A 57,671-nucleotide genomic window follows, 5' to 3' on the forward strand; every position below is an offset into this window, starting at 1 on the left:
AGCGCGAGAGCGCCCAGGAGGACGGTGGAGGCGGTGGTTCGGGAGTGCACGGAGTCCTTTCGAGGGTGAGCGGGGGAGGAGCGGTGCCGGCAGGGCCTCATGCGGCGACCGGCTGAGGGCCCGACCGGGACGCGAGGGCCGACGCGGCCGAGCGGACCGCCCAGGACACCGCGGCGACCGCGATGGCCGTGCCGGCGACCGAGGCGCCCGCGGCCGTGGCCGCGTGCCAGGAGACGAGCAGGCCGACGAGCACGGAGGCCGCGCCGAGGATCGACGCGAGCAGCATCCGGGTCGGGATGCGCGTGGTCCAGTGACCGGCGGCCACCGCGGGAGCCAGCAGGAGCCCGACGACGAGGAGCGAGCCGACCGCCTGGTAGGAGGCGACGACGGCGAGGGTCACCAGGCCGACCAGCGCGGCCTGAGCCGAGCGCGGACCGAGGCCGAGCACCGCGGCGATGCGCGGATCCAGCGCCAGGGCGACGAGCGGGCGGTGGAAGGCCGCTGCGACGAGGAGGCCGACTCCGGCGGCGGCGGCGAGCAGCCCGATGTCGACGGGAGTGATCGCGAGGATGTCGCCGAAGAGGATCGAGGTCGCGTCCGTGGCGAAGCTGCCCGAGTGCGAGATCACGATGACCCCCAGCGCCAGCATGGCGACGAAGAGCAGGCCGATGCTGGTGTCGTAGGACAGTCGTCCGCGCCGCTGCAGGGCCGCGATGCCGAGGCTCATCAGCACCGCGCTGGCTGCGCCGCCCACGAGGACGGGCGCGCCGAGCACCGTCGCGAGGGCGACGCCGGGGAGCATCCCGTGGGCGAGCGCCTCGCCGAGGAAGGCCATCCCGCGGAGGACCACCCAGGTGCCGACGACGCCGCAGAGGACCGCGACGAGGACGCCGCCGAGGAGGGCGCGCTGGAGGAAGTCGAGAGCGAACGGCTCGAGGATTCCGGCGAGGAGGCTGAGCATGGTGCCCGACCGTACACGATAATGAGAACAGTTATCACTGCTGTACGCTCGTCGGGATGGACGTCTCACCCCCGCCCGAGCCCCCGGTCCGCCTCCGAGGCGCTCACGTCGACTTCGGCTCCCGCCGCGCTCTCGCGGGGGTCGATCTCGACGTCGCCGCGCGCTCGCTGACCGTGATCGCCGGGCCGAACGGCGCCGGCAAGTCGACGCTCCTGGAGGTGATCGCGGGAGTGCGTCCACTGACGTCCGGCACGCGGGACGTCACCGGAGCGATCGCCTTCGTGCCGCAGCGGGCGTCGATCCCGGACCGCCTCCCGGTGACGGTGCGCGACGTGGTCGCGGTGGGCACCTGGGGTCGGCTCGGCCGCCTCCGCCGCAGCGACGCGCGCGCGGCGGACGCGATCGCCACCGCGCTCGAGCGGATGGAGATCGCCGCGCTCGCCCGGGAGCCCTTCGCGGTGCTCTCCGGCGGTCAGCGGCAGCGGGCGCTCCTCGCCCAGGGGCTCGCCCGCGGGGCCGGCCTGCTGCTCCTGGACGAGCCCACCACCGGCCTCGACTCGGCGAGTGCGGAGCGGATCCGGTCGGTCCTGCGCGCGGAGGCGGACCGCGGCGCGACGGTGGTCTGCGTCTCGCACGACCCCGCCGTGCTGGCCGACGCCGACCGCGTCGTCCGACTCGTCGACGGGGCCCTCGCTCCGGCGGACCGATCCGTCACCCGCGGCCCGTGAGGCGGGGGCGCACGGGCCGTCCGTGACGGATCGCACCCGAGCGACGGGCCGCGGGCTGGGAGGATGGGGGGATGACCTCGACGCTGCTCGACCGCATGCCGACGCCCGACGCGGACGGGCGCGTCGACGACGACGCGGTCTACCTGGCCTTCACCGAGTGGGCGGAGTCGCGCGGCCTCCCGCTCTACCCGGCGCAGGACGAGTCCATGCTCGAGATCGCCTCCGGCTCCAACCTGATCCTCTCGACGCCCACCGGCACCGGGAAGTCGCTCGTCGCGATCGGCGCGCACGCCGCGGCGCTCGCCTCCGGACGCCGCAGCTTCTACACGGCGCCGATCAAGGCGCTCGTCTCCGAGAAGTTCTTCGCGCTGGTCGACGTCTTCGGCGCCTCCAACGTCGGGATGGTCACCGGCGACTCCTCGGTGAACGCCGACGCGCCGATCATCTGCTGCACGGCCGAGATCCTCGCGAACCTCGCGCTCCGGCACGGCGAGGACACCCCGGTCGACCAGGTCGTGATGGACGAGTTCCACTTCTACGCGGACCCGGCGCGCGGCTGGGCCTGGCAGGTGCCGCTGCTCACCCTCCCGCACGTGCAGTTCGTGCTGATGTCGGCCACCCTCGGCGACGTGACGGCGCTCGCCGCCGACCTCAGCCGCCGTACGGGCCGGGAGACCGCCCGGGTCACCGGCGTGGAGCGCCCGGTGCCGCTGCACTACTTCTACGAGATCGCGCCGATCCACGACTCCATCGAGGAGCTGCTCTCGACGAACCAGTCGCCGGTCTACGTCGTGCACTTCTCGCAGGCGGCCGCTCTCGAGCGCGCGCAGGCGCTCACCAGCGCGAACATCGCCACCCGCGAGCACCGCGACCGCATCGCCGAGGTGATCGGCGGCTTCCGCTTCACCACCGCGTTCGGCAAGACCCTCTCCCGGCTGCTCCGGCTGGGGATCGGCGTGCACCACGCGGGCATGCTGCCGAAGTACCGCCGCCTGGTCGAGCAGCTCGCCCAGCAGGGCATGCTGCGCGTGATCTGCGGCACGGACACCCTCGGCGTCGGCATCAACGTCCCCATCCGTACCGTGCTGCTCACCGCGCTGACCAAGTACGACGGCACCCGGACCCGCCAGCTCTCGGCCCGCGAGTTCCACCAGATCGCCGGCCGCGCCGGTCGCGCCGGGTACGACACCGCCGGGACCGTGGTCGTGCAGGCCCCCGAGCACGAGTCCGAGAACCGGAAGGCTCTCGACAAGATGGGCGACGACCCGAAGAAGCGGAGGAAGTGGGTCGCCAAGCGCGCGCCGCAGGGCTTCGTCAGCTGGGGGGAGCCGAGCTTCCGCAAGCTCGTCGACGCCGAGCCCGAGACGCTGACCTCGCACATGACGATCACGTCGGCGATGCTGCTGAACGTGATCGCCCGCGGCGGCGACGCCTACGCGAACGTGCACGCCCTGATCTTCGACAACCACGAGCCGTGGAAGCGGCAGCTGCAGCTGGCCCGCCGGGCGCTCGGCATCTACCGGACGCTGCGGGAGGCGGGAGTGGTCGAGCAGAGCGTCGGCGCCGACGGCGTGACCCGCATCCGCCTGACCGTCGACCTGCAGCCGAACTTCGCGCTCAACCAGCCGCTCTCGCCGTTCGCGCTGGCCGTGTTCGACGTTCTCGACCCGGAGTCGCCGAGCTTCGCGCTCGACGTGATCTCGGTGCTCGAGGCGACCCTCGACGACCCGCGCCCGATCCTGGGGGCCCAGCAGTTCCAGGCCCGCGGCGAGGCCGTCGCCGCGATGAAGGCCGAGGGGATCGAGTACGAGGAGCGGATGGAGCTGCTCGAGTCCGTCACGCACCCCAAGCCGCTCGAGGAGCTCCTCGACGCGACCTTCGAGACCTACACCGCGGCGCAGCCGTGGGTGAAGGACTTCGAGCTCTCGCCGAAGTCGGTCGTGCGCGACATGTACGAGCGGGCGATGTCCTTCGGCGAGTACACCGCCTTCTACAAGCTCTCCCGCTCGGAGGGACTGGTGCTGCGCTACCTGTCCGACGCGTTCCGCGCGGCCCGGCAGACCATCCCCGACGAGCTGAAGAACGAGGAGCTGCACGACCTGATCGAGTGGCTGGGCGAGCTCGTGCGCCAGGTCGACTCCTCGCTGGTCGACGAGTGGGAGGAGCTGGTCAATCCGGCGCTCCACGCGGCGGACCAGGCGATCGTGCCGCCCGCTCCGCGCCGCCTCACCGCGAACCACCGCGCCTTCCGCGTGCTGGTGCGCAACGAGATGTTCCGCCGGGTGACCCTCGCCGCCCTCGACGACCACGAGGCGCTCGGCGAGCTCGACGCCGCCGCCGGCTTCGACGCCGACGCGTGGGGCGCCGCGCTGGACGACTACTACGACGAGCACGACAGCATCGGCATCGGGCCCGACGCCCGGGGGCCGAAGATGCTGCTCGTCACGGAGGAGCCGACGCAGTGGCTCGTGCGGCAGATCCTCGACGATCCGGCCGGCGACCACGACTGGGGGATCTCGGCGACCGTCGACCTCGCCGAGTCGGACGAGCAGGGTGCGGCCGTCGTCCGCGTCACCTCGGTCGGCCGCCTGGACTGATCAGCGGCCGCGCTTCTCCCGGCGCTGCATCTCGGCGGCGATGTCCGCCTCGGTGATCTCCTTGCGGGCGGGACCCCAGATCGACGCGGCCTGGCCGACGACGCCGATCCCGATCCCGATCATCGGCCAGATCGGCCAGAAGTAGCCGTCGGCCCCTGTGCCGACCCAGACGGCGGTCGTGATCGCCGAGACGCTCGCCCATCCGCCGACCGATCCCAGGAAGTCGCGGCGCCGCTTGACCTCGCGCACAGCGAGCGCGCGCTCGGCGTCCTCGACGCGGGCGGTCTCCACCTCCTCGCCGGAGGCGGCCGCCGGGACGACCTCCGCGGACCGGTCTCGCCGGGCGGACGGATCCGGAGTTCCCCACTCGTTCGTCATGCGGCCAGCCTACGCACGGGCCGTCGGCAGCGGTACGCGGGCTTCAGGCGGCGGTACGCGGGCTCAGGCGGCGGTCGCCTGCTCCGGCTGGCAGTGCGGGCACCACCAGGTGCGGCGCTGCTCGGGGTCGTCGCGGACCTCGTCGCGGACGAGCACCGTCGTGCCGCAGCGCAGGCACGGGCGCCCGGCGCGCCCCGCGACCCAGTGCCGCTCGCCGCGGCGAGTGTCACCGGTGGTGGTCTGGAACATCCCCGGGATCGTGACGGAGGCGCGGAGGCCTCTCGCCGCGGTCGCCACGAGGGCGCAGACGTCGAGGGAGCCGATCGGCCGCCAGGGCCAGACCCCGCGGAGGAAGCAGACCTCGTTGGCCCAGAGGTTGCCGAGACCCGCGAGGCAGCGCTGGTCGAGGAGTGCGGCGACGACGGGCCGGTCCGGGAGGCGGGAGAGGCGCCGGACGGCCTCGTCGGCGTCCCAGTCCGCGCGGAGCGGGTCGGGCCCGAGGTGCCCGACGGCGCGCGGCTCGTCGCGGGTGGCGAGGAGCTCGACGACCGGGAGGTCGATGCCCCACACGGTCGAGTCGTCGTCGAGGCGGAGGCGGACGCGGACGTCCTTCTGCACCGAGCGGGGGACCGCTCGGCCGGGAGCGGTCACGGTCCAGGAGCCCTGCATCCGCAGGTGGGTGTGCAGGGTCGTTCCGCCGGAGAAGCGGGTGAGGAGGTGCTTGCCGTGGGTGTCGTGCTCGAGGATCCTCAGCCCGGCGAGGGAAGTGCCGGCCGCGTCCCCGGAGCGCAGCTCGCCCTCGAGGACGGTGCGACCGTCCGCCGCCCGCCTGAGGCGGGCGGCGAGACGGTGCACACTGTCTCCCTCGGGCATCCCCGAACTCTAGGAGCCGGAGCTCGCCGAGATCAGGGGTCGCGCGGGATCAGGCGCCGCGGTACGCCTGCTTGTAGACGCGCTCGGTGCCGTCGGGCGCGGTGACCTCGATGGTCGCCGTGCCGGCCTTGATGGGCTTGAAGACGGTCACGGTCTTCACCGTGAACGACTGGCCGGGCTTGACCGTCTTCTTCGTCTTGCTGCCGTACGCCGTCGTGATCTCGATCGAGACCGTCTCGTCGCCGTTGTTCACCGCCGACACCGTCAGCGTCCGCACGACGGCGAGGCGCTTGGTGGAGGCGGTGGTCGCGACGTCGATGACCGTGACGGGCTCGGGCTCCGGGTCCGTCTGGGTCTCGGGCAGGTCGAGGCCGACGACGACCGGGTCGTGGTCGCTGGAGCGGTACGCCGAGGTGTCGTAGAAGATCGTCGCGTTGTAGTCGTAGCGGCTGTACTCCAGTGCCACGGACTCGCCGCTGTTGATGTTCCAGGTGTCGACCCCGGTGACCGTCCTGTCGGCCGCGGGCGAGGCGAAGACGTGGTCCAGCGAGCCGACCGCGCCGTCGAACGAGTACGAGTACTTGCCGTCCTTCGCACCCTGGTCGGTGTAGCCGGCGTCGGTGATCACCTTCACCGGGTCCTCCTTCGAGTAGGCGTTGAAGTCGCCCAGCAGGTAGACGAGCTCGGTGGCCTTCTCGGTGCGGAGGCGGTCGGCGAAGGCGACGAGGGCGGTCGCCTGCTTCACGCGCGAGGCGTTCGAGGCGCCCTGGCCGTCGCCCTGGTCGGCGTCGGCGCCGGATCCGGAGCCCTTCGACTTGAAGTGGTTCACGATCGCGACGAACTCGCTGGCGCTGTCGCCGAGGAGGCGGAACTCCTGGGCGAGGGGCTTGCGGGCGTTCGAGAAGTTCACCGTGTCGTTGAGCACGACGGACTCGCCGACCGGCTCGATGACTGCCTTCTTGTAGATGAAGGCGGTGCGGATGACGTCCTCGTCCGCGAGCGCGGGGAGCGCTGCGGGGGAGGGGACGTAGGCCCAGACCTCGGAGCCGGCCGCCGTGTTCAGCGCGGCGGTCAGGGTGGCGAGGGCCTCGTCGCGCGGCTTGCCGAACTTGGCCGAGTTCTCGATCTCCTCGAGCGAGACGACGCCCGCGCCGAGGGTGTTGATCGCGGTCACGATCTTGGCCTGCTGGCGCTCGAGGTCGTCGGCGTTCGCCGCTCCGCGGGCGTCGCAGCCGCTGTTGACCGTGACCGGGTCGCCGTCGCGGTCGGTGTAGAAGGTGCAGCCGGTGATCGAGTCGCCGGTGGTGGAGAAGTAGTTGAGCACGTTGAAGGACGCGATCGACAGGTCGCCGCCGACGGCCTCGGGCTTCGCGGTCCGGGTGTTCGCGAAGGTCGCGGGCTGCACGTCGCCGGCGTTCTCGACGGTCAGCTGCGTGGTGGGCTGGAAGGCCCAGCCGCCGTTGCGGTAGTCGAGGACGACGGGGCGGGTGAAGGTCGCCGGAGCACCCACGCGGATCGGCGCGGTCAGGGTGAGGTAGGGCAGCGGGATCGCCTTGTTCGCGGCGGCGCCGAGGAAGTTGATCGAGGCGCCGTCGTCGAGCACGATCGCGCGCGCGGCGTTGTCGGCGACGACCGCGGCCAGCTCCGGCGTTCCAGGGCGGGCGACCTCGGTCGGGGTCAGCAGCGGCGAGTCGCCGGCGGTGAGGCCGACGGAGCCGAAGCTGTTGAGGTCGAAGGTGTCGGTCACGGTGAACGCGCCCTGCGGGGCGATCAGCATGCTCTCGAGCGTCTCGCGCTCCTCGACGGTGCGGGGGAGGCCGACGGCGGCCGCGATCGGCGCGACGGCCGGGGTGCCGAGCTTCTCGACGGTCGCGGCCGAGGTCGGGGTGAGCTCGGTGAGGCCGTTGAACTCGCTGACGGCGCCGGTGATGCGCAGGTTGTCGCCGATCGCGACCGCGCCGACCGAGGCGGAGGAGTAGACGAAGACGGCGTCGGAGGCGGTGCGGCCGGTGGTCTGCGCGCCGGTGCCGGCGGTCTGGATCACGTAGCCGTTGTAGCCGCCGGTGGCGTAGCGCGCGGTGACGACGCCGGTGGTGGTGACGGTCTGCCCGACGAGCGGGGACGCGGCTCCGGTGCCCTGGATCTCGGCGATCGAGACGGTCGGCGCGGTGGTCGGCGGGGCGGTCGGGGTCGCCGTGGGGGTCGCCGTCCCGGTCGGCGCCGGCGTCGGCTCCGGGGTGCTGCCGCCGGCGGACTCGGGGGTCATCGCGCCGACGGTGAAGTCGGCGGCGTTGGAGTCGGTATCGCCGGTCGCGGAGTCGGCGCGCGCGATCGACTCGGTCAGCGTCGGCGCGGTGGCGGCCGCCGACTCGAAGGTGTTGGAGGTGCCGTAGCCGAGCAGGTCGAGGACCGCGTCGGGCTGCTCGGCGGTGCCGGTCGGCGGGGCGACGAGGGTCGCGGTGCCCTCGACCAGGAAGAGCGTGCCGCCGGCGGCCGCGATGTTGAGGCCGTTCGCGGTCTGGTCGGCGGCGGGGAGCGGCGCGCCGTTGCTGCCGTTGCTCGCACCGGCGATCAGGAAGTGGCCCTCGGCGGGGACGGTGCCGGTGAGCGCGACCGTCGTCGTCGGGTTCGCCGTGCCGGTGGCCGAGCGGTACTGCAGCGAGAGGCCCGAGAGCGCGACGTCGGCGCCGGTCGGGTTGTAGAGCTCGACGAAGCGGTTGCTGTAGGTCGCGCCGGCCGAGCCGCCGCGGGCGAAGATCTCGCTGATGACCAGCTCGTCACCGCTCGGAGCCGCGGTGGCGGGGGTCGCGACCAGCGGCGTGGCGACCAGGGCGAGACCGGCGAGGGCCGCGAGGGCGAGGCGCCTCCTCGGTGTGCGGGCGCGAGGCCTGTCCGCGAGGGGTGCGGGGGAGTCGGGCATGGTGGTCCTCTCGATCGCCGCTCCGGAGAGCGGTGGTGCGTCACCGCACGGCGACGGCGACCCTTCGCCCCTGAAAGGGGCACAGTGAGCCACGCTATGCAGTGCGGGTGCCCGGCCTGTGAACCGGACGTTTCATGAACGTAAACTCACCCACCGACATCGGGGCCGCGGTCCCGTCTTCGCGGCCTCCGTCCGGGAACGCGGGCCATGATCGGGAGATGATCTCCTTCGAATTGGCCAGGGCGCTGCGGACCGCGGGTCTGCGCTGGGCACCGGTCACCGGCGACCGCTTCCGCATCGAGCGCGAGGGGTTCGACGGCGACGTCTTCACCGTGAGCGACATGACGATCGAAGCGCACGAGTACGAGACCGGCACGGTGCTCGGCTTCAACGGCACGACCGAGTGGGCGCTCGACTCCGTGGCGCTCGACGACTCGCTCTGGCTGCCGCGCGAGGACCAGCTGCGCGAGCTGCTCCGCGGTACGTTCCGCTCGCTGCGCCGCGTCGCGGCCGGCGGGCCGGTGCGCTTCGCCGTGACCGTCGAGCTCGCCGGCGAGCAGCGCGACTTCGAGGACGAGATCGCCGAGAACGCCTACGCGGAGGCGCTGCTCGCGCTGGTCAGCTCGGTCGCGGTCGACCTCGACGACGTGGACGAGCTCGCCTGAGCCGACGGGCACCTCTGCCCGTGGGGAGACGTCCCCATTCTTCGCGGCCCGCCCGCTCTCCACGATCGGTCTCGTCGGAACAGACGCTTCCGAGTCGAGGAGAACCCCATGCGAGACCTGCAGCAGCGACCGTCGTCCGGCACCACCGGGCGGACCACCGGACTGATCGCCTCGGGCGGCGTCCCCGTCCCAGGGGCCGAGGAGGCCTACCGCCGCTTCCTCGAGCTGCGGCGCGAGATCTATGTCGACGAGGCCGGCTTCCTCTCCGCCGAGCACGGGAGCGACGGCCGGGAGACCGACGAGGACGATGCTCGCTCGCTCGCCTTCGCGGTCGTCGAGGAGTGTGCGGGCGAGCTGCGGATCCGCGCCGCTCTCCGCCTGATCGTCAAGGGTCGCGCGACCCGCGCGGTGACCGACGACCGCCTCCCCGTCGAGCGGTACTTGCCGGAGGTCTTCGGCTCGAGCCCCGCACCGGAGCCCTCCGTCGAGGTCTCGCGCCTCGTCGCGCGGCACGAGAACCGGGCCGCGCAGCACGCGTGCGTGCTGGAGCTGTACGCCGCAGTCCTCGCCTTCCTCGACGAGGCCGGGATGCGCTCCGCCTACGGGCTGATCGATCCGGTGCTCGAGCGGTTGCTGCGCCTCTCGCTCACCGCCACGAGGATCGGCGAGCGGCGGTGGATCGGCGCGTACCGGAGTCACAACGTCGCGATCGCGATCGAGGTGCCGCCGATCAGGCGGCTCAGCCGCTGGCTGCCCGGCCGCCTCCTCACGGCGCGCGACATCCTGGTCGGGATCGACGACGAGCAGGAGCTGGCGGCGTGAGCACCGACGTGACGGCCCCCCGGTTCGCCAGGAACCTCGGCTTCTGGAGCGAGGCGGAGCAGGAGGCGCTGTGCTCGGCGCGGATCGCGCTCGCGGGCGTCGGCGGGGACGGGTTCCAGCTCGGGCTGAAGCTCGCGCAGATGGGCGTGCGCTCGTTCGCGGTCGCCGACCCGGAGGTCTTCGAGCCGGAGAACGCGAACCGGGTGCCCGGGGCGACGCTGGCGGCGGTGGGCCGGAACAAGGCCGAGGTGTTCCGCGAGTCGGTGCTCGCGCTCGACGCCGACGCGACGGTCGACGTCTTCCCCGCTGGTGTGCTCCCGGAGACGGCGCTCGGCTTCGCGCGCGGCGCGGACCTGGTCGTCGACGAGACGGAGGTGACGACCCCGGAGGTGGGCGTGCTGCTGGCGCGGACCGCCCGCGCGCTCGATCTGCCGGTGCTCTGGGTGATGAACGTCGGCTGGGCCGCGCAGGCGACGTCGTTCCACCCGAGGTCGCGGCACACCGTGGAGCGCATGCTCGGCTTCACGGAGGATCTGCCGCTCGAGGAGATCGCGCGGCGCCCGGCGGTGCTGGGAAGGACGCTGCCCGTGATCCCGCCCTACACCGACCTCCGGGTGCTGCGGGCCGTCACGTCGGCCGCTCCGGCGCCGCTGCCCTCGATCGCCCCGGGGGTCGACGCGGCCTCGGCGCTCGGCTCCGCACAGGCGTTCCTGCATCTCACGGCCACCATCGGCAACCGCCGGCCCCGCCCGACCTGGGCGCCGGCGTTCGCGCACGTCGACGTCTACGGGCGCACCGCCGGCACGGTCCGCAGGCCCCGGCTTTCGGCGGCGATCACCCTCGCGCGCGCGGCGGCCCGGGACGCGCTCGCGCTCAACCCGCGGGTGCAGTACTCGGACGAGGACCGCGAGCGGCGTGCCGCCTAGCGGACCTCGAGGTGCAGGCCCGGCTCGGTATCGGCGACGACGGTCGCGACCGCGCCCCGGCCGGGCGGCAGCAGCCTCACGGTGACGCGCCCGAAGCCGATCTGCTCGAAGGCGCGCGCGGCGGTCGCGGCCACGCGGTCGAGGGTGGACTCGTCGAGGTCGCCGTCGGAGTCGTCGAGGAGCACCACCTGGACCCCGCGCAGCCGCGCGGCGCGGACGCTCGCGACCAGCGGGTCGCGCACGAGGCCGAAGGCGCGGAGCCCGTCGCGGATGCCGGCCTCGACGTTGGCCGCGTCTCGTGCGAGGGCGGGGGAGTAGGGCTCGCCGGCGGCCGCTCGCGCGAGGAGCGGCTCCGCGAGGTCCGCGACCAGCCGCACGCGCTTCTCCCGCTCGGCGAAGCGGCCGTCGGCCTCCGCCGTCTCGGTGGCGAGGCGCTCGCGCTCGGCCCGCACCTCGCCCATCCGGCCGATGGCGTAGCGCAGGCCGAGGCGGAACAGGACGCCGCAGACGAGCAGGATCGCGTAGCGCGACATCGCCTCGAGGGCGAAGAGCGCGCTGTGGCCGCTGCCGAGGAGGCAGGCGAGCGTCACGGCTCCGACCGCGAGGTGGCCCGCGACCGCCGCGAGGATCCGCCCGCGGAGGCAGAGGGCGAAGAGCGGGAACGCGGTGCCGCCGAGGAACCAGGTGGCGAAGCTCCCCTCCCAGCCGGTGGGCTCGAGGGCCCACCAGCCCAGGGCCGAGGCGACCGGTGCGCCGGCCGCGACCAGGAGGGTGCCGGGGAGCGGGAGCGGATCGCGGGGGCGCCGGACGACCAGGGCGACGAGGAGGGCGACGATCAGCACCGACGCCGCCGTGAGCGCGGGGCGGCGGGACCAGTCGAGGTTCAGCGTTGCGAGGAGGACGTTGGCGCCGACGAAGAGGAGCCCGATCACCCGGACGTGGCCGCCGCCGAAGCCGAGCAGGTCGGAGACGTCGGCGCTCTGCTCGAGACGGCGCGGGCGGGTCACCGGCGCCACTCCAACCGCACCACGGTGCCCGCCTCGGAGGCGATCTGCGCGGTCGCCCCGGCGATCTGGGTCACCCGGCCGAGGATGCTCGTGGTCAGTCCCATCCGGTTCTGCGGCACGGCGGCGGCGACGAACCCGCCGCCGTCGTCGCCGACCTCGATCGAGAGCCCGCGCTCGTCGACGGCGAGGGACGCGCGGACGGCGGCGGGGGCGCCGTCCGTCGAGCGGGCGTGCTGCACGGCGTTCCGCGCGGCCTGCACGGTCGCGTCGATGAGCGCGTCGGCGACGGGGGAGGGGACGGCCACGGCGCCCGCCGCGATCCGGGTGCTGAGGACGGCGAGCGGCGCGGCCTCGGTGATCCGGACGGAGGCGGCGCGCACGAACTCGCCCGCGGTCAGCATCGCCCGGCTCGGGGTCGGGCCCGTCGGATCCGTCCGCCGGAGCTCCGCGAGGTGCGCGAGGGCGATCCGCGCCGCGGCTCGGGAGCGCTCGGCGGAGTGGCTGATCTGCTCCACGTTGAGCAGGAAGGAGAGGATCTCGTCGTGCACGAGCGCGCCGACCCGGATGCGCTCGCTCCGCCGCCCCGCTCGGCCGGCGGCACGGGCGGCCGCGAGCACCGACTCGCGCGTCGCGCGCTCGAGCGACCGGCCGGCGCCGAGGACCGCCTGGGCGAGCCCCGCGAAGACCGTGCCGATCATCGCCATGTCGACCGCCTCCTCGATCGCCACGACGGGCGATCCCGAGGTGGCGGCGCGGACGGCGAAGAGCAGGAGGCAGACGCCGGCCACGGCGAGCGGCACGAGGCGCGCGGGGAAGGCGACGGCCGCGGCGGTCATCGCCACGGGCACGGCGTCGATCAGCCAGGAGGTGGCGGCGGGGCCGCTCCCGGGCGGCACGGCCGGGATCAGCGCGAGAGCGAGGACGGCGAACAGGACGACGTGCGCGCGGAGCACGGTCCGCACCGCGTCGAGGCTGCCGCGCATCGCGACGAGCAGGGTGACCAGCGGGGCGGGCAGCACCAGAACGGATGCGGCGACGGCCCAGAGCGGGGAGATCCCGAGAGCGGTGGCCGCATAGCCGAGCGCCGCGACGGCGTGGAACGCGATGCCGCCGATGCTGAATGCGACGACGAAGATCCGCTCGAACCGGTCGCCGATGCCGAAGCTCGGCTCCTCCGCCGCCGCGGCTCCGGATCTCACATCGGGCCTTCGAGCAGGCCGTCCTCGATCGCGCGGATGTAGAGCTCGACCTTGGTCCCCGCATGGCGGCCGACCCGCGCGTACTTGGCGCGGATCCGCCCGACGTAGTGGGTGACGGTGTCGCGGGACAGACCGGTGAGGGAGGCGACGCGCTGCGCCTTCTCGCCCGCGGCGTAGAGTGCCAGCACCTCGCGCTCGCGGGCGCTGAGTCCGGCGTCGGCGAGCTCGACGTCCGCGTCGAGGGCCGCGGCCCAGTCGGTCGAGGCGACCGCGACGCCGTGCGCCGCCGAGCGGATCGTCTCGAGGAGCACGGAGTCCTCCTCGGACTTGCGCACCATGCCGAGCGCGCCGGCCCTGGCCGCAGCGCGGACGGAGTCGGGGTCGTCGCCGGCCGAGAAGATCAGGACGCGGGTGCCGCGGCGCATCAGCCGGGAGACGTTCTCGCCGGCGTCGCTGCCGTCGCCGAGTCGCAGATCGAGGATGACGAGGTCGAAGTCCGCGGCGTCCTCCTCGATCTCGGCGACGGTGGCGGCGACGGCGTCGGCACGCAGGTCGTCGGTCCCGCGCAGCAGCTCGGCGATGCCGGACCGGACGATGGCGTGGTCGTCGATCACGCAGATCGAGCGCACGGGGTCGACGGCGAGGGGAGCGGCCGGCTCGAGGGGAGCGAGGGGCTCGGGAGAAGCGAGGGGCTCGAGGGGAGGTGCTGACTCGAGGGGTCGGGAAAGGGTGCTCACGGCGGCGGGCATCGGCGTCCTGGATCGTCAGGGGAGAGGCGAGCCGTCGGGTGGTCGGCATCGATGGCTGAAGTGTGCGATGCGCGCCGGGACGTCGCAAGGCGAAGCGACACCGCGTCCCAATCCGTGGTCTCGCGGTCCTGGAGTGCTAAGGATCGGCGCGATTCCGCGGGACCCGGCCCGGCGGTGCCGTCGGCGGACGCTCGCCACCGGTCCTCGGCGGGCACCCGCCGTGACCCCCGGACGGGTGCCGCGACAACTGACGGCTGGTGGCCGGAGTGGACGGCGGACACGATGGGCACGTTCCGCCGGACGGCCCGCCGTCGACCGGACGACCCCGCCCCCCACTCCCGAGAGGAACGGTCCGAGCGTGTTCTCACGGCTGTCCCGCCGCACCCGTTCCGCCGCCTCCGTCGCGTCGGTGACCGCCGCCGCGCTCGTCGTCTCGACGATGGCCGTGCTCTACCAGGGGGTGACCACCCAGGACGTGGATCTCAACGACGCCGGGGTCTGGGTGACCAAGCCGACCGCGCTGCTCGCGGGCCGGCTCAACTATCCCTCCGAGGTCCTCGACGCGGCCCTGCGCACCCAGGGGACGAGCTTCGACGTCGCGCAGGAGGCGGGCGCCGTCGTCGTCCACGACCAGAGCAACGCGACCGTCTCGCTCGTGGACACCTCGTCGGTCGCGCTCGGCGAGGCGGTCGCCGTGCCCGCCGACTCCTCGGTCGTGCTCGGCGGCGGCGTGCTGGCGATCCTCGACGCCGCCACCGGCGCGCTCTGGGTGCGGGCCGTCGACGCGCTCGCCTCGTTCAGCGTCGAGGCCGACGAGCCCACGGCCGAGCTCGGCGCGGATGCGGCGGCCACCGTCGCGGCCGACGGCACGGTCTTCGCCTACTCGCCCGGCGAGCAGGAGCTCGTCACGGTCCGCACCGGCGGCGCCCCCTCGACCTCCGCCGTCTCCGGCTTCGCCGAGGGAGCGACGCCGGCGATCACCGCCGTCGGCTCCACCCCGGTCCTCCTCGACGCGGGGAGCGGCGCGGTGTCGATCGACGGGGACGACCCGGTGCAGCTCGGAGTCGCGGACGAGCTGACGCTGCAGCAGCCGAGCACGGGCGGCGAGGACGTCGCGATCTCGACCGGTGCCGCCCTGCTCCTGCAGCCGCTGGACGGCTCGGCCGCACGGACGGTGGACTCCGGCGGGACCGGAACCGCCGTCGCGCCGGTCCGGGTCAACGGCTGCACCTACGCCGCCTGGTCCGGCTCGGGGCGGTACCTGCGCGACTGCGGCGGAACCGCGGACGACGTCGCGAAGGAGGTGCCGGACCTCGGCGCCGACCGGCAGGCGGTCTTCCGCGTCAATCGCAGCGCGGTCGTGCTGAACGAGCTGACCGTGGGCTCCGTCTGGCTGGTGAACCAGGACATGAAGGAGGTCTCCGACTGGGAGGACGTCACGCCGCCGGAGGACGACGCCACCAAGGACGACGACAACACCAGCACCCAGCAGCAGGTGCAGGACACGATCCCGGAGCGGTCGGAGGAGAACACTCCGCCGGTCGCCGTGGACGACGAGTTCGGCGTGCGCGCCGGGCGCAGCGTCATCCTGCCGGTGCTCGACAACGACAGCGACCCGGACGGGGACGTGCTCACCGCGTCCGTGACCGGGGCGCAGCCCGCACTGGGCGCGGTGTCGCCGATCTACGGCGGCAGCGCCCTGCAGATCACCCTGCCCCCGGAGGCGAGCGGGTCTGCGACGTTCGCGTACACCGCCGACGACGGACGCGGGCAGACCGCGGACGCCGTCGTCATGCTGACCGTGACGCCGGCGGGCAGCAACACGCCTCCCGAGCAGAAGCGCGAGGGGCGGATCCTCCTGGAGCAGGGCGCCTCGGTCTCCTACAACGTGCTGCCGGACTGGATCGACCCGGACGGCGACGAGCTCTTCCTCCTCGCTGCGACGTCGACCAGCGACGACCAGGTGCGCTCGACCGCCGATGGACTCGTCACCTTCGACGCGATCGGCGCCGAGCTCGGCCGGAAGGATGTCGACCTGCTCGTCTCGGACGGCACCGACGAGATCGCGGGGGTGCTGCACGTGGACGTCCGCGCGCCCGGCTCGACCGTCCCCGTGACCAATCCGGACCACGTGACGACCCTTGCGGATCAGACCGCGACGGTCGCGCCGCTCGGCAACGACCTCAGCCCGTCCGGCGCGCCCCTGCTGCTCGCCGAGGTCGAGCAGCCCGCCGGTGCGACCGTCACCCCCGACTACACGGCGGGGACCTTCACCTTCACGTCGCCGACACCCGGCAGCTACTACCTGCAGTACCGCGCGAGCGACGGACCGGACTCGACCCCGGGACTCGTCCGCGTCGACGTCCTCCCGGCGACCAGCGAGGCGAAGAACCCGGTCGCCGTGCGCGACGTCGCGCTGCTGCCCTCGGGCGGCGCCGCGCTCGTCGACGTGCTGCAGAACGATTCCGATCCCAACGGCGGGCTGCTCGTCGTCTCCTCGGTGGAGGTGGACGCCGGCGCCGGTGTCGCGGTGGCGATCCTCGAGCACGAGGTGCTCCGCGTCACGGATCAGCCGGGGATCACCGAGCCGGTGACCTTCCGCTACGTCGTCTCGAACGGCACCGGGATGACGACCGGCGAGGTGCTGGTGGTGCCGACACCCGCTCCGGCGACCCTCGAGCCGCCGATCGCGACCGACGACTCGGCAGCCGTGCGCGTCGGCGACACCGTCACGATCGACGTGCTCGCCAACGACGTCTCGCCCGGCGGCGGCCTGCTGACGGTGGTGCCCGACCTCGTGGCACCGCTGCCCGACGCCGCCGACGGCGTCGCGTTCGTCTCGGAGGACCGCGTGCGGTTCCGGGCGGGCGACACCGCGAAGACGGTCTACGTCACCTACGAGGCGATCGACGCCTCGGGCCAGAAGGACGCCGGCTACGTCAGCATCCAGATCCTGCCGATGAACCGCGAGGCGAACTCCCCGCCGCGGCCCGAGAACCTCGAAGCGCGCACGCTCTCGGGGACGACCGTCTCGATCCCGATCCCGCTGGACGGCATCGATCCGGACGGCGACAGCGTGACGCTCGTCGGCCAGGCGAGCGCTCCCGGCAAGGGGCGGATCGACGAGGTCGGGGCGGATCACCTCACCTACACGGCCTTCGAGGACTCGGTCGGCACCGACACCTTCCGCTACGAGGTGAGCGACGCTCTCGGCAAGCGGGGCACGGCGACGATCCAGGTCGGCATCGCGCCTGCGTCGACGGAGAACCAGGCACCGGACGCCGTCAAGGACGTCGTGACCGCGCAGCCTGCGCGCAGCATCGCCGTCGACGTGCTCGCGAACGACACCGACCCCGACGGCGACGCGCTCTCGCTGGTCGCGGACGGCCTCACCGCACCGGAGGGAATGACGGCACGGCTGTCGGCCGGCCGCGTGCTGGTGACGACTCCCGAGGCGGAGGGCGACTACGCCGTCCAGTACACGGTCGGCGATCCGCGCGGCGCGACCGCCGTCGGCAGCCTGCTCGTGACGGTGGCGGAGGAGGCGGCGCTGCTGCCGCCGATCGCCCGCGACGACACGGTCACGACCGCGCAGATCACGACGGCACAGACCGTCGAGGTGCCCGTGCTGAAGAACGACGAGGATCCGGACGGCGTCGCGAGCGAGCTCCGGGTGGCGCTGCCCGGCGAGCCGGCGGGAGCCGTGGTCGGGGCCGGCGGAGTCGTGACCGTGACCCCCGGTGAGGAGGCGCAGCTCCTCACGTACACGGCGACCGATGCCGACTCGCAGGTGGCGACCGCCTTCATCCGGGTGCCGGCGCTCAGCTCGACCGGCCCCTCGCTCAAGCCCGGTGTCGAGCCGCTCGAGGTGAAGGCCGGCGAGCAGGCGACGATCCCGCTGACCGACTGGGTCGTGGCTCCCGAGGGGAAGACCGTGCGGCTGACGCAGGCCGACCGGGTGTCGGCGCTGCACTCGGCCGACGGGGTGCTCGTCCGGGACGAGTCGACCCTGCTCTACACCGCGGCCCCCGACTACTTCGGCTCGGACGCCCTGACCTTCGAGGTCACCGACGGCACGGGGCCCGACGACCCCGCCGGGGTGAAGGCGACGCTGAGCATCCCGATCACGGTGCTGCCGCCGGAGAACCAGCCGCCGACGTTCGCCGGGGGAGCGATGGAGGTCGCGGCCGGCGAGGACGCGTCGACGCTGGATCTGCGGGCGCTCTCGAGCGACCCGGACAAGGGCGACCTGGCGAAGCTGAGCTACAGCGTCTCGGGCGCGCCCACCGGGATGACCGCCTCCGTGTCGGGCTCGGTGCTCTCCGTCGCGGCCGACGAGTCGGTCGCGAAGGGGACGCAGGAGACGCTGGCGATCACCGTGACCGACGGCACCACGCAGCCCGTGCAGGGCTCGGTGGTCGTGCGGGTGACCGCGTCGACCCGGCCGCTGACGGTCGCGAACGACGACGTCGTCGCCAAGGCACCCCAGGGCCGGCCGACCACGGTCGACGTGCTCTCGAACGACGTGAACCCGTTCCCCGAGACGCCGCTGACTCTGGTCGACGATCCGATCGTGGACTCCGGGGCCGACACCGGCACGGCGAGCGCCCAGGGCGGCTCCGTCGTCGTCACGCCGAACGCGGACTTCGTGGGCACGATGACGGTGCGCTACCAGGTGGCGGACGCCACCGGCGACGCCGAGCGCCGGGTGTTCGGCACGATCCGCGTCACGGTGCAGGGCAAGCCCGCCGCGCCGGGGACGCCGTCGGTCAGCTCGGTGCAGGACCGGACGGTCGTGCTCAGCTGGTCCGACGGCACCAGCAACGGCGCCGAGATCACCACGCACACGGTGAAGTGGTCGGGGGGCGGCCAGGACTGCGCGGCGACCACCTGCACGATCGCGAACCTCACCAACGACCGCGAGTACACCTTCACGGTCACCGCGACCAACGAGATCGGCGAGTCCGACCCGTCGCCCGCGTCGGCCGTGGCACGTCCGGACGCCCGCCCGGGCGCCCCGACGATCACGAGCCTCGACTACGGCGACGGCTCGCTCACGGTGACCTGGGCCGACGGGGCGAACCCGGGGTCCGCGGTGACGGGGTACGAGGTGCAGCTCAGCGGGGCCGGCAACGACCTGTTCGAGGTGCCCGGCGGTACCCGGACCACGCAGCTCACCAGGCTGACGAACGGCTCGAACTACACGGTCGCCGTGCGGGCGTCGAACCGCTCCCCGGAGCCCTCCGACTGGTCGGGCCCGATGTCGATGAGCCCCGCGGGCTCGCCGAGTGCGCCGGCGGCGCCGCAGGTCGGTGCCTCGGTGCAACTGGGCACTCAGACGCAGCTCCCCGTGAGCTGGAGCCCGCCGACGACGGTGAACGCGGAAGCGCTGACCGGCTACACCCTCGTGGTGAAGAAGGGCGGTGCCGAGACCAAAAGGATCGAGCTCGCGGCCGGAATCACCACTCAGAACATCACGGTCGACAACTCGGAGTCGGGCTACACGTTCTCGGTAGCCGCGAAGAACAAGTCGACGGATGCGAAGAAGACGGATCCACTGTTCAGCACCGACTCCGCGACCCGACGCGCCTTCGGTACACCGGGAACGGTCCGCAACCTGGTCGGAACGCCGGGGGACGAGACGGTGTCCATCACCTTCGACCCGCCGACGGAGCTCAACGGTGCGTCGCCGTCCGAGATCAAGTACGACCTGAAGATCCCGACGATGGGGTACTGGGGAGAAGCCGTTCCCGGGCAGGTCATCAGCGTGCAGGCGAACGGCAATCCCGAGACGCTCGAAGTGCGTGCCTACTCGGAGATCGCCGGCGAGCTCAGCGAACTGGGTGAGGTCCAATCGGTGACGGTCGTTCCGTTCGGCCCGGTCTTCGCGCCGAAGACCAACGCGGTCCCGAACGCCAGGAGCGTGACTCTGAGTTGGACGACACCCCCGTCGAACGGACGCGCGATCACTCGCGTCGAGATCCGGACGGATGGCGGCAACTGGCGAGACGGCGGGTTGAACGGCGGAACCGAGACGATCGGCGACGCGTACAACGAGAACCACTCGATCACGGCGCGGGCATTCGACGCCGAGGGCCAGGTCAGCGGGGAATCGACGTCGCAGGCCTCCAGCGGGCCTCCGCCGGCCCCGACGAGCTGGGTGATCAACGTCCCCAGCGACTCGTGCGCCGAGGACAGCGACTCGTCCCCGCTGCACTTCAACTCCAGCTCGAAGACCTGCAGCAGTTACTGGGTCAGGGGCGACGTGACCGTCTACTGCTACTCCGACTGGTCCCGGAAGCAGGTCGTCGGCAATTACCGCTGGTACCGCATGGGTGACGGCTGGTACGTCTCCGCCGCTTCTACCGACACCGGCGTACCGGGAATCAAGCCGTGCTGACCCCGCGTCGGCACCGAGAAGAGGGATCGCACTGATGACCATGACACCCGACCAGGCCGCCTGGTTCGCCGCCACGTTCGAGAAGCTCGTGCAGAACGTCGGGCAGGCCGTGCTCGGCAAGTCCGAGGTGGTCTCGCTCGTGCTCACGGCGATGCTCGCCGAGGGGCACGTGCTGCTCGAGGACGCGCCGGGGACCGGCAAGACCAGCCTCGCGAAGGCGATCGCGGCGACGGTGCAGGGCACCAGCAACCGGATCCAGTTCACGCCCGACCTGCTGCCGAGCGACGTCACCGGCGTGACGATCTACGACCAGAAGTCGGGGCGCTTCGACTTCCACCGCGGCCCGATCTTCGCGTCGATCGTGCTCGCCGACGAGATCAACCGCGCCTCGCCGAAGACGCAGTCGGCGCTGCTCGAGGTGATGGAGGAGTCGCGGGTCACGGTCGACGGCGTCGGCCACGAGGTCGGGCGGCCCTTCCTCGTCATCGCCACGCAGAACCCGATCGAGCAGGCCGGCACCTACCGCCTGCCCGAGGCGCAGCTGGACCGCTTCCTGATCAAGACCTCGATCGGCTACCCCGACGCGGCGTCCGCCGAGCGGATCCTGGCGGGTGCGGGGGAGCGCAACCCCTCCGCCGGGCTGCGCGCGATCATCACGACCCAGGCCGTCGCCGACATGGCCGACCTCGCGGCGACCGTGCACGTCGACGGCGCCGTGCTGCGCTACGTCGTGCAGCTCGCCGAGGCCACCCGCTCGGCGCCGGAGACCCGGATCGGCGTCTCGGTCCGCGGCTCGATGGCGCTGATCCGCGCCTGCAAGGTCTGGGCGGCGGCGAACGGCCGGCACTACGTGCTTCCGGACGACGTCAAGCAGCTGGTCGCCTCGGTCTGGCTGCACCGCTTCGTCCTCGATCCCGAGGCCGAGTTCGCCGGCGCCACGGCCGACGGCGTGCTCGGGCGCGTGCTCGCCGAGGTCGCCGCGCCGCAGGAGCGTCAAGCGGCATGACCGGGATCGGAGTGCTCCGGAGGGAGGGGCTCGCGCGACGCGCGGGCGCCGCCGTCGAGCGGTCGCGCCACGTGGTCGAGACGGCCGGCGTCTTGCTCGCGCCCGTGCGTTCCCGCGCCGTGCCCGTGGTCGCGGTGGCGACCTCGTTCGCCTGGGTCCTCCTCGCGCTGGCCGGCCTCGCCTGGATCGTCGGCGCGGTGCAGGGCTGGAGCGAGCTGGTCCTGCTCGCGGTCCTGGCGCTGGCGGTGCTGATCGCCGCCGCTCCGTTCATGATCGGGCGCTCCGCCTACTCCGTCGACCTCGATCTCGCGACCACCCGGGTGGTCGCGGGGGAGCGGGCGGTCGGCCGCGTCGAGGTGCGCAACGCCTCGGCCCGCTCGCTCCTGCCCGCGCGGGTCGAGCTGCCGGTCGGCGGCGGGCTGGCGGTGTTCCCGCTCCCGCGGCTGGAGGCGGCGGCCGTGCACGAGGAGCTCTTCACCATCCCGACGGCGCGGCGCGGTGTGATCCGCGTCGGACCCGTCCGCTCGGTCCGCGGCGACGGCCTCGGGCTCTTCCGCCGCGTCGTGCCGCACACCGTGCCCGGCGACCTCTTCGTGCACCCGCGCACCGTCGCCGTCGGCGGCTCGTCGTCCGGCTTCCTCAAGGACCTCGAGGGCCGGCCGGCCCCGGAGCTCTCCAACAACGACGTCTCCTTCCACGCCCTCCGCGCCTACGCGCCCGGCGACGACCGCCGCTACGTGCACTGGAAGACCACGGCGCGCACCGGCACGCTGATGGTGCGCCAGTTCGAGGAGACGCGGCGCTCGCACCTCGCGATCGGCCTGTCGCTCGATCCCGCCGACTACCGCGACGACGAGCAGTTCGAGCTCGCCGTCTCCAGCTGCGCCTCCCTCGGCCTCCAGGCGCTGCGCGACGGGCAGCAGCTCAGCGTGCTCGTGCAGGGCCGGTCGCTGCACGCGGGCATAGGCAAGCGCCTGCTCGACGACCTCTCCGGGGTGGAGCTCGGGCAGAGCAGGGGCGACCTCGTCGGCCTGTCGCGCTCCCTCGCCCGCTCGGTGCCGCAGGCGTCGGTCGTGATCCTCGTCGTCGGCTCGGAGGTGACGGCACCGCGGTTCCGCTCGGCGGCCCGGCAGCTGCCCCCCGACGCCCGCGTCCTCGGCGTGAGCTGCGACGAGGATCGGCCCGCCGCCCGCCGCAGCATCGGGGAGCTCGCGCTGCTCAGCGTCCCGGCTCTCGAGGAGCTGCCGGCGGCCGTGCGGCGAGGTGCCGCGTGAGGGGCCGGGCACCGGCGGCCGTCGCCGTCGATCTGGTCGCCCTCGCGGTGCTGCTCGCCGTCGGCGCGATCGGCTTCGGCCGGGTCTTCGCCGGCGCGGACCACCTCGTCGCGGGCGGCCTCGGGATCGTCGCCGGTCTCGCGGTCGGCGCCCTCGCGGCGCGAGCCCGCTGGGGCCTGCTGACGACGACCGCGGTGACCGCCGCCGCCTACTCCCTCGTCGGCACCGCGGCGGCGTTCCGCTCCGCGGGCCTCCTCGGCGTCATCCCGAGCCCGGAGAGCCTCCTGGGCCTCGCGACCGCGCTGGTCACCTCGTGGAAGAGCCTGCTCACCGTCGAGCCGCCGGCGAACGGCTTCCCGGAGCTGCTCGTCGTGCCGTTCTGCGCCGCGCTGGTCTGCGCCGTCGTCGCGGCGACGATCGCCCTGCGCGCCCCGCGCCCGGTCTGGGCGCTCGTGCCGGCCGCGGCTCTGGTGCTCGTCTCGATCCTCTTCGGCACCGCGGACGCCGTCGCGCCCCTCGCCCAGGCGATCGCCTTCGGCGTCGTCGGGCTGGCCTGGGCGGCCTGGCGCCGCCAGTCGGCGCAGACCTCCGCCGCCGGCGGCGACGGGGCGGTCGACCCCTCCGCGGTCCGTCAGCTGCGGCTGCGCCGGATCGGCTCCGGCGCCCTCGTCCTGGCGCTCGCGGCCGCAGTCGTCGGCGTCTCCGCCGGCGCCGTCGCCCCGGCCGGGTCGCGCTCGACTCTCCGCGAGGACATCGTGCCGCCGTTCGACCTCGACGACTACCCGACGCCGCTCGCCTCCTTCCGCAAGACCGTCCGCGATCAGAAGGACGCGACCCTGTTCACGGTGTCGGGCCTGCAGGAGGGCGTGCGGGTGCGCCTCGCGACCATGGACGCGTACACCGGGACCGTCTTCGACGTGACCGGCGGCGGGGGCGGCTCCGGCAGCTTCGCCCGCGTCGGCAGCACCATCGCCGGCGAGCACGAGGGCACGCCGGCCGTGCTCCGCTTCACCGCGGCGGACCTCGGCGGAGTCTGGCTGCCAGACGCGGGCTACCCGTCGTCGATCGAGTTCGCCGGGCCGCGGGCCGAGGCGCTGAGCGGATCGCTGCACTACAACGACGAGACCGGCGTCGCGGTCGTGACCTCGCGGCTCGCGGCCGGCGACTCCTACACGCTGACCACGACCCTCCCCCCGGTGCCGAGCGACGAGGACCTCGCCGACGCCGTCGCGGCACCCGTCACCGTGCCGACGCCGGTCGACGTCCCGGAGGCGCTCACCGACGCGACGCTCGCCTCGGTGGGTGAGGCGACCACCGCGCTCAGCCAGGTGCGGGCGATCGCGACCACGCTCTCGACGCAGGGCTACTTCAGCCACGGCCTCGAGGGCGAGGCGGAGTCCCGCCCCGGTCACGGCTCGGAGCGGCTGCAGCTGCTGCTCACGGACGAGAGGGGGATGGTCGGCGACGACGAGCACTACGCGACCACGATGGCGCTGATGGTCGACGAGCTCGGTCTCCCGGCCCGCGTGGTGATGGGCTACTACCCGGCGGCCGGGTCGGATCTCTCCGGCGACGTCGCGCTCACCGGCGACGACCTGCACGCGTGGGTCGAGGTCGCGTTCGCGGAGCACGGCTGGGTGGCCTTCGATCCCACGCCGCCGAAGGAGCAGATCCTGCAGGATCAGCAGCCCGAGCCGGCGGCCCAGCCGAAGGCCCAGGTCCTCCAGCCGCCGCCGCCCCCGCAGGAGCCGGCCGTCGTGCCGCCGGACGTGGTCCAGGAGGACGAGACCGAGGACGACCGGGGCCCGGACCTGGGCTGGATCGGCGTCGTGCTCGCGGTCGCCGGCGGAGTCGTCGGCCTGGCGGCGCTGCTCTTCGGCCCCGCGCTGCTCATCGCGGCCCTCAAGCGCCGACGCCGCCGGGCGCGGGTGGGCGCCGAGCATGCGGCCGACCGGATCAGCGGCGGCTGGGACGAGGTGCTCGACCGCGCCGCCGACCTGGGGACCGTCGTCCCGGCCGGGGCCACCCGCCTCGAGGACGCGGCTCTGCTGCACTCCGAGTACCCGAGCGCAGGGGTGGCGGTCCTGGCCCGGCGGGCCGATGCCGCGGTCTTCGGGCCGCTGGATCCGGTCGACGCCGAGGTCGCCGCCTTCTGGGAGCAGACCGACGCGCTCGTCGCGGAGCTGCACGCCACCGTCTCGCCCTGGCGGCGGCTCCGGGCGCGCCTGTCCCTGCGCTCCCTGCGGCCGGCCTGGCTGACCCGCGCCACCACCGCCGCCCGCGGCGCCCGGACGAACACGACGGGGCGACCCGCGAGGAACGAGGATCTCCATGGCTGACACGACGACGTCCGGCTGGGTGTGCTCGCGCTGCTCGACGACGATGGACGCGAGCGCGGCGTTCTGCCGCGGCTGCGGGGCGGCTGCCCTCAGCGCCGGGACTCCGCGCCGGACAGCGGCCGTGCCGTTCGGCGTTCCGGCCGCGCTCGGCCCCCGGGTCGGGGCCTACCTGCTGGACAGTGTCATCGTCGGCGTCTGGTTCTTCCTCTCCTACGTGATCGTCTGGCTCCTCACCTGGGCGCTCTGGCAGACGGCCTCCACGACCGGCGCCTACAGTGCGATCGCGTACTTCGGAGCGTTCGGGCCGACCGTTCTGATCCTCGCCTTCGGCCTCTTCTACACGAAGGCGCAGGGCGGGCGGGGCACCCCGGGGATGCGGATGCTCGGTCTGCGCCTCGTGCGCTACGACAGCGGGGAACCGCTCGGATTCTGGAAGGCGGCCGGCCGGAACGTCGTCTTCAACCTCTGCGCCGCGATCATCGTCGGCTACTTCTCGCCGCTGTTCGACACCTCGGGGGAGAACCGCGGCTGGCACGACCAGGCCACGGGCACCTGGATGATCGACACCCGCTCGGCGGGCGCGTCGCGTCCCGTCTCGTCCCTGCGGGAGGCGCCGGTGCCGACCTCGTCGGTGGCCGTGGTCGCCGACCTCGACGAGCCGGTCGTTCCGCGTGCGACAGCGGAGTCGTCGGTCGCCGCTGCCGTGCCCGCTGCGTACTCCGCGCCCCTCGCCTCCGCGCCCGCGACCGCCGCGCCCGCCGTGTACTCCGCGCCGGCCGCCGCGCCGGCGAGCTTCGCGGGACCGCCCGCAGGCGGCGTGATCTCCGCCGTGCCCGGCTCCGCCGCCCCGGCTCCGGCCCGGCCGAGCGCCCCCGCGCACGAGCCGGAGGACCTCGAGCTCACCCGGATGAGCGCCGGCGCCCCCGCGCAACCGCGCCCGCGCGCGGTCCGGCTCCGCTTCGACGACGGGACCGTCGTGGTCGTCTCCGACTCCGCGCTCGTCGGCCGCAACCCCGCGCCGCGCACCGGCGAGGCGGCGGGCGAGCTGGTGGCGCTCGCCGACACGACCCGCTCGATCTCGAAGACGCACGCGCGGCTCGAGCTCCTCGGCGACGAGCTCTCGGTGATCGACCGGCACTCGACCAACGGGACCGGGGTCGTGATCGACGGCACGGCGACCCCGGTGCCGCCCGGCGGTCGCGCCGCGGTGCCCGTCGGCGCCACGCTGACCTTCGGCGACCGCACGGCGGCGGTGGAGTGGGCATGAGCGCTGCGGGCAGCCCGATCGCCGTGCAGTGGGGCAGCGCCACCGACCGCGGGATGAAGCGGGCGATCAACGAGGACTCGCACGTCGCGGAACCCCCGGTCTTCGTCGTCGCCGACGGCATGGGCGGGCACGACGCCGGAGAGGTCGCCAGCGCGATCGCCGTCGACGAGTTCCGCAGCCTGGTCGGCCACGACACGGTCCGCGTCTCCGAGATCGAGGAGTGCTTCGCCGGCGCCCAGGTCCGCATCGCGGAGCTGGCCCTCAGCACCGAGCGCAGCGCCGGGACGACCGTCAGCGGACTGGCCATCGCCGAGATCGAGGACCTGGGCTACTGGCTCGTGTTCAACCTCGGCGACTCCCGCACCTACCGCATGGCGCACGGCGCCCTCGAGCAGGTCAGCGTCGACCACTCGGTGGTGCAGGAGCTCGTGGAGGCGGGCGAGCTCGACGCCTCCGGGATGCAGACCCACCCGCAGCGCAACGTGATCACCCGGGCGCTGGGTGCGGGCAGCGCCGGTGCGCCCGACTTCTGGCTGCTCCCCGCCGCGACGGGCGACCGGATGCTGGTCTGCTCCGACGGGCTCACCACCGAGCTCGACGACGCCCGCATCGCTCTCGTCCTGCGCGACGAGGCCGACCCGCAGGCCGCGGCCACCCGGCTGCTGCACGAGTCGCTCCTCCACGGCGGCCGCGACAACCTGACCGTGCTGGTCATCGACGCGACGGCCGTCAGCGCCGGCGACGACCTCGATCGCACCGTGCCGAGCGACCGGCTGCCGCTCGCCACCGCCGTCAGCGACGACACCGTGCCGCGCGCGATCGTCACGCGCGAGATCGTCGCGGCACCGTTCGTCGCCGGCACTCCCGACACCGAGGGGGCTCGCCCGTGACCGAGATCCGCTATCGACCCGGCCGCTGGTTCGGCGTCGTCTCCGACCGCGGGATGGCGCTGCTGCCCGACGTGCTGGGCGAGGAGGGCGTCAAGCAGGTCTCCGAGGCCTTCGCGGCGGGCCGCGGCCTCGCGGGCGTGCTCGAGTCGCTCACCGGAGTCTTCGGGGCCGGCCTGCTGGCGCTCCCGCCGTTCGCCGTCGTCTCCCTCGAGGACGACCTGTCGCGGGTCGCGGTCCGCGGCGATCTGCTCGTCGAGGTGATCGAGGAGCTCGGCGACGACGCGCCCGTCGTCGCACTCTCCGGCGAGGGGGTGACCACCTGGAACGAGCGGATGATCGCCGCTCCGGTCTCGATCAGCCTGCGCGTCAAGGCGGGCCGGCGCGGGGCGGCGCTGAGCCTGCCGATCGGCAGCGGGGTCGTGCTCTGCTCGCGGCTGACGGCGACGTTCCGGGGCGCGACCCTCGAAGCCCGGCCGGTCGGCGCGGAGGTGGGCGACGTGGCGGATCCGACCGAGGAGGAGCCGGTCGTCGAGGTCGTGCCGGTCGTCGACACGGCGATCGTCGAGCCGCAGGTCGTCGGGGTCGCTGCCGTCGAGGCTCCCGCCGCGCCGCCGCCGGCCGAGGAGGCCGTCCCGGTCGTGGTGGCGCCGGTGGTCGCGGTGCCGGTCACCGTCGAGCCGGTGCTCGTCGAGCCGGTCGTCGTCGATCCGGTGGTCGTCGAGCCGCAGGACGCGGACCCGGCGTCGGTCGGGCGGATCCCCGCCGCCGAGCCCGCGGCCGAGACCGGCGAGCTCGACGAGTGGGGCTACTCCGCCCCGCCCGCCGCCGCGCCCCCTGCGGCTCCGGCGCCGCCCGCCGTCTCCGCGCCGGCCGCCGCGCCCGAGCCCGCCGCCGCCCCCCTCGGCCACGACGAGACCCGCGTGCCCGTCTCCGACACGGTCCGCGCCGCCGACGACGAGTACGACCACCTCTTCGGCGAGACCGTCGCCCGGGTCGTCGAGGACGCCGCGATCCGCGAGCCGGAGGACGAGCACGGGCTGATCGACCTCGTCCCGGCCGCGTCGCCGTCTCCGGAGGTCGGAGACGGGGACCACGACGGGCACACGATCTCGATCGCCGAGCTGCGCGCCCTCGCGCCCGCCCCGGCGACGCCGACGCCGACGAGCGCGATCGCCCGCCTCGAGCTCTCCACCGGCGACGTCGTCGAGCTCGACCGTCCCGTCGTGATCGGCCGGCGCCCCTCCGCGGGCCGCGTGGCCGCGCACGAGCTGCCGCGGCTGATCACCGTGCCGAGCCCGCTCCAGGACATCTCGCGCAGCCACGTCGAGGTCCGCGCGGAGGGCCGGTTCGTCGTCGTCCGCGACCTGGCGTCGGTGAACGGCACGCTCCTGCTCCGCTCGGGGCAGGTGCCCGTGCGGCTCACCGGGTCGGAGTCGATGGTGCTCGCCGGCGGCGACGTCCTCGACCTCGGCGACGGCGTCACCGTGACGATCCGGGAGCAGGCATGAGCGCGCCGCGGTCGTCCCCGCCCCCCGCGATCCAGGGCTTCGAGTTCCAGCGGCCGCTGGGCTCCGGCGGCTTCGCCGACGTCTTCCTCTACGAGCAGGCCCGCCCCCGGCGCACCGTCGCGATCAAGGTGCTCCGCGCAGGCCTGACGACGGATCGCGAGCGCGACGCGTTCGAGGCCGAGGCGAACCTGATGGCCTCCCTCTCGACGCACCCGTCGATCGTCACCATCTACCAGGCCGACATCGCCGCCGACGGCCGGCCCTACCTGGCGATGGAGTACTGCCCGAACCCCAACCTCGCCGTCCGGCTGAAGAGCGGCCGGCTGGCCGTCGCCGACGCGCTGCGCATCGGCATCCAGGTGGCCGGCGCGGTCGAGACCGTGCACCGCGCGGGCATCCTGCACCGCGACATCAAGCCCGCCAACGTGCTCGTGACCGCCTACGACCGGCCGGCCCTCACCGACTTCGGCATCGCCGGAGCGCTCCTGGACGGCTCCGCCGACCTCGCAGGACTGTCGATCCCATGGTCGCCCCCCGAGGCGTTCGGCGCCGAGATCCCGAACGAGGTCGCCCTCGACGTCTACGCCCTCGGCGCGACCGTCTACTCCTTGCTGGCCGGGCGCTCGCCGTTCGAGCTGCCGGGGCGCTCGATCAATTCGCACGAGCTGATCGAGCGGATCCGCTCGGCGCCGCTGCCGCCGCTCGGGCGCGCCGACGCGCCGGCCTCGCTCGACCGGGTGCTCGCCATCAGCATGGCGAAGGCGCCGCAGGGCCGTTTCACCACCGCCCTCGAGTTCGGCCGCGCCCTGCAGCGGATCCAGGTCGAGCTCTCCCTCGCCGTCACCACGGCCGACGTGCTCGACGACGCCCTGCCGCAGGAGCGGGTGGAGGAGGAGGACGACGGCAACACCCGCATCCGCGGCATCGTCAGCATCGATCCGGTGCCGCGACCCGTCGCTCCTCGCGCGGCCGCGCCGGCGCTCGCCGAGATCTCCGGCGTCCCGGCGTTCGACCTGGAGCGGACGATGGCGCGCGGGTCCGCCGCCTCCTTCGTCGCCCCGGCTCCGCTGTCGGAGCCCCGCGCGCCGGTCCAGGAGCCGCCGCGGAGCGCACCGGCACCCGCACGCCGTCGCCGGCCGCTCGTGATCACCGGGATCGCGGTGCTTGCCGCCGCCTCCGTCGCGGGCGGGGCCGCACTGGTCGCGGCGATGCCGACCTCGACCGCGGACCCCCGCCGCACCACGGCGCCCGAGGCTCCCGCCGATCCGGTCGGGTGGGTCGACGTCCCCGCCGTCACCGGACTCACCGGCGCGGTCGGTGCCGACGGCGTCGTCTTCACCTGGACCAACCCGCAGCCGGAGGACGGCGACCGCTTCCTCTGGGCTCCGGCCGGCACCGGCTCGATCCCCGATCCCCGTACGCAGGAGGAGAGCACCGTGACGGTCCCCGCCGATGCCTCAGGACAGACCTGCCTCGAGGTGACGCTGCTCCGCCAGAGCGGCCGCGCCTCGGCCCCGACGACGGCGTGCGCGCCGTGAGCGGGTCCGTGCCGATGCCGGTCGTCGCCGACGCCGAGCTGAGCGTCGAGTTCTGCGGCGAGTGGTTCCCGCTCGGCGACGAGCCCTTCGAGATCGGCCGGGAGGGCGCCCTCGACCTCGACGACAATCCGTTCCTGCACCGGCGGTTCCTGCAGGTCGTCCGCGCCGAGGGTCTCTGGTGGCTCTGCAACGTCGGGAGCCGGCTGTCGGCGACCGTCACCGACGGCTCGGGCGGCATCCAGGCCTGGCTCTCACCCGGCAGCCGCCTGCCGATCGTGTTCGGCACGACGATGGTGGTGTTCACGGCCGGTCCGACCACCTACGAGCTGACGCTGTACTCGAGCAGGCCGACCTTCGACTCCGTGCTCGCACCGCGCGCCCTCACCGGGGCGACGACGATCGGCGTGACCCCGTTCACGGCGTCGCAGCGGCTGCTGATCGTCGCCCTCTGCGAGCCGATGCTGCGCCGGGAGGGCACCGGCACGAGCGTGATCCCGAGCTCGGCCAAGGCGGCGGCGCGGCTCGGCTGGACGCAGACCCGGTTCAACCGCAAGCTCGACAACGTCTGCGAGAAGCTCGCCCGCGTCGGCGTGCAGGGCGTGCGCGGCGAGACCGGCTCGCTGGCCACCCACCGCCGCACCCGCCTGGTCGAGTACGCGGTCACCAGCCGACTGGTCACCCGCGCCGATCTCGCGCTCCTGGACGCGCCGCAGGACGAGCCGGACGAGGACGGGACCGACTGATGCGCCTGAAGCTGACACTCCGACGCGCCTCCGGCTCGAGCACGGACGTCGTCGTCACCGTCGATGCGACCGTCTCGGTCGGCGCGGTGGCCGCGGCCCTGCTTGAGGCCGACCCGCTGCGGACCGACCGCGAGCACGCGGGATCCGGCGGCGGCGGACCGGTCACCCTCGACGTCCTCGGCGCGAGCGGCCTCGACCGCCCGCGCTCGATCCACCCCGATCTCGCGATCGTGGAGGCCGGCATCCGCTCCGGGGGGACCGTGCAGATCTCGCGGGCCGCCGCCGCGGACGGCGCCGACCGGGACCGCGGCCCGGCGGTCGCCGTGCTGCGCGTGCTCTCGGGCCCCGACGCCGGCCGGGAGTTCCCGCTCCCGGCCGGCACCAGCCGTCTCGGCCGGGAGCGCGGGGTCGACGTGCGGCTCTCCGATCCCCTGATCTCCAAGCGGCACGCGAGGGTGAGCATCGGCGAGACGGTGGAGATCATCGACACCAACTCCGCGAACGGCCTCAGCATGGGCGGGCGGCTCGTGCAGCGGGCGATGCTCACCCCGGCCGACGTCGTCGTGATCGGCGACAGCGCCATGAGCGTCGTTCCGCTCGCCCGCCTCGGCGGCGCCCCGCCCACCACTCCGGTGATCGACTTCACCCGCTCGCCGCGGGTCGTCGTGCGGTTCGAGGAGCGCGTGCTCCCCGCCCCGACGCCGCCGTCCCGGCCGACGCCCCAGCGGTTCCCGCTGCTCGCGCTCGTCGCCCCGCTGATCATGGGCGCCGTGCTCTACGTGCTCACGCAGCAGCTGCTGAGCGTGATCTTCGTCGCCCTCAGCCCGCTGCTCGCGATCGGCACCTGGATCGATCACACCGTCACCGCGCGGCGGACCCGGAAGGCGCAGGTCGCCGCGTTCTCCCGCTCGCTCGAGGCCCTCGAGGAGGACGTCCGGGCCGCGCAGGCCGTCGAGCGGGCCGTCCGCCTCGCCGAGCAGCCGTCGGCCGCCGACGCGGTCACCGCGATCGCCCAGCGCGGCGAGGACCTCTGGACCCACCGCCCCGAGCACCGCGGCTTCCTCGCGGTGCGGCTCGGCGTCGGCTCGCTCCCCTCCCGCTGCCGGATCGAGCAGACCGCGGGCAACGACACCGAGCCCGAGTTCCTCCGCGAGCTGGCCGCGACCGTCGAGCGTCACCGCCTCGTGCACGGCGTTCCCGTCGTCGCCGAGCTCCGCAGCAGCGGTGCGCTCGGGATCGCCGGGCCGGCCGCCGTCCGCGCCGATGTCGCCCGCGCGATCGCCGTGCAGCTGGTCGGCACGCACTCGCCGGCCGAGCTCGCCGTCGCGGCGCTCACCTCGCCCGCCTCGCGCCCGACCTGGTCGTGGCTGGAGTGGCTGCCGCACACCGGCTCGGTGCACTCGCCCCTCGCGGGGGAGCACCTCGCCGACAACCCCGGATCCGGCGCATCGCTGCTGTCCCGGCTCGAGGAGCTCGTCGAGGAGCGGCGCGAGGAGGGGCCCGCCCTGCGCGGCTCGGTCGGCCCCGAGGAGGCCGACCGCCTGCCAGATCCCGTGACGCCCGCGGTGATCGTGGTCGTCGAGGACGACGCTCCCGTCGACCGGGCCCGGCTGATCCGGCTGGCCGAGCGCGGGCCGGACGCGGGCGTCCACGTGCTGTGGTGCTCCGCGAGCATCGCCGAGCTACCCGCCGCCGCCCGCAGCTTCCTGCTCGTCGCCGACCCGGGTTCGCCCGCGACGACCGGGCAGGTCCGGCTCGGCGAGCACTCGCATCCGGTGGTCTTCGAGACGGTCGACGCGAGCACGGCCCTCGCGCTCGCGCGCTCCCTCTCGCCCGTCGTCGACGGCGGAGTCCCGGTCGAGGACTCCTCCGACCTGCCGCGCGAGGTCGCCTACGCCGCACTGGCGGGTCCCGAGCTGATCGCCGCGTCCGGCGCGGTCATCGACCGCTGGCGCGAGAGCAAGTCGATCACCGTGCGCGACGGGTCCGCCCCCGTGCGGCGCCGCTCGGCCGGATCGCTGCGGGCGCTCGTCGGCTCGGCCGGCACCGAGCCGTTCTACCTCGACCTGCGCAGCCAGGGACCGCACGCTCTCGTCGGCGGGACCACGGGAGCCGGCAAGTCGGAGTTCCTGCAGACCTGGGTGCTCGGCCTCGCGTCCGCCTACAGCCCCGACCGCGTCGCCCTCCTCTTCGTCGACTACAAGGGCGGCGCGGCCTTCGCCGACTGCGTGCAGCTGCCGCACACCGTCGGCCTGGTCACCGACCTCTCGCCGCACCTCGTCCGCCGGGCGCTGACCAGCCTCCGCGCCGAGCTGCGCTACCGGGAGCACCTGCTCAACCGCAAGAAGGCGAAGGACCTCGTCTCGCTCGAGAAGACCGGCGACCCGGAGACCCCGCCGAGCCTGCTGATCATCGTCGACGAGTTCGCCGCGCTGGTGAACGAGGTGCCGGAGTTCGTGGACGGCGTGGTCGACGTCGCCCAGCGCGGCCGCTCGCTCGGTCTGCACCTGATCCTCGCGACGCAGCGGCCGGCGGGCGTCATCAAGGACAACCTGCGCGCGAACACCAACCTCCGCATCGCCCTGCGGATGGCGGACGCCGACGACTCGACCGACATCCTGGGCACGCCGATGGCGGCCTCCTTCGACCCCGGCATCCCCGGGCGCGGGGCCGCCAAGACGGGGCCCGGCAGGATCGCCGGCTTCCAGACCGGCTACGCCGGCGGGCGGACCACCGGTGAGGCGCCGCCGCCCCGGATCGACATCGAGGAGATGGCCTTCGGCTCCGGCACCGCCTGGGAGCAGAGCGCGGTCGAGGCGGAGGAGACCGGGGACCCCGGTCCGACGGACATCGCCCGCATGGTGGCGACGATCGGCCGGGCGGCCGCCGACGCGCGCGTCCCCGCACCGCGGAAGCCCTGGCTCGACGAGCTCGCCCCCGCCTACGACTTCTCGAAGCTGCCGCACCCGCGCACCGACGACCGCCTGCTGCTGGGGGTCGTCGACAGCCCGGAGACGCAGAGCCAGCCGACCGTCTTCTACGAGCCCGACCGCGACGGCAACATGGCAGTCTTCGGCACCGGCGGCTCGGGGAAGTCGACGACCCTGCGCTCGATCGCGGTCGCGGCGGCCGTGACGCCGCGCGGAGGCCCCGTGCAGGTCTACGGCCTCGACTTCGGCGCCAACGGCCTGCAGATGCTCAACGACCTGCCGCACGTCGGCGCGATCGTCCGCGGCGACGACGACGAGCGGGTCGTGCGCCTGCTCCGGATGCTCCGCGACCTCGTCGCCGGCCGCGCCGAGCGCTTCGGCGCCGTCGACGCCTCGACGATCGGGGAGTACCGCCGGCTCGCGGATCGCCCAGACGAACCGCGGATCCTGCTGCTCGTCGACGGCATCGGCGCTTTCCGGGAGGCCTACGAGTACGCCGGCACCAGTGCCTGGTTCAGCGTCTTCACGCAGATCGCGACCGACGGGCGGCAGCTCGGGATCCACATCGTCGTCGCGGGCGACCGTCCCAACTCGGTGCCCACCTCGCTCAACTCGACCATCCAGCGCCGCGTCGTGCTCCGCCTCGCCGCCGAGGACGACTACCTGCTGCTAGGCGTGCCCAAGGACGTGCTCTCCGCCACCTCGCCGCCGGGACGCGGCGTGAGCGAGGGCAGCGAGGTGCAGATCGCCGTGCTCGGCGGCGAGTCGAACGTGGCCATCCAGGCCCGCAAGATCGCCAGCCTGGCCGACGCGATGCGCCGGCAGGGCGCTGTGGCTGCTTCGCCCGTCGAGCGCCTCCCGGAGGTCGTACCTCTTGCCGGCCTGCCGGCCGTCGCATCGTCCGGCGTCTGCATCGGACTCGCCGACGAGGATCTCGCCCCGATCGGAGTGGACGCCTCCGGTGCGTTCCTGGTCGCAGGGTCGCCGGGGGGAGGACGGACGACCGCGCTCGCCTCGCTCGCTGCGGCACTGCGGCGAGGCGGGCGCGGAGCGCGCGTCGTCCACCTCGCCTCTCGGCGGTCCGGTCTCGGGGCCAGGCCCGCCTGGAGTGCCAGCGTCGTCGGGGTCCCCGAGGTCGCGGCGGCGGCCGATTCGCTCACCAGCGAGATCGAGCTCGGACGCTTCGGGCCGGCGGGCAGCGCCCTCGTGATCGAGGGGCTCACCGACTTCACCGGGACCGAGGCCGAGATGGCGCTCGACCGGCTCGTGCGAGCCGGTGTCCGGGCCGGCGTCTTCGTGGTCGGCGAAGGGGAGTCGTCGACATGGAGCCAGTCCTACACGCTCGCGCAGCCCTTCAAGGCGGGCAGGCGAGGCCTCCTGGTCGTTCCCGGCGAGACGGACGGCGACACGCTTCTCGGCACTCCACTCGGCAGGATCCGCCGCGCGGATCTTCCGCCCGGCCGGGGGTTCCTCATCGGTCGCGGCCGGTCGGTGAAGCTGCAGATCGCCACGGACTCGGGCTGAAGCACCCGGGGGGAGGCATGGGCACCCGTGCCCATCGACCCCCCGTCCAGCCCTCGATAACTTCTCCACAGGTCGACCGGGAACCCGCCAGCGGGAGCCGGACGGCCGGAGAACCAAGCCTCCGGATGCTCCGGAGCAACGACGAAAGGACGAACACCATGGCCGTTTGGGGACTCGACGTCGAGCAGGTCCGCCAGCTCTCGAGCAAGCTCAACCAGGAGGCGAGCACGATCCAGCAGGTGCTCTCGACCCTCACGAACCAGCTCGGCAACACGCAGTGGACGGGACCGGACGCGGAGCAGTTCCGCAACGACTGGTCGAGCACGCACGTGGCGGCACTCAACCGCGTCATCAACGCGCTGCAGGACGCTTCGCAGCGCGCCTCGCAGAACGCGTCGGCGCAGGAGAGCGTCTCGAACGGATGACCCGACGGGGGCGGGTTCCGACAGGATCCCGCCCCTCCGGTCGTCCGAGAGCGTCGAGGAGGAGAAGTGATGAGCAGTGGAATGTACGGCGCCGATGTGGCGCAGCTGCGCGACCTGGCGCGGCGGCTCCAGTCCGCCAGCGACCAGCTGAACGGCTCGCGCCAGCGCATCGGGAGCGGCATCCGCATCGCCGCCTGGATGGGCCCGGTGGCCGTGCGGTTCCGGATGCTGTGGGACAGCGAGTACAGCCGCCAGGTGCAGAGCGCCTCGGACGCCCTCGAGCGCATCTCGCGGGACGTCCTGAAGCAGGCTGAGCAGCAGGAACGCGCGAGCGCTCGCGACGGCGGTACTCGACTCGGTGGAGGCCGCCCGGACGGGACCACGGTCGGGCAGATCTCGCTGGAGGACTTCTCCGAGGCGATCAGGGCGCTCCTCGGAGTTCACGGACTCGCTTCGGACGGCGCCGCCTATCTCAAGGCCCTGCAGAAGATCGTCGACGCCGGCGGGACCGGGATGAACTCCATCGACGATGTGCTCAAGGAGTTCAAGTCGCTCGGCGGTGTCGCCAGTGCCATCGGATTCCTCTTCAACGGTTGGGACCTCTACTCCGCGGTACGAGACGGGGATACGGGGGGACAGGTGGAAGCGGCTCTGGACACCCTTGCGGGAGTCGCCGGACTCTTCATCCCGGGCGCGGGCCTCGCGTGGGAAGGCGGCAAGCTCATCGGCACCGGCATCTACCAGGGCGTGAACACCTTCTACGACAGCCCAGGAGGTGCCCTCGATCAGGGCGCACGGTTCATGTTCGGTGACAGCGCATCGTTCGACACTCTGACCCCTGAGCAGCACATCCGACTCGCCGAGCGCTACGAGGGCCTCGGCGGCTTCGGTCTGTCGATCGTCGACGGAGTAGCGGGCACGACGAACGACTTCTTCTACTGGATGGGGACGAAGCTGTGAAGACGATCAGCACCTTGTTCTCGGCTGAGCTGCTGTTCCTGGCTCAGGCCGAGGACCGTCGCGAGGTTCTCGCTTCGGCGCTCACGAGCGGGCTCTTCGGCGGCGATCTGCTCTCGGCGGACGCGGTCGCGGATGTGGGAGGGGCGACACTCGCTGCCCGCAGCGCGCTGGGCGCGACGGTGGAGGAGGCGGCGCTGGAGGAGGTGCGATCGGCGCTCCGACGGCTTCCCGAAAGCCCCGATCGGCTCCGGGTCGCCCGGGTGCTGATGAGGAGCGGGGAGCGGACGACCATCCTGGTCTGCCTCTCCTCGCGTGACGCGCCGGGCTGCCTCCTCCTCTTCTCTTTCCGGCCGGACGGCTCCGTCGACGTCGTGCTCCCTGAGCCAGGCGCGGTCATCGCCTGGTCGACGATCTTCAGTCGCGTCGAGGCCCCTGACATCGCCATGCTCGAGCGAGCTGCAGGTGGGAGCGCCGACGCGTTCGGATGGGCGAACGGCGTGGTCGGGCAGCGCCGAGCCGGCCGGCACTGGGAGGAGAAAGGGCGGGACGTCACTTTCGAGGCCTACGCGCAGAATGCGATGTCGCTGCTCGGGGAGACCCGTGCCTGAGCGGACGCGGCTCGCGCTGTCCGGCTCGACGGTCTGACATGGCCGGCCGCTCCGTCTCCGTCGCGGTCACCGCGACCGTCGCCGCGCTCGTCGTCGCCGCCGGCGCATGGGCGGCGCTCGCGACGCCGTGGGGGAGCGGCGTCGTCCGCGACGTCGCCTCCGGAGTCGTGCCCGCGAGCCCCGCCGCCCTCACCGGCGACGAGACGTACCTCGCGTCCGAGCTCGAGGCGCTCGTCGTCGGCGGGAGCGTCCTCGGCGAGCTGACCGGAGTGGACCCCGGCGACGGTGAGCTCGGCGTCGAGCGGGTCACCGACTTCCTCGGTGGAGGGATCGAGCCGGAGAGCTGCCGGGCGATCCTCGACGCCGACGCTCTCCACCCCGCCGGGTACCGCTCGCGCACGGGCGCCGGCTTCGAGAGCGAGCTGCTCCTGCTGCCCAGCGTGACTGCTGCCGCGGACCGCTACGGCGATCTGCTGCGTGCGTCGGGGCGCTGCCACCGCATCGAGGAGCGATCGCAGGACTACGACCTGCTCCGGACGACGACCTGGATCGAGAGCGGGACCGGGTCCGCGCCCTCGGACGGGCCCGACGATGCGGTGCACTGGTTCGCCGGCGTCCGCAGCGACGACGTCGGAGTCACGACGGCCGTGGTCACGGCGACCACGGGGAACGTGCTCCAGGTCTTCCGGCTCGTGCAGTCGCCGGACTCCTCCGGGCTCGGCAAGGCGGTCGCCGAGCGGCTCGCCCGATCCGCGTTGCTGGCTCTGCAGAACCGAGCGGACGGGGCGTCCGCGGTCGGCTACGCCTCCGGCACGCCCGTAACGCCGGACCCCGAGCCGACCGGCCTGTGGGCGCTCTCGCAGGACGGCCTGCCGGAGGCGCCGGCGACGGCGCTCTCGCCCGCCTTCTTCTCCTCCGCTCCTGTGCCGGCGCTCTGCGAGTTCGACGCGGGGACCCTCGTCGACGGCGTCCTGCCGACTCCCGCGGACGAGCCGGGCGGCGTGTACCTGCACGACGAGGGCGTCTCGACGGGGGCGCACCTCGCCGTCCTCGCAGCACCGACCACCGCGGACGCCGCTGGCGTCTCGGTGATCGGCTGCAGCCACGGCGGAGTCAACTGGCCCGACTCACTCGTCTTCTACGCTGCCGACGGACGCGTCCTCGATGCGATCGGACTTCCCGAGATCGTCCCTGGCGGCTATCGCGACCAGGTGCTCGACCTGACTGCCGACGCTGATGGAGGCTTCCGAGTCTCCTGGTACTGGGAGGACCTCGGCGGCTCGCAGCCCACCCGCCCGGTCACCGCGACGATGCGCTGGGACGGCACGCGTCTCGTGATCGCCGACGTGCTGATCGGCGAGCGCTCCACATGACGCCGACGTCTTCTTCTTCGCCACCCGCTCCGACTCCGAGGACGACACGATGACCCCACGCTCCTCCGGCTCCCCGCGCCCCGCAGGCAGCAGGGCCTGGATCCTGCCGACCGCCGCCGGCGCGCTCGTGCTGCTGACGCTCGTGACGGGCGCCGTGCTGACGGTGCCGACGCTCCTCGGTGGCGGCTCCGGCCTGCCCTTCCCCGGCGCTGCGGTGGAGCCCTCGACGAACGCCGCGGTCGACCCGGAGCCGGTCGACGCCGTCCCGAGCGCCGCCGGAATCCCGGCCGCCGACGCCCCCGCCGCGGCCCCGGACCCGGACCCGGGCGGCGTCCCGACGATGCTCATCCTCGACGCCTCCGGCTCGATGGTCCGCGACGTCCCGACGGGCGGCACCCGCATGGACGCCGCCCGGGCCGCCGCGACGACCCTCGTCCAGGGACTCGATCCGGCGAGCGAGCTCGGGCTGACGGTCTTCGGCACCGGCACCGGCAACTCGGACGCCGAGCGGGCGGCCGGCTGCTCCGACGTGACCGTCCTCCAGCCGGTCCAGCCCGTCGACACCGTCGGCTTCACGGCGGCGATCGCCGGCATCGTCGAGTCGGGCTTCACCCCGATCGGCCCGGCGCTGCGCTCGGCGGCGGAGCAGCTGCCCACCGACGAGCCGGCGACGATCGTCCTCGTCAGCGACGGCGTCGACACCTGCTCGCCGCCGTCCTCCTGCGAGGTCGCGGGCGAGGTGCTGAAGGCGCATCCGCTGCTCTCGATCGAGGTCATCGGCTTCGCGGTCGACGCCGACGAGCAGGCGCAGTCGCAGCTGCAGTGCATCGCGACCCTCGGCTCCGGCAGCTACGTCGACGCGGCCGACGCTGACCAGCTCGCAGCACGGCTGCGGGCGGCGACCGCGACCGGCGACCTCGTGACGGCCGAGGGCTACGGCAGGGCCCGCCTCGGGATGACCCTCGAGCAGGCGCGCTTCGCGCTCGACGGCTTCTCGGTGACGAGCGAGACCGTCGAGGTCGTCCTGGTCGAGTGCTCCTTCGCGACGCTCGAGTTCCGCGGTGGCGTGCTCACCGCCATCACCCCGAGGACCGGAGCATCGACCGCGGACGGGGTCGCGGTCGGCGCCGATGTCGCCGCCGCGCAGGCGATCTACGGCGCTCCGTCCGCGCCGGTCGCCGTCGACGACGGCTGGTCGGCCGACTTCGCCGCCGCCCCGGGCAGCGCGAGCGGCTACCGGATCGTCTACGACGGCTCCAGCGGCGGAGCGGTCGCGGGGACGATCCGCCGCATCGTCGTCTGCACCTGCGGACCCGACGCCTCGGCGGCCAGCCTCACGACGTCGCTCGTCTCGTCCTGGGAGGTGACGCTCGACGCCGTGGGGCCGATCGGGCTCGGCGAGTCGTTCGACGACGTGGAGGTCGACGTGCCGCTCGTCAGCGAGGGGCTGCCCGAGTACTGCACGTGGGCCCGGTACATCGACACCGGGAGCGACGCCGTCTCCGTGGACGTCGTGGCCCGGGCGGACAGCGACGAGCACCGGGTCCTGATGGTCGTGGTCCAGGGCTCGTCGGCCTTCGCGCCGGCCCCGCGGAGCTGGCGCGACATCGGCTTCGGCTCGTCCCTCGCGGAGCTGCTGGCCGCGCACCCCGATGCGGCGGTGATGCGCGACGAGATGTACGGCGACTACGCCGTGGTCAGCGGGGCGTCCGGCAGCTCGCTCTTCTTCCACCTCGAGCGGGACTACGTGGACGGCATCACCCTCGCCGAGGGCTCGGTCCCGCCCTACGAGTGGTGCGCGTGAGTCGCGCGGCGGTCCGCCTCGGCTGAGGTCGAGGGGGAGCGGGGGCTCAGGAAGCCGCCTTCTCCTCCTCCGCTTCGGCCGTCGAGGCCGCCTTCTTCGCGGCGGGCTTCTTCTTCGGGGTGATCTTCTCCGGAGCGGCCTTCTCGTCGTCGGTCTTCGCGGCGCTCTTCTTCGCCGGCGGCTTCTTGGCGGCGGTCTTCCTCGGCGCCGAGTCCTCGTCGGCCGAGGCGTCCTCGTCGGCCTTCTTCCTCGTCGTCCGCTTCTTCGCCGGCGCCTTCTCCTCGGGGTCCGCCTTCGCCCCCGCCTTCGCCCCGCGGCTGCGCTCGACCGAGCGCTTCAGCGCCTCCATCAGGTCGAGCACCTCGCCGCCGCCCTCCTCCTCGGGCTTCTCGCCGAAGGTCGCGGAGGTGTCGAGGGCGTCGCCCTGCTCGATCTTCGCGTCGATGAGGGTGCGCAGCTCGGCCTGGTAGGAGTCCTGGAACTTCGACGCGTCGAAGTCCTCCGAGTAGGAGTCGACCAGGTGCGAGGACATCTCCAGCTCGCGGGCGGCGATCCGGGTGGTGCCCTCGAGCGACGGGAACTCGACCTCGCGCACCTCGTCGGCCCAGAGCAGCGTCTGCAGCATCAGCAGCTTGCCGCGCACCCGCAGCGCCGCGAGCCGGGTCTTCTGCCGGAGCGCGAACTCGACGATGGCGGTGCGGTCGGTCTCCTCGAGGGTGCGGCGCAGCAGGACGTAGGCCTTGGGGGAGGAGGAGTCGGGCTCCAGGATGTAGGCGCGGTCGAACATGATCGGGTCGACCTGCTCGCTGGGCACGAACTGCACGACGTCGATCTCGCGGTCGCGCTCCTCCGGCAGCGCCTTGAGCTCGTCCTTGGACAGGACCACGGTGCGCTCGCCGTCGTCGTAGGCCTTGTCGATGTGGTCGAAGGTGACGACCTCGCCGCAGATCTCGCACTTGCGCTGATACCGGATCCGTCCGCCGTCCTTGTCGTGGACCTGGTGCAGCGGGATGTCGTGGTCCTCGGTCGCGCTGTAGATCTTCACCGGCACGTTGACCAGGCCGAAGGTGATCGCGCCCTTCCAGATGGCTCGCATGCGCCCAGTGAACACCGTGTCCCCCGGCCGCCGGAAGCCCTGTCGGACGTGAGGGAGCCCCCGACCGTCGAAGGGACCCGCCGCAGCTCGACGGTCCGGGGTCCCCTCAGGGCGGAACGACGGAGCCGCCCGGTCGTCGCGGAGCGACGGCCGGACGGCTCCGGGGCGGTGGCGGCTAGCCGCGCTCGGCGCTCCGGCGGCGCAGCGCGGCGAGCAGGAGCCCGCCGACGCCGCCGGCGATCAGCAGTCCGCCGAGGCCCAGCGGCAGGCCGACGTCGGCTCCCGTCGAGGCCAGGGGCGGGCGGCCGCCGGGGTGCGGCGCCACGGCGGTCGGCGTGCTGCTCGGGGTGGGAGCGGCCGTCGGCGCGGTGGTGGGCGCGGTCGTCGGGGCGACGGTCGGCTGCGCGGTCGGAGCGACGGTCGGCTCGGCGGTCGGGGCCACGGTGGGCTCCGGCGTCGGGGTCGGCGTGGTCGGGTCCTTCTCGGCGTCGATCGCGGAGGTGTCCGCGGCGAACGAGGCGGTCACGAAGGCGATGGCCTTCGACGTGATGCCGAGCGCCTCCTGGTTGATGTTGTCGATGTCGTCGGCGGCGGAGTGGTAGTTCGGGTCGTGCGTGATGCCGGCGGTGCCGCCGAACAGCGCGACCTCCTCCTCCGTCTTGACGTCGTCGGCGCCGGTGAAGACGCCCGAGGACGGGATGCCGACCGAGATGAAGCCGTCGTAGTCGCTGCGTCCGTCGAACGCGGTGTCGATCCAGGGCTGGTCGATCGAGTCGAAGTAGTCGGTGAACGCCTTCTCGGTCGCGATCGAGCCGGCGGGCACGTCCACGGGGGCCTCGTAGGTGGACTGGTCCGCGTCGTAGACGGAGATCACGTAGTTCGGCGAGGCGACCATGTCGAAGTTCATGTAGGTCGCGATCTTCGAGGCGTCCTCCTCCGTCAGGGAGTCGACGTAGGTGTAGGAGCCGACCAGGCCCACCTCCTCGGCGCCCCACCAGGCGAAGCGGACCGCGTTGGTCGTGTCGCCCGCGGCGGCCAGCTGCACGGCCGTCTCGAGCAGCGTCGCGGATCCGGAGCCGTTGTCGTTGATGCCGGGGCCGGCGGGCACGCTGTCGAGGTGCGCGCCGAGCATGACCACGTTGTCGTGGTCGCCGCCCGGGGTCTCCGTGACGATGTTGAAGGTCTCCACCTCGGTCGTCGTCTGGTCGATGAGGACCGAGGCGCTCGCGGGGAGTGACGCCAGCAGCGCCTGACCCTCGGCCTGCGTGACGCCGACGCCGGGGACGGCGGCCTCGTCCTGTCCGCCGAACGTCCCGTTGAGGGCGTCGCTCGGCGCGTTGTCGTAGATGATGATCGCGGCGGCGCCGGCGGCACCGGCGGCGACCGACTTCTCGAGGAAGCTGCAGGAGCCGCGGCTGACGAGCGCGATCTTCCCGGTGGCGTCGAGGCCGGTCCAGGCGTCCGTGGTGCAGCCGAGCGGATCGACGGGGGCGATGAGCTCGCCGGTCACGCCGCCCTCGGGCGTCGACGGAGTGAACTCCATCGGGGTGCCGACGGCGCCGGTCCCGGTGGTCAGCGTGAACGCGTCGATCGTCTGCGTCGCGGTGGTGAAGTCCTGGCGCTGCGTCGTGTAGCCGGCGCCCGCGAGGACCTTCTCCACGTACTCGCCGCTCAGCTCGTAGCCCGGGGTGCCGATCGCGCGGGTGCCGCCGTTGGCGTCCGCGATCGACTGGAGCGCCTCCAGGTGGGTCATGATGCCGTCGACCGTGACGGTGTCGGCGAAGTCGACCGGCTCGACGGCGCTCGCCGTCGGCGCGAAGGCGAAGCCGGCGACGAGGGCGCCCGCTCCGATCATCGCGCTCGAGCCGATCAGCGAGCGGCGTCGGCGGCCGCTCGGGGTGTTCGTGGTGGTTCGCGCCACTGGGGCTCCCTCTCCTCGAGAACGGGCCGCCGCGTCGGCGGCCCCGACGCGCACCTCCCGAAGACTGGGAGGGGATCGCGTCCTCTGCGAGGGTATTCACAGGAAACGGTGCGGCCCAGTCCCCCCTGCCAGATTTCATCCGCACGAAACACGGACCGGGTCGGCGAGCGGATCAGGCCGTCGCCGGGCTCTCGGCCCACTCGCGGAGCATCGCGAGCGTCTCCTCCGGACGGTCGCGGTGGGGGCTGTGACCTGCGCCGGCCACGACCGCGTACCGGATGCGCGGATTCGCGCGCAGCACCAGGGCGGCGAGGGAGGGAGGGAGCAGCGTCTCGACCTGCGGATCGCCGGCCAGCACGAGGACCGGCGGGCGGAGGCCCGGCAGGTCCGCCAGCAGGTCCCACGGGTCGTTGTCGTCGATCGTCGCGGCGACCGCGGCCGGATCGGCGGCCCGCACCGCGGCGAGCTTCTCGGCCCGGTCCCGCTCGTCCCAGAGCGGCTGCGCGACAGCGAGCTCCTCGGCCGAGACCGCGAGACCGGCGAGCTCGCCCGCGCGGACGGCGGCCCGCTGCTCCGGGGCGAGCCGGAGCACCGGGTCCAGCAGCGCCAGGCGCCCCGCCCAGCCGGAGTCGCGGGCGGCGGCGCGCACCGCGACCGCTCCGCCGAGCGAGTGCCCGACGACGAGGTCGAACGGTCCCCGCGCGAGGGCGTCGTCGGCGTAGGCGTCGTGGCGGGAGGAGCCGCCGCGCGGCCCGTCGCCGTGTCCGCGTAGGTCGGGAGCGGAGACGCTCCAGCCCGCCGCGGTCAGCTCGCGGCTCAGCCGCCACCAGGTGCGGCCCGAACCGCCCAGGCCGTGCAGGAGCAGGACCCTGCCCGCCGTCATCGCCGGAGCCTCAGTCGAAGCGCGGGTCGCGCCCGGTGCGCTCACCGGTCGCGAGCCCGGCGATCGCGGCGAGGTCCTCGTCGTCGAGGGCGAAGCCGAAGACGTCCAGGTTCTCGCGGATCCGCTCCGGCGTCACCGACTTCGGGATCACGACGACGCCGAGCTGCACGTGCCAGCGCAGCACCGCCTGCGCCGGCGAGACGCCGTGCTTCGCGGCGACGCGGGCCAGGGCCGGCTCGTCGAGGAGGCGCCCGCGGGCCAGCGGCGACCACGCCTCGGTGACGATCCCGTGGGCGGCGTCGAAGGCGCGCAGCTCCTCCTGGGGCAGCCGCGGGTGCAGCTCGACCTGGTTGATCGCCGGCACCACTCCCGTCTCGTCGAGCAGGCGCTGCACGTGCTCCTCGGCGAAGTTCGAGACGCCGATCGAGCGGGCCCGCCCCTCGCTCTGCAGGCGCTCGAGGGCGCGGTAGGTGTCGACGTAGCGGTCGCGCGAGGGGATCGGCCAGTGCACGAGGTAGAGGTCGACGTAGTCGGTGCCGAGCAGCTCGAGGCTCCGGTCGAAGGCGGCGATCGTCTCGTCGAAGCCGTGGTCGTCGTTCCAGACCTTGGTCGTCACGAAGACCTGCTCGCGGGGGAGGCCGCTCGCGCGGATCCCCTCGCCGACTCCGCGCTCGTTGCCGTAGAGGGTGGCGGTGTCGACGTGCCGGTAGCCGGCCTCCAGGGCGACGGCGACCGTGCGGGCCGCCTCCTCGTCGCCGATCTTGTAGACGCCGAGCCCGAGCTGGGGGATCGCGCGGCCGTCGTTGAGGGGGATCAGGGGGACGCTCATGCCTCCCATGCTGGCACGCGCCTCAGACGCTCCAGTCGAGCTCGCCGTGCGGTCCCACGTGCACGTCGTCCTCGATCAGCGCCGCGAGACCGGCCACCCCGAAGAGGAGGCGCCGCTCGGCGCGCTCCGCGTCGCTGCGCTCGTCGATGCCGCGCGCGGCGAAGTGCACGTCGTGGCCCGCCTGCAGGCCCTCGACGCCGAGCCGGCCGCGGAGCGCGCGCACGGGGCGCCGGCCGATGCCGAGTCCGCGCCAGAGGGAGCCCGTCTCGAGGACCACCGCCGTCTCGGAGGCGACGACCCCGTGCTGCTCGCGGTGCGCGGTGAGCTGCCACCCGTAGCCGAGGTGGTGCAGGCGGGTCGAGTGCGGGCCGCGCCAGGCGTGCGAGGACTCCTCGCGGCGGAAGTAGACGGGACTCGGGCGGAAGGACCCCTGCCAGAGCGCGGCGGCGAGCTCCGTGCACCACTCCGGGGTCTCCGGATCGGACCAGGGGTCGAGGAGGTCGGTCCGGGCGGCGGCGCGCCGGTGCTCGCGCACCAGCTCCTCCGCGTCCTCCCGCAGTCCCATGCCGTCCCCTCGTCGTCGTGGGCCTTCACCCTAGGGTGTCCGACAGGCGCCGGACAACCGGGGTGGCGGCCTAGGAGGGCAGCGTGACCGGCTCGGTGTCGGGCAGCGGGCTGGCGTCGCGCCCGCGGAGATCCGGGTGGTACCGGCGGCCGAGCAGGGGCACCAGGAAGCCGACCAGGGCGAAGGCAGCGGCGACGACGATGGCGGCGGTCGGCCCGGCCTGGTCGATCTGCACGCCGGCGATCGCGGAGCCCAGCGCCGCGCCGATCAGCTGACCGGTGCCGACCCAGCCGTAGGCCTCCGCCGTGTCCGAGAAGCGCACGCTCGAGGCGGTGATCGCGAACAGAGCCGCGAGAGCGGGGGCGATGCCGATGCCGGCGAGGAACAGCGTGACGCACAGCCACCAGAAGTCGGTCGAGACCGCCGCCAGACCCATGCCGACCGTGACGATCAGCATCCGCCGCGCGGTCGCCCACCGGCTGATCGGGATGTGGCCGAGGGCGAGGCCGCCGACCAGGGAGCCCGCCGCGAACACGGCGAGCACGACGCCCGACTCGACTCCGCCCTCGCCGAACACCGCGACGACGCCCGCCTCGACCGCCGAGCAGGCGCCGATCAGGAGGAAGCCGACGACCGTGGCCAGCAGCACCGGGGGCTTCGTGAGCACCACGCCGAGGCGGCGCTTCGAGCGCGGGATGCGGACGCGGCCCACCTCGGGCGAGGCGATGAACCAGATCCCGCCGCCGATCAGGAACGCGGCGGCGGTCAGGATGCCCGCGACCGTCGACACCTGGATCGACACGAGCGTCGCCAGCACCGGGCCGAGCACCCAGATGATCTCCTGCGCGGAGGCGTCGAGCGAGAAGAGCGGGGTCAGCTGCGAGCTGGTGACCATCTTGGGGTAGATGGTCCGCACGGCGGGCTGCACCGGCGGCATGCTCAGGCCGGCGACGAACCCGATCACGACGAACTGCCACACCTCGAGCGGGAGCACGGCCATCGCGATGATCGCGCCCGCGCAGACCACGAGGGTGATCGTCAGCACGCGGCGCATTCCGAGCCGCCCCATCAGGCGGCTGGTCAGCGGCCCGGCGATGGCCTGCCCGATCGACATCGAGCCGAGCACCAGGCCGGCGGCGGCGTAGGAGTGGTGCACCCGCTCCACGTGCAGGAGGAACGCCAGCGAGAGCATGCCGAACGGGAAGCGCGCGGTCAGCTGCGCGAGGATGATGCGCCCCACCCCGGGGGTCTTCAGGAGATCGGTGTAGCTGCCCACCGGACGACACTAGCGCTCCGGAGGGGACTGCGGTTCGTCGAGGGAGACCGCTGCCCGAGGGCCCCTCGACGGGTCGCGGTTCCCTCGGCGGAGGGGCGCGTCAGCCGGCCAGCACCTTGCGGATCCGCTGCAGCGACACGCTCTCGGCGGTGCCGAGCGACTGCGCGAAGAAGCTCACCCGCAGCTCCTCGATCATCCAGCGGGCGCGCGCGATCCGCTCCGGGGCGTGCGCGGGCAGCGGCACGACGCCGCCTGCCGAGCGGTAGAGCTCCTGGGCCGCCTGCACCTCGTTCAGCCAGACGCGGTCGCGCCCGACGTTCTCGGCGATCTTTCCGAAGCGCTCGGTGATCCCGCCGAGGTAGCGCGGGAGGTGCCGCAGCCGCTCCACTCCGGTCGCCGAGACGAAGCCCGGGTAGACCAGACCGGAGAGCTGCTCCCGCGCATCCGTGAGGGCGGGCAGGAGCGCCATGCTCGTCGAGGCCTTGAGCGCCTTCTCGACGCCCCGGGCGGTGGTGAGGATCGTCGTGACCGTCTTCACGGTCTCGAACATCGCGTCCATGACGCTCGCCGAGACCCGGTCGCGCACGGCGTCGAACTCGGCGCGGAGGAAGAGCATCCCGTCGGGCTTCATCCGCCAGAGGACCGCGTCGACGCAGGCGAGCAGGCAGTCGGTGAAGAGCGCGGTCGTGTTCTGGTACGGGCTCTGCGCGAGCACGAGCTTCTCGTTCGAGGTGAGGTGCTGCTGCACGTAGGCGACGGGGCTCGGCGTCGCGAGCAGGAGGAGGCGGCGGACGCCTCTCGGGTGCTCGCGCGCCTGGTCCTCGGCCGTGGCGAGCAGGCGGATCGAGACAGAGTCGCCGTCGTCGATCAGGGCGGGGTAGGCGCGGATGGTGTTCCCGCCCTGCCGGGTATCGGTGACGCGGGGCAGCTCCGGCATGTCCCAGGTCTTCAGACCCCGGCGCTCGAGCGCGTCGGGGACCCGGGCCTCGACCACGCGGGCGACCTCGTCGCGGACCCGACCGCGCAGGCGCTCGGCCAGCGGGGCGAGCTCCTTGCCGGCGGCGACCGTGCGCCCCCGCTCGTCGGCGACGGCGAAGGTGACCCGCAGGTGCGAGGGGATGCGCTCGAGGTCGAAGTCCTCGGGCTGCACCACCACGCCGGCCTCGCGGCGGATCGCTCCGGCCAGGGTCGCCGCGAACGACTCCGTCGGCGGGTTCGGCACGTCGTGCGGCAGGGACGCGGTGAGCTTGCGCGCCCAGTCGTTCGCGGGCACCACGTTCCGGCGCAGGTGCTTGGGCAGCGCCTTGATCATCGCGGTGACCAGCTCGGCCCGGAGCCCCGGCACCAGCCAGTCGAAGCCGAGGGGCGTCACGCGGGGCAGGAGCGCGAGCGGCACGTGCACCGTCACTCCGTCCTCCTCCGTCCCCGGCTCGAACCGGTACGAGAGGCGGAAGCGCTGGTCGGCCTGGCGCCACTGCGTGGGGAACGCGGTCTCGTCGATCTGCTCCGCGTCCTCGGGGAGGAGCGTCTCCTGCGTCATCGTCAGCAGGTCGGGCTCGTCGTGCTGGGTCGTCCGCCACCAGGAGTCGAACGAGCGCACCGAGGTGATGTCGCGCGGGAGTCGGCGGTCGTAGAAGTCGAACACTGCCTCGTCGTCGACGAGCAGGTCGCGGCGGCGCGTGCGCTCCTCCAGCCGCTCGAGCTCGGCCCGCAGGGCCCGGTTCTTGCGGTCGAAGGCGTGGCGCGACTCCCACTCGCCCTCGACGAGGGCGTGCCGGATGAACAGCTCGCGGGCGTACGAGGCGTCGATCCGCGAGAACTGCACGCGGCGGCGGGCGATGATCGGCACGCCGTAGAGCGTGACCTTCTCGTAGGCGACGGCCGCGCCCTGCGACTTCTCCCAGTGCGGCTCGCTGAACTGCCGCTTGACGAGGTCGCCCGCGATCGCCTCGGCCCAGGCCGGATCGATCGCGGCGTTCGAGCGGGCGAAGAGGCGGCTGGTCTCGACCAGCTCGGCGCTCATCACCGCGTCGGGGAGCTTCTTGGCCAGGGCGCTGCCGGGGAAGATCGAGAACTTCGCGTTGCGGGCGCCGATGTACTGCACGTTCTGGCGCTCGCGGCTCTTCGCCGCGCGCTGCGCCTGCTGCGAGGTGGTGTCCTTGATGCCCAGGTGCGAGAGCAGGCCGGCCAGGAGGCTCCGGTGGATCCCGTCGGGGTCGATCTTCGGCTCGCCCAGCGCGAGCTTGAGGGGGCGCGCGAGCTGGCGCAGCTGGCGGAACACGTCCTGCCACTCGCGCACGCGCAGGTAGTTGAGGTACTCGGCCTTGCACAGGCGCCGGAAGGCGCTCGAGGAGAGCTCCTCCTGCTTCTCCTCCACGTAGTTCCAGAGGTTCAGCAGGGTGAGGAAATCGCTGGTGGGGTCGACGAAGCGCGCGTGCTGCTGGTCGGCCTGCGCGCGGCGCTCGAGCGGGCGCTCGCGGACGTCCTGGATCGTGAGGCCCGCGACGATCGCCATCACCTCGCGGCTGACGCCGTGGCGGCGCGACTCGATCACCATCCGGCCGAAGCGCGGATCGATGGGGAGCCGCGCGAGGTCGCGCCCGATGCGCGTGAGCTGCGGTGCGGCCTCCGCCCCCTTGCGCGGGACGCCGCTCGAGTGCGCGCTCGGCGGCGTGTCGCGCACCGGAGCGGCATCCCGTGGAGCAGCGGAGGCGGCGGAGGGGGAGCCGGGGACGCGGAGGGCGCCGAGCTCCGTGAGCAGGTCGAGGCCGTCCTTGATGCCGCGGGAGTCGGGCGGAGTGAGGAACGGGAACGACGCGATGTCGCCCAGTCCGAGCGAGATCATCTGCAGGATCACCGCGGCCAGGCCCGTGCGCAGGATCTCGGGATCGGTGTACTCGGGGCGGCGGAGGTAGTCCTCCTCGGAGTAGAGGCGGATCGCGATGCCCGCGCTCGTGCGGCCCGAGCGGCCGGAGCGCTGATTCGCGGAGGCCTGCGACACCGCCTCGATCGGCAGCCGCTGCACCTTCGAGCGGGCGCTGTAGCGCGAGATGCGGGCCGTGCCGCCGTCGATCACGTAGCGGATCCCCGGGACGGTGAGGCTCGTCTCCGCCACGTTGGTCGCGAGCACGACGCGGCGGCGGACGCCGGGGGTGCGCCCCTTCTCGAAGACGCGGTGCTGATCGGCCGCCGACAGGCGCCCGTAGAGGGGGAGCACCTCGGTGCCCGGCAGGTTCCGACCGCGGATGGCGTCCTCGGCGTCGCGGATCTCGTTCTCGCCCGAGAGGAACACCAGGACGTCGCCCGGATCCTCGCGCGCCAGCTCGGCCAGGGCGTCGGCGATGCCGGTCATCAGGTCGCGGCTGCCGCTCGTCGCGTCGGGGACGTCGGTGTCGTCGTCCTCCTCCGGTTCCTCGGCGACCAGCGGGCGGTAGCGGATCTCGACCGGGTAGGTGCGGCCGGAGACCTCGATGATCGGCGCGGGCTCGCCGGCGGCGTCGGCGAAGTGGGCCGCGAAGCTCTGCGGATCGATCGTCGCCGAGGTGATGATCACCTTCAGGTCGGGGCGCTGCGGCAGCAGGCGGTGCAGGTAGCCCAGGAGGAAGTCGATGTTGAGGCTGCGCTCGTGCGCCTCGTCGATGATGATCGTGTCGTACCGGCTGAGCATCCGGTCGTGGTTCATCTCGTTGAGCAGGATGCCGTCGGTCATCAGCTTGATCCGCGTCGAGGCGGACGCCTTGTCGGTGAACCGGACCTGGTAGCCGACCAGCCCGCCGACCTCGTCGTCGAGCTCCTCCGCGATGCGCTCGGCGATGGTGCGCGCGGCGATGCGCCGGGGCTGCGTGTGCGCGATGCTCTCGCGGCCGAGCTCCAGGCAGATCTTCGGCAGCTGGGTCGTCTTGCCCGATCCGGTCGCGCCGGCGACGATGACCACCTGGTGGTCGCGGATCGCGGCGGCGATGTCGTCGCGCCGCGCCGACACGGGGAGTTCGGGCGGGTAGCGGATGCTGAGCACGTCTGACATGAGCCCTCCATCCTACGCCGCGTGCGACAATGCCCTGTCTCGTGAAACATCGCGGGCCACCCTGCCCGGTCGGGCGCTCCGGCGCCGGTCGACCGCGGCGCACGATCCCGTGGAGCACCCCGATGAATCCGCAGTCCCTGCTGGTCGTGCTGAACATCGTGCTGCTGCTCTTCGCGATCCGGGGCGTGCTGTCGAACCCGAGGCTCTCGAAGGTCGCGAAGGTCTCCTGGGTGGCGTTCATCGTGATCGCGCCGTTCATCGGCAGCCTCGCCTACCTGGCGGTGGGCCGTCGCGGTGGGAGCGGCGGAGGCGGCACGGTCGTGCGCGGCACGGAGCGGCCGTCGGGCTGGTTCTTCGAGCGCTGAGCGGCCGGGCGGGCCGGCGGCGGGGGAGACCCGCGGACCTCGGCGTCCCGCGGACCTCCTGACCCTCCGTCCCGCGGCAACCCCCTGACCGGAGGCTCCGCCCACGTCTAGCGTGGGGCGCATGGCCGATCGTCTGCGCTCCAGTGTCAGCCCCTACCTCCGCTCGCACGCGGACAATCCGGTCGACTGGTTCCCCTGGGGCGAGGAGGCGTTCGCCGAGGCGGTGCGCCGCGACGTCCCGGTGATGGTGTCGATCGGCTACTCCACCTGCCACTGGTGCCACGTGATGGCGCGGGAGTCGTTCTCGGATCCGGTGCTCGCCGCTCGGCTGAACGCGGACTTCGTCGCGGTGAAGGTCGACCGCGAGGAGCATCCGGACGTCGACACGGCCTACCTGACGGCCGCGAGCGCGTTCACCCGGCAGCTCGGCTGGCCGCTGACGGCCTTCGCCACCCCCGCCGGCGAGACCTTCTTCGCCGGCACCTACTTCCCGCCGCGCGCCGTCGGCGGCGTGCCCGCCTTCTCCGACGTCCTCGACGCGGTCTCGGAGGCGTGGCGGCTGCGGCGCGACGAGGTGCAGGCGACGGCGGGCGGCCTGGCCGCGGCCCTGCGCGAGGCGACCGCGGCGCTGCCCGCCGATGCCGCGCTGCCCGGCGACGCCGAGCTCGACGGCGCCGTCCGCGCACTCGCGGACGAGGAGGACCAGGTGCACGGCGGCTTCGGCGGCGCCCCGAAGTTCCCGGTCGCCCCCGTGCTCGGGTTCCTGGCCTCGCGGCCCTCGGGAGCGGCGCTCGCCGAGCGCACGCTGCTCGCGCTGGCCGCGTCCCCTCTCCGCGACCGCGACGGGGGCTTCTTCCGCTACGCGACGCAGGCCGACTGGAGCGATCCGCACTACGAGCGGATGCTGTACGACAACGCGCAGCTGCTGGACGTCGCGGCCGTCCTGCTCGGGCACGACGGCGCCCGGGTGGAGGAGCTGACCGGAATCGCGGAGGGGGTCGCCGCGTTCCTCCTGACCACTCTCGAGCGGCCGGGCGGCGGCTTCGCGTCGGCGCAGGACTCGGAGAGCATCGTCGACGGTCAGCGCTCGGAGGGCGGCTACTACCTCGCCGAGGACCGGTCCCGCCTCGCGCCTCCCGCTCTCGACGAGAAGGTCGTCACCGGCTGGAACGGCCTGGCGATCCGCGCGCTCGCCCGCGCCGGACGCGTGCTCGGACGGGAGGAGTGGATCGACGCCGCCCGGCGCGCGGCGGACGCGGTGCTGCAGCGGCACCTCGTCGACGGCCGCGTCGCGGTGCGCGCCTCCCTCGACGGTGCCGTCTCCGCGGCCCGCCCGGCGCTGGAGGACCTCGGGATGCTGGCCGGCGGGCTCCTCGAGCTCGCCCTGGCGGAGGGCCGCCCGCTCTACGCGGTCGCGGCGCGCACCCTGATCGACGGCGCGCTCGACGCGGCCGACGGCCCGCTGCCGTTCGCGCTGCCCGGGGGAGGGGACCCGGCGCTGACCGCGCGGGGACTCCTGCTCGCGGCCGACCCCTCCGAGGGCGCCTACCCCTCCGGCCTGTCGGCGACGGCGGACGCGGCGCACGAGCTGTACCTGCTCACCGGATCGCAGCGCTACCGGGAGGCGGCCGAGGCGGTCGTCGCCTCGATCGCTCCGGGCGCGGTCCGCCAGCCGATGGGCTTCGGCGCCGTGCTCGGGCTCGCTTCGCGGCTGGCTCGCCCGGTGCGGCAGATGGTCGTCGTGGGCCCCGGAGCGGCGGAGGCGGTGCAGGGCGCCCGGTCGGCCGGAATCGGCGTGCTGGTCGGCGTGTCCGACGAGGGCGCCCGGGACTGGGCGGACGCGGGCTTCGAGCTGTTCGAGGGGCGGATCTCGCGGGAGGGGCTGCCGACCGCCTACTCCTGCGAGGCCTTCGTCTGCGCCCTGCCGACGACCCGCCTCCCGGAGGAGCTGCTCACGCGGCCGTGACCACCAGCGGCGCCGCGGGGTCGGCGGCCCACTCGTTGAGCGAGCCGTCGTAGACGACCGCCGTGTGGACTCCGAGCACCGCCAGTGCGAGTGCATCGGCCGTCGCGGCGATCCCGCCCCCGCAGTAGAGGACGATCCGCTCGGCCTGGAGAGCGTCTCCGAACAGCGACCGCAGCCGCTCCGGCGGCAGGAGCGTGTTGTCGGCCCGGTCGACGAGCCGCCCGGCGGGAACGCTCCGCGAGCCCGGCAGGTGTCCGAGGCGGGGTCGGCGCCCCTCCTCCCCGGTGAACTCCTTCGGCGGGACCGCGCAGACCAGCGCCCCGGGAGCCTCGCCGCGCACGACGCTCTCGACGCCGGCCTTGTCGATCCAGAGCGGCCGCTCCTCGCGCACGCTGATCCCTCCGCCCACGGCGGGCTCGACGTGCCCCGTCTCGATCGGGCGCTCCTCCCGCCGCCAGGCCGGGAGCCCCCCGTCGAGCACCGCGACGGCGTCGTGCCCGGCCGAGCGCAGCAACCACCACAGGCGCGAGGCCCACTGGCCGACCGCGGAGTCGTACACGACGACCACCGAGTCGTCGTCGATGCCGAGCGCGGCCGTCGCGGCGGCGAAGCGCTCCGGGTCGAGCCGGGTGAAGGGCAGGGGAGCCGCCGGATCGGACAGCTGCTCGAGCAGGTCGCCGAACACGGCGCCGGGGACATGCCCCTCGAGGAGGTACTGCTCGTCGCCGCTCAGGTAGCCGGGCCGCCCGTCGAAGCCGGGCACGAGCAGCACGCTGGCGTCGACGACGACGAGGTGCTCGCGGCCGAGCTGGTCGGCGAGCCACTGGGTCGAGACGATCGGCCGGGCGAGGTACGGGACGGAGGAGGTGCTCACCCGCCCCACGCTAGGCGCGACCGCCGACAGGCGCGCCCCCGTGCGTCACGCACGGTCACGGACGCCGCCGGGCGCTCAGCACTCGATGACGTTGACCGCGAGGCCGCCCTCGCTCGAGCCGCCACCCTCTTGTCCAGACGCCGCCCTCCTGAGGTCGTCTCGCGGCCGACAGCGGTGTCTCGAGACGGCTCCCTCGCCCGCGACGCCGCTTCCCCCGTGAGCCAGCTACTGCATCCCGAGCCGCCGCCCTCTCGTCGATCCGTCGCCCTCTCGTCGAGACGCCGTCGTCTCGATGCCGTCTCGCGGCAGACTGCGGTGTCTCGATGGGTGTCGTCGCTCGCGACGCCGTCCTCCGCTCGCGCCGCCGTCTTCCGTCGAGCCGCCGTCCTTCGGCGGCCGGCTCATGCATTACGGCGGTGTCTCGGTGGGGAGTCGTCGGTCGCGATCCCGCGCTCTGCTGGAATCCGTCGCCGGTCGCCGGCTCCCCGGACGGGCTCCGAGACGGTCGGCCGGCCTGGACCGTTCGAGCGAAGCAGATGCTCCTCCACAGGCCGCCGTTCTCCCCAGATCCGCCGACGGCGCTCCGCGACGCTCGACGAGCGCGCAGGATCGGCGGATGACCGAGCTCCCTCTCTTCTTCGTCCGAGATCTACGTGAACGCGGCACCGTCTCCGCTCTTCCCCGCGAGCGCGACCTGGAGGCGCTCTGGCGCGGAGTGCGCACCCCCGCAGCCGAGTGGAGGAAGGCCTCGGAGCGCGACCGCCAGCACGCCCGCGCCCGCGCCGCGGTCCTCTCCCGGCGCGACGGCGTGCTCGTCGGAGAGTCGGCCGCCGTCCTGCACGGCCTCCCGCTGATCGAATCGCTCGATCCGCGGGTCCACGTCCTCGCTCGTCCCCAGGTGGGCAGCCGCACGAGGGCCGGCGTGCGCGAGCGGAGCTTCGCCGTGCCCCCAAAGGTGGTGGAGGTCGACGGTGTGCCGGTCGCCTCCCTCGCCGACACCGTGGTCGATGTCGCTCGTCATTCGAGTCTGCGGCGCGCGGTCGTCGTGGTCGATCACGTTCTCCACGCCGAGTCGAGGAGCGGCGGCGACCCCGAGCGCCTCCGCGAGAGGCTGCGGCACCTGCTGGCGGAGGCGGGACCCGGCCGCGGTGTGCGGACGGCCGGCGAGGCGATCGCCTTCGCCGACGCCCGTGCAGAGTCACCCCTCGAGTCGCTGAGCCGCGTCGTCATCGCCGCAGCAGGTCTGCCGGAGCCGCGTCTCCAGCACGTGTGGCGTCTGCCGGACGGGACACGAGCGGTCACCGACTTCGACTGGCCCGAGCACGGGCTGGTCGGCGAGGCCGACGGGCGGGCGAAGTACGCGCTGTCGGCTGCCGAGCACTTCGACGACCTGGCCGCCGCCGTCTTCCGCGAGAAGCGCCGCGAGAACGCGTTGCGCTCCCTGGGGCCGCGGATCGTGCGCTGGGAGTGGCGGGACGCGCTCGACGGCGCTCCCCTCGTCGCACTCCTGCGCGCAGCGGGCCTTTCCCAGCGCCGGGGCAGCCGCAGGATCGACGGATCAGTGGCCGGTTGAGCGCTGACGAGACGCCGCCAGAAGTGACGAAGCACCGGTCCGCCGACGGTGTCTCGATGAGACCGGGACGTCCGGACGCCGTCGAGACCGGGCGCTCAGCACTCGATGACGTTGACCGCGAGGCCGCCCTCGCTCGTCTCCTTGTACTTCGACGACATGTCGATGCCGGTCTGGCGCATCGTCTCGATGACCGCGTCGAGCGAGACGCGGTGGTCGCCGTCGCCGTGCAGCGCGAGGCGGGCCGCGCTCACGGCGGTGGAGGAGGCGATCGCGTTCCGCTCGATGCAGGGGATCTGCACGAGCCCGCCGACCGGGTCGCAGGTCAGTCCGAGGTGGTGCTCCATCGCGATCTCGGCCGCGTTCTCGACCTGGCGCGGACTGCCGCCGAGCACCGCGCAGAGCGCTGCGGCGGCCATCGCGCAGGCCGAGCCGACCTCGCCCTGGCAGCCCGCCTCCGCACCGGAGATCGAGGCGTTCGTCTTGCAGAGCGAGCCGATCGCGGTGGCGGTGAGGAGGAAGCGGCGCAGCCCCGCGCGGTCGGCGCCCGGGACGAAGCGGAGGTAGTAGTGCCCGACGGCGGGGATGATGCCCGCCGCTCCGTTCGTCGGAGCCGTCACGACGCGCCCGCCCGCGGCGTTCTCCTCGTTCACCGCGAGGGCGAAGGCGTGGAGCCACTCCACCGAGGTCGCGCGGGCGCGGTCGAGAGGGTCCTCCTCGAAGGCCTCGAGGCGCTCGCGCAGCACCGAGGCGCGGCGGCGGACGCCCAGGCCGCCCGGCAGCACGCCGTCGGTCGCCAGGCCGTGCTCGACGCAGGCGGCCATGGCGTCCCAGATCGCGTCGAGGCGGGCGTCGATGTCGACCCCGGGGTGCAGAGCGCGCTCGTTCGCGGCGGCGATCTCGGCGATGCCGGAGCGGGTCCGGTCGCAGGTCGCCAGCAGGTCGAGCCCGGAGACGAAGGGGTAGGGGTGCGGGGCCAGCGCAGCCAGCTCGGCGCGCTCGCCCGCGCGCCGGATGAAGCCGCCGCCGATCGAGTAGTAGGTCTCCTCCCACACCGGCAGCGCGTCGTCGCCGACCCAGACGCTGAAGGTGAGGGCGTTCGGGTGCTCCGGCAGCCTCGTGCGCGGCTCGAAGACGACGTCGTCGCGCGTCATCGCGAGGCGCTGCTCGCCGGCCAGCAGGATCGTCCCCTCCGCGTCGAGGCGCTGCCATGCCCCGCGCACCAGCGCCGGGTCGCACGTCTCGGGGTCCAGGCCGGCGAGACCGGCGACCACCGCGTCGGGGGTGCCGTGGCCGATCCCGGTGGAGCCGAGCGAGCCGTAGAGGGTGCATCCCACCCGGCTCACGCGGCCGAGGAGCCCGGCGTCGCGGATCCGCTCGGCGAGGGCGAGGGCGGCGCGCATCGGTCCGACGGTGTGCGAGCTGGACGGGCCGATCCCGACGCTGAACAGGTCGAGGACGGAGACGTAGGCGCTCATCCGTCGAGCGTACGCCCGTCCGCGGACGGGGGAGGGCGGGCACCCTCGTGGACGCCCGCCCTCCTCACCGTGCCGCTCCGGTCACCACTCGCAGTGCACGTGGTTGTCGTGGCCGGGCTTGCCCGGGCCGAGCGTGAGCGTCGCGCCCAGGGCGGTGCAGGCGTCCTGCACGGCCTGGTGGTCCGCTCCGTTGAGGACGGTCACGCCGTCGATCCGGTCGATGTCGACCGCGTGGCCGGTGTAGTGGCGCGACGACGCCGTGTGGTCCTCACCGGCGAGGGAGGTGACGCGGAGGTCGAAGCCGTACTCCGTGTTGAGGCGGAGCAGGCCGTTCAGCATGGCCGGGTCCAGGGCCACCTCGGTGACTCCCGCGTCCCCGCCGGAGCTGGTCCGGGCGGGCTTCCCTGCCG

41 protein-coding genes (2 of these 41 running past the window's edge) are annotated in these 57,671 nt (G+C 73.6%); 23 read left to right on the forward strand and 18 right to left on the reverse strand.

What is annotated here, in order from left to right; translation table 11 throughout:
• Nucleotides 1-50, reverse strand: the start of a protein-coding gene (locus C5C53_RS10820; RefSeq protein ID WP_104250618.1) for an ABC transporter. The gene continues 1,171 nt to the left of window position 1, outside the view; only the first 50 of its 1,221 coding nucleotides appear in the window; it begins with the start codon at nucleotides 48-50; the stop codon falls past the left edge of the window.
• 47 nt (nucleotides 51-97) lie between these two features.
• The gene (gene aztB / locus C5C53_RS10825; protein ID WP_104233709.1) at nucleotides 98-961 is read right to left on the reverse strand and encodes a zinc ABC transporter permease AztB; all 864 of its coding nucleotides are present in this window, start codon (nucleotides 959-961) and stop codon (nucleotides 98-100) included.
• A 56-nt stretch (nucleotides 962-1,017) separates the two neighbouring features.
• Between aztB and aztA the strand changes: the two genes are divergently transcribed.
• Together aztA and C5C53_RS10835 are read left to right on the forward strand one after the other, a co-directional pair.
• On the forward strand, nucleotides 1,018-1,689 hold the full coding sequence (gene aztA, locus C5C53_RS10830) for a zinc ABC transporter ATP-binding protein AztA (protein WP_104267524.1): 672 nt from the start codon (nucleotides 1,018-1,020) through the stop codon (nucleotides 1,687-1,689).
• 71 nt (nucleotides 1,690-1,760) lie between these two features.
• Entirely contained in the window at nucleotides 1,761-4,286 is a 2,526-nt protein-coding gene (locus tag C5C53_RS10835) for an RNA helicase (RefSeq protein ID WP_104267525.1), read from the forward strand.
• On the opposite strand, the gene C5C53_RS10840 is transcribed toward C5C53_RS10835, so the two are convergent.
• The 3 genes from C5C53_RS10840 to C5C53_RS10850 all read right to left on the reverse strand — a co-directional run bounded on the left by C5C53_RS10840 (nucleotide 4,287) and on the right by C5C53_RS10850 (nucleotide 8,457).
• Nucleotides 4,287-4,664 carry a 2TM domain-containing protein gene (locus C5C53_RS10840; RefSeq protein WP_104222259.1) on the reverse strand — a complete coding sequence of 126 codons (378 nt, stop codon included), beginning with the start codon at nucleotides 4,662-4,664 and terminating at the stop codon, nucleotides 4,287-4,289. It abuts the gene before it with no gap.
• Between the two features lie 63 nt (nucleotides 4,665-4,727).
• Complete coding sequence (locus tag C5C53_RS10845) at nucleotides 4,728-5,537, reverse strand: DNA-formamidopyrimidine glycosylase family protein (protein ID WP_104267526.1); 810 nt, start codon at nucleotides 5,535-5,537, stop codon at nucleotides 4,728-4,730.
• Nucleotides 5,538-5,586: 49 nt separating this feature from the next.
• The gene (locus C5C53_RS10850) at nucleotides 5,587-8,457 is read right to left on the reverse strand and encodes an ExeM/NucH family extracellular endonuclease (protein WP_104267527.1); all 2,871 of its coding nucleotides are present in this window, start codon (nucleotides 8,455-8,457) and stop codon (nucleotides 5,587-5,589) included.
• Between the two features lie 218 nt (nucleotides 8,458-8,675).
• Between C5C53_RS10850 and C5C53_RS10855 the strand changes: the two genes are divergently transcribed.
• The 3 genes from C5C53_RS10855 to C5C53_RS10865 all read left to right on the forward strand — a co-directional run bounded on the left by C5C53_RS10855 (nucleotide 8,676) and on the right by C5C53_RS10865 (nucleotide 10,870).
• Nucleotides 8,676-9,122, forward strand: coding sequence for a hypothetical protein (locus C5C53_RS10855; RefSeq protein WP_104222265.1), 447 nt, complete (start codon nucleotides 8,676-8,678; stop codon nucleotides 9,120-9,122).
• A 108-nt stretch (nucleotides 9,123-9,230) separates the two neighbouring features.
• Complete coding sequence (locus C5C53_RS10860; protein ID WP_104267528.1) at nucleotides 9,231-9,944, forward strand: hypothetical protein; 714 nt, start codon at nucleotides 9,231-9,233, stop codon at nucleotides 9,942-9,944.
• The gene (locus C5C53_RS10865) at nucleotides 9,941-10,870 is read left to right on the forward strand and encodes a ThiF family adenylyltransferase (RefSeq protein ID WP_104267529.1); all 930 of its coding nucleotides are present in this window, start codon (nucleotides 9,941-9,943) and stop codon (nucleotides 10,868-10,870) included. The genes C5C53_RS10860 and C5C53_RS10865 overlap by 4 nt, the downstream gene beginning before the upstream one ends.
• On the opposite strand, the gene C5C53_RS10870 is transcribed toward C5C53_RS10865, so the two are convergent.
• From C5C53_RS10870 to C5C53_RS10880, 3 genes are read right to left on the reverse strand one after another with little or no spacing between them, the layout of a single operon-like run.
• Nucleotides 10,867-11,877 carry a hypothetical protein gene (locus C5C53_RS10870; protein WP_104308094.1) on the reverse strand — a complete coding sequence of 337 codons (1,011 nt, stop codon included), beginning with the start codon at nucleotides 11,875-11,877 and terminating at the stop codon, nucleotides 10,867-10,869. The genes C5C53_RS10865 and C5C53_RS10870 overlap by 4 nt on opposite strands.
• Nucleotides 11,874-13,076 (reverse strand): hypothetical protein, encoded by a 1,203-nt coding sequence (locus C5C53_RS10875; protein ID WP_104262873.1) that lies wholly within the window; start codon nucleotides 13,074-13,076, stop codon nucleotides 11,874-11,876. Before C5C53_RS10875 ends, C5C53_RS10870 begins: the two co-directional genes overlap by 4 nt.
• Nucleotides 13,073-13,813: a response regulator transcription factor gene (locus C5C53_RS10880; protein WP_104317710.1), complete on the reverse strand. Its 741-nt coding sequence runs from the start codon at nucleotides 13,811-13,813 to the stop codon at nucleotides 13,073-13,075. The genes C5C53_RS10875 and C5C53_RS10880 overlap by 4 nt, the downstream gene beginning before the upstream one ends.
• A gap of 370 nt (nucleotides 13,814-14,183) precedes the next feature.
• On the opposite strand from C5C53_RS10880, the gene C5C53_RS10885 reads away from it, so the two are divergent.
• The 15 genes from C5C53_RS10885 (at nucleotide 14,184) to C5C53_RS10955 (ending at nucleotide 40,414) form a co-directional block, all read left to right on the forward strand.
• Nucleotides 14,184-20,225 (forward strand): Ig-like domain-containing protein, encoded by a 6,042-nt coding sequence (locus C5C53_RS10885; protein ID WP_104267531.1) that lies wholly within the window; start codon nucleotides 14,184-14,186, stop codon nucleotides 20,223-20,225.
• A 34-nt stretch (nucleotides 20,226-20,259) separates the two neighbouring features.
• Complete coding sequence (locus C5C53_RS10890; protein ID WP_181068034.1) at nucleotides 20,260-21,231, forward strand: MoxR family ATPase; 972 nt, start codon at nucleotides 20,260-20,262, stop codon at nucleotides 21,229-21,231.
• Complete coding sequence (locus C5C53_RS10895; RefSeq protein WP_104222279.1) at nucleotides 21,228-22,505, forward strand: DUF58 domain-containing protein; 1,278 nt, start codon at nucleotides 21,228-21,230, stop codon at nucleotides 22,503-22,505. The genes C5C53_RS10890 and C5C53_RS10895 overlap by 4 nt, the downstream gene beginning before the upstream one ends.
• The gene (locus tag C5C53_RS10900) at nucleotides 22,502-24,844 is read left to right on the forward strand and encodes a transglutaminase-like domain-containing protein (protein WP_104267532.1); all 2,343 of its coding nucleotides are present in this window, start codon (nucleotides 22,502-22,504) and stop codon (nucleotides 24,842-24,844) included. Before C5C53_RS10895 ends, C5C53_RS10900 begins: the two co-directional genes overlap by 4 nt.
• Nucleotides 24,837-26,111 (forward strand): RDD family protein, encoded by a 1,275-nt coding sequence (locus C5C53_RS10905; protein ID WP_104267533.1) that lies wholly within the window; start codon nucleotides 24,837-24,839, stop codon nucleotides 26,109-26,111. The genes C5C53_RS10900 and C5C53_RS10905 overlap by 8 nt, the downstream gene beginning before the upstream one ends.
• Nucleotides 26,108-27,001 carry a PP2C family serine/threonine-protein phosphatase gene (locus tag C5C53_RS10910; protein WP_104267534.1) on the forward strand — a complete coding sequence of 298 codons (894 nt, stop codon included), beginning with the start codon at nucleotides 26,108-26,110 and terminating at the stop codon, nucleotides 26,999-27,001. The genes C5C53_RS10905 and C5C53_RS10910 overlap by 4 nt, the downstream gene beginning before the upstream one ends.
• The gene (locus tag C5C53_RS10915; protein ID WP_104222287.1) at nucleotides 26,998-28,509 is read left to right on the forward strand and encodes an FHA domain-containing protein; all 1,512 of its coding nucleotides are present in this window, start codon (nucleotides 26,998-27,000) and stop codon (nucleotides 28,507-28,509) included. Before C5C53_RS10910 ends, C5C53_RS10915 begins: the two co-directional genes overlap by 4 nt.
• A complete protein-coding gene (locus C5C53_RS10920) occupies nucleotides 28,506-30,047 on the forward strand; it encodes a serine/threonine-protein kinase (RefSeq protein ID WP_104267535.1) in 1,542 nt (513 codons plus the stop codon). The genes C5C53_RS10915 and C5C53_RS10920 overlap by 4 nt, the downstream gene beginning before the upstream one ends.
• A 14-nt stretch (nucleotides 30,048-30,061) precedes the next feature.
• Nucleotides 30,062-30,790, forward strand: coding sequence for a hypothetical protein (locus C5C53_RS10925; RefSeq protein WP_104222366.1), 729 nt, complete (start codon nucleotides 30,062-30,064; stop codon nucleotides 30,788-30,790).
• Nucleotides 30,790-35,244 (forward strand): FtsK/SpoIIIE domain-containing protein, encoded by a 4,455-nt coding sequence (locus C5C53_RS10930; RefSeq protein WP_104267536.1) that lies wholly within the window; start codon nucleotides 30,790-30,792, stop codon nucleotides 35,242-35,244. Before C5C53_RS10925 ends, C5C53_RS10930 begins: the two co-directional genes overlap by 1 nt.
• Nucleotides 35,245-35,402: 158 nt before the next feature.
• Complete coding sequence (locus tag C5C53_RS10935; protein WP_104222293.1) at nucleotides 35,403-35,669, forward strand: WXG100 family type VII secretion target; 267 nt, start codon at nucleotides 35,403-35,405, stop codon at nucleotides 35,667-35,669.
• Nucleotides 35,670-35,738: 69 nt separating this feature from the next.
• Nucleotides 35,739-36,629 carry a WXG100 family type VII secretion target gene (locus tag C5C53_RS10940; RefSeq protein WP_146082207.1) on the forward strand — a complete coding sequence of 297 codons (891 nt, stop codon included), beginning with the start codon at nucleotides 35,739-35,741 and terminating at the stop codon, nucleotides 36,627-36,629.
• Nucleotides 36,626-37,237, forward strand: a complete 612-nt coding sequence (locus C5C53_RS10945; protein ID WP_104222297.1) for a hypothetical protein — start codon at nucleotides 36,626-36,628, stop codon at nucleotides 37,235-37,237. Before C5C53_RS10940 ends, C5C53_RS10945 begins: the two co-directional genes overlap by 4 nt.
• 38 nt (nucleotides 37,238-37,275) lie before the next feature.
• Nucleotides 37,276-38,610 carry a hypothetical protein gene (locus C5C53_RS10950; RefSeq protein WP_104222299.1) on the forward strand — a complete coding sequence of 445 codons (1,335 nt, stop codon included), beginning with the start codon at nucleotides 37,276-37,278 and terminating at the stop codon, nucleotides 38,608-38,610.
• Nucleotides 38,611-38,659: 49 nt separating this feature from the next.
• Entirely contained in the window at nucleotides 38,660-40,414 is a 1,755-nt protein-coding gene (locus C5C53_RS10955; RefSeq protein ID WP_104267537.1) for a VWA domain-containing protein, read from the forward strand.
• 46 nt (nucleotides 40,415-40,460) lie between these two features.
• On the opposite strand, the gene C5C53_RS10960 is transcribed toward C5C53_RS10955, so the two are convergent.
• From C5C53_RS10960 to hrpA, 7 genes are all read right to left on the reverse strand, one after another.
• Complete coding sequence (locus C5C53_RS10960; protein WP_104267538.1) at nucleotides 40,461-41,510, reverse strand: Ku protein; 1,050 nt, start codon at nucleotides 41,508-41,510, stop codon at nucleotides 40,461-40,463.
• Nucleotides 41,511-41,685: 175 nt separating this feature from the next.
• Entirely contained in the window at nucleotides 41,686-43,431 is a 1,746-nt protein-coding gene (locus C5C53_RS10965; RefSeq protein ID WP_258075410.1) for a M28 family peptidase, read from the reverse strand.
• A gap of 172 nt (nucleotides 43,432-43,603) precedes the next feature.
• A complete protein-coding gene (locus tag C5C53_RS10970; protein WP_104267539.1) occupies nucleotides 43,604-44,314 on the reverse strand; it encodes an alpha/beta fold hydrolase in 711 nt (236 codons plus the stop codon).
• Nucleotides 44,315-44,324: 10 nt separating this feature from the next.
• The gene (locus C5C53_RS10975) at nucleotides 44,325-45,143 is read right to left on the reverse strand and encodes an aldo/keto reductase (protein ID WP_104267550.1); all 819 of its coding nucleotides are present in this window, start codon (nucleotides 45,141-45,143) and stop codon (nucleotides 44,325-44,327) included.
• A gap of 22 nt (nucleotides 45,144-45,165) precedes the next feature.
• Complete coding sequence (locus tag C5C53_RS10980) at nucleotides 45,166-45,708, reverse strand: hypothetical protein (protein WP_104233702.1); 543 nt, start codon at nucleotides 45,706-45,708, stop codon at nucleotides 45,166-45,168.
• Between the two features lie 70 nt (nucleotides 45,709-45,778).
• The gene (locus tag C5C53_RS10985; RefSeq protein WP_104222308.1) at nucleotides 45,779-46,984 is read right to left on the reverse strand and encodes an MFS transporter; all 1,206 of its coding nucleotides are present in this window, start codon (nucleotides 46,982-46,984) and stop codon (nucleotides 45,779-45,781) included.
• A 100-nt stretch (nucleotides 46,985-47,084) separates the two neighbouring features.
• Nucleotides 47,085-51,008, reverse strand: a complete 3,924-nt coding sequence (gene hrpA / locus C5C53_RS10990) for an ATP-dependent RNA helicase HrpA (RefSeq protein ID WP_104267540.1) — start codon at nucleotides 51,006-51,008, stop codon at nucleotides 47,085-47,087.
• A 122-nt stretch (nucleotides 51,009-51,130) separates the two neighbouring features.
• Between hrpA and C5C53_RS10995 the strand changes: the two genes are divergently transcribed.
• Both C5C53_RS10995 and C5C53_RS11000 read left to right on the forward strand, forming a co-directional pair.
• Nucleotides 51,131-51,373, forward strand: a complete 243-nt coding sequence (locus tag C5C53_RS10995) for a PLDc N-terminal domain-containing protein (protein ID WP_160033960.1) — start codon at nucleotides 51,131-51,133, stop codon at nucleotides 51,371-51,373.
• A gap of 121 nt (nucleotides 51,374-51,494) precedes the next feature.
• A complete protein-coding gene (locus C5C53_RS11000; RefSeq protein WP_104267541.1) occupies nucleotides 51,495-53,339 on the forward strand; it encodes a thioredoxin domain-containing protein in 1,845 nt (614 codons plus the stop codon).
• On the opposite strand, the gene C5C53_RS11005 is transcribed toward C5C53_RS11000, so the two are convergent.
• A complete protein-coding gene (locus C5C53_RS11005) occupies nucleotides 53,326-54,213 on the reverse strand; it encodes a sulfurtransferase (RefSeq protein WP_146084668.1) in 888 nt (295 codons plus the stop codon). The genes C5C53_RS11000 and C5C53_RS11005 overlap by 14 nt on opposite strands.
• A 616-nt stretch (nucleotides 54,214-54,829) precedes the next feature.
• Here C5C53_RS11005 and C5C53_RS11010 point away from each other — a divergent pair.
• Nucleotides 54,830-55,786 (forward strand): hypothetical protein, encoded by a 957-nt coding sequence (locus C5C53_RS11010; protein WP_104267543.1) that lies wholly within the window; start codon nucleotides 54,830-54,832, stop codon nucleotides 55,784-55,786.
• 95 nt (nucleotides 55,787-55,881) lie between these two features.
• Here C5C53_RS11010 and C5C53_RS11015 read toward each other — a convergent pair whose 3' ends face one another.
• Both C5C53_RS11015 and C5C53_RS11020 read right to left on the reverse strand, forming a co-directional pair.
• Complete coding sequence (locus C5C53_RS11015; protein WP_104267544.1) at nucleotides 55,882-57,261, reverse strand: L-serine ammonia-lyase; 1,380 nt, start codon at nucleotides 57,259-57,261, stop codon at nucleotides 55,882-55,884.
• Nucleotides 57,262-57,342: 81 nt separating this feature from the next.
• On the reverse strand, nucleotides 57,343-57,671 hold the 3' end of the coding sequence (locus C5C53_RS11020) for a peptidoglycan-binding protein (protein WP_104233697.1). The gene runs 697 nt beyond the window's last position; only the last 329 of its 1,026 coding nucleotides appear in the window; its start codon lies beyond the right edge, outside the window — the gene reads right to left on this strand; the stop codon is at nucleotides 57,343-57,345.

It is taken from the genome of Rathayibacter sp. AY1E3, from assembly GCF_002932235.1.
Classification (GTDB): Bacteria; Actinomycetota; Actinomycetes; order Actinomycetales; family Microbacteriaceae; genus Rathayibacter.

What these genes read in the sequence shown, in the direction of transcription:
- aztB (WP_104233709.1), bottom strand. Translation starts at nt 961, where the DNA reads ATGCTCAGCCTCCTCGCCGGAATCCTCGAGCCGTTCGCTCTCGACTTC.
- aztA (WP_104267524.1), top strand. Translation starts at nt 1,018, where the DNA reads ATGGACGTCTCACCCCCGCCCGAGCCCCCGGTCCGCCTCCGAGGCGCT.
- C5C53_RS10835 (WP_104267525.1), top strand. Translation starts at nt 1,761, where the DNA reads ATGACCTCGACGCTGCTCGACCGCATGCCGACGCCCGACGCGGACGGG.
- C5C53_RS10840 (WP_104222259.1), bottom strand. Translation starts at nt 4,664, where the DNA reads ATGACGAACGAGTGGGGAACTCCGGATCCGTCCGCCCGGCGAGACCGG.
- C5C53_RS10845 (WP_104267526.1), bottom strand. Translation starts at nt 5,537, where the DNA reads ATGCCCGAGGGAGACAGTGTGCACCGTCTCGCCGCCCGCCTCAGGCGG.
- C5C53_RS10850 (WP_104267527.1), bottom strand. Translation starts at nt 8,457, where the DNA reads ATGCCCGACTCCCCCGCACCCCTCGCGGACAGGCCTCGCGCCCGCACA.
- C5C53_RS10855 (WP_104222265.1), top strand. Translation starts at nt 8,676, where the DNA reads ATGATCTCCTTCGAATTGGCCAGGGCGCTGCGGACCGCGGGTCTGCGC.
- C5C53_RS10860 (WP_104267528.1), top strand. Translation starts at nt 9,231, where the DNA reads ATGCGAGACCTGCAGCAGCGACCGTCGTCCGGCACCACCGGGCGGACC.
- C5C53_RS10890 (WP_181068034.1), top strand. Translation starts at nt 20,260, where the DNA reads ATGACCATGACACCCGACCAGGCCGCCTGGTTCGCCGCCACGTTCGAG.
- C5C53_RS10895 (WP_104222279.1), top strand. Translation starts at nt 21,228, where the DNA reads ATGACCGGGATCGGAGTGCTCCGGAGGGAGGGGCTCGCGCGACGCGCG.
- C5C53_RS10905 (WP_104267533.1), top strand. Translation starts at nt 24,837, where the DNA reads ATGGCTGACACGACGACGTCCGGCTGGGTGTGCTCGCGCTGCTCGACG.
- C5C53_RS10910 (WP_104267534.1), top strand. Translation starts at nt 26,108, where the DNA reads ATGAGCGCTGCGGGCAGCCCGATCGCCGTGCAGTGGGGCAGCGCCACC.
- C5C53_RS10920 (WP_104267535.1), top strand. Translation starts at nt 28,506, where the DNA reads ATGAGCGCGCCGCGGTCGTCCCCGCCCCCCGCGATCCAGGGCTTCGAG.
- C5C53_RS10925 (WP_104222366.1), top strand. Translation starts at nt 30,062, where the DNA reads ATGCCGGTCGTCGCCGACGCCGAGCTGAGCGTCGAGTTCTGCGGCGAG.
- C5C53_RS10930 (WP_104267536.1), top strand. Translation starts at nt 30,790, where the DNA reads ATGCGCCTGAAGCTGACACTCCGACGCGCCTCCGGCTCGAGCACGGAC.
- C5C53_RS10935 (WP_104222293.1), top strand. Translation starts at nt 35,403, where the DNA reads ATGGCCGTTTGGGGACTCGACGTCGAGCAGGTCCGCCAGCTCTCGAGC.
- C5C53_RS10940 (WP_146082207.1), top strand. Translation starts at nt 35,739, where the DNA reads ATGAGCAGTGGAATGTACGGCGCCGATGTGGCGCAGCTGCGCGACCTG.
- C5C53_RS10950 (WP_104222299.1), top strand. Translation starts at nt 37,276, where the DNA reads ATGGCCGGCCGCTCCGTCTCCGTCGCGGTCACCGCGACCGTCGCCGCG.
- C5C53_RS10955 (WP_104267537.1), top strand. Translation starts at nt 38,660, where the DNA reads ATGACCCCACGCTCCTCCGGCTCCCCGCGCCCCGCAGGCAGCAGGGCC.
- C5C53_RS10960 (WP_104267538.1), bottom strand. Translation starts at nt 41,510, where the DNA reads ATGCGAGCCATCTGGAAGGGCGCGATCACCTTCGGCCTGGTCAACGTG.
- C5C53_RS10970 (WP_104267539.1), bottom strand. Translation starts at nt 44,314, where the DNA reads ATGACGGCGGGCAGGGTCCTGCTCCTGCACGGCCTGGGCGGTTCGGGC.
- C5C53_RS10975 (WP_104267550.1), bottom strand. Translation starts at nt 45,143, where the DNA reads ATGAGCGTCCCCCTGATCCCCCTCAACGACGGCCGCGCGATCCCCCAG.
- C5C53_RS10980 (WP_104233702.1), bottom strand. Translation starts at nt 45,708, where the DNA reads ATGGGACTGCGGGAGGACGCGGAGGAGCTGGTGCGCGAGCACCGGCGC.
- hrpA (WP_104267540.1), bottom strand. Translation starts at nt 51,008, where the DNA reads ATGTCAGACGTGCTCAGCATCCGCTACCCGCCCGAACTCCCCGTGTCG.
- C5C53_RS10995 (WP_160033960.1), top strand. Translation starts at nt 51,131, where the DNA reads ATGAATCCGCAGTCCCTGCTGGTCGTGCTGAACATCGTGCTGCTGCTC.
- C5C53_RS11000 (WP_104267541.1), top strand. Translation starts at nt 51,495, where the DNA reads ATGGCCGATCGTCTGCGCTCCAGTGTCAGCCCCTACCTCCGCTCGCAC.
- C5C53_RS11010 (WP_104267543.1), top strand. Translation starts at nt 54,830, where the DNA reads ATGACCGAGCTCCCTCTCTTCTTCGTCCGAGATCTACGTGAACGCGGC.
- C5C53_RS11015 (WP_104267544.1), bottom strand. Translation starts at nt 57,261, where the DNA reads ATGAGCGCCTACGTCTCCGTCCTCGACCTGTTCAGCGTCGGGATCGGC.